At 37.3% G+C, this 57,671-nt stretch carries 65 protein-coding genes, 1 tRNA gene and 2 pseudogenes (1 of these 68 running past the window's edge); 48 read left to right on the top strand and 20 right to left on the bottom strand.

Annotation, left to right across the window (positions count from 1 at the left end):
* Positions 1 to 29: 29 nt before the first annotated feature.
* Positions 30 to 608, bottom strand: a pseudogene (tehB, locus tag BZK16_RS10045) (SAM-dependent methyltransferase TehB); the annotation flags it as partial.
* Between the two features lie 225 nt (positions 609 to 833).
* On the opposite strand from tehB, the gene BZK16_RS10050 reads away from it, so the two are divergent.
* The 5 genes from BZK16_RS10050 to efeB all read left to right on the top strand — a co-directional run bounded on the left by BZK16_RS10050 (position 834) and on the right by efeB (position 4,824).
* Entirely contained in the window at positions 834 to 1,388 is a 555-nt protein-coding gene (locus BZK16_RS10050) for an iron transporter (protein WP_096777518.1), read from the top strand.
* A gap of 84 nt (positions 1,389 to 1,472) precedes the next feature.
* Entirely contained in the window at positions 1,473 to 1,811 is a 339-nt protein-coding gene (locus BZK16_RS10055) for a cupredoxin domain-containing protein (RefSeq protein WP_077928858.1), read from the top strand.
* Positions 1,812 to 1,827: 16 nt separating this feature from the next.
* Positions 1,828 to 2,673 (top strand): FTR1 family iron permease, encoded by an 846-nt coding sequence (locus BZK16_RS10060; protein ID WP_077928761.1) that lies wholly within the window; start codon positions 1,828 to 1,830, stop codon positions 2,671 to 2,673.
* Complete coding sequence (locus tag BZK16_RS10065; protein ID WP_233145272.1) at positions 2,651 to 3,568, top strand: EfeM/EfeO family lipoprotein; 918 nt, start codon at positions 2,651 to 2,653, stop codon at positions 3,566 to 3,568. The genes BZK16_RS10060 and BZK16_RS10065 overlap by 23 nt, the downstream gene beginning before the upstream one ends.
* A 2-nt stretch (positions 3,569 to 3,570) precedes the next feature.
* Positions 3,571 to 4,824 carry an iron uptake transporter deferrochelatase/peroxidase subunit gene (gene efeB / locus BZK16_RS10070; protein ID WP_077928762.1) on the top strand — a complete coding sequence of 418 codons (1,254 nt, stop codon included), beginning with the start codon at positions 3,571 to 3,573 and terminating at the stop codon, positions 4,822 to 4,824.
* A 79-nt stretch (positions 4,825 to 4,903) separates the two neighbouring features.
* Here efeB and BZK16_RS10075 read toward each other — a convergent pair whose 3' ends face one another.
* Positions 4,904 to 5,920: a cytochrome-c peroxidase gene (locus tag BZK16_RS10075; RefSeq protein WP_077928763.1), complete on the bottom strand. Its 1,017-nt coding sequence runs from the start codon at positions 5,918 to 5,920 to the stop codon at positions 4,904 to 4,906.
* Between the two features lie 192 nt (positions 5,921 to 6,112).
* Here BZK16_RS10075 and serS point away from each other — a divergent pair, with 192 nt between their 5' ends.
* The 13 genes and pseudogenes from serS (at position 6,113) to BZK16_RS10145 (ending at position 16,875) form a co-directional block, all read left to right on the top strand.
* Complete coding sequence (gene serS / locus BZK16_RS10080) at positions 6,113 to 7,384, top strand: serine--tRNA ligase (protein ID WP_077928764.1); 1,272 nt, start codon at positions 6,113 to 6,115, stop codon at positions 7,382 to 7,384.
* A 33-nt stretch (positions 7,385 to 7,417) separates the two neighbouring features.
* Positions 7,418 to 7,669, top strand: coding sequence for a YfhL family 4Fe-4S dicluster ferredoxin (locus tag BZK16_RS10085; protein ID WP_077925451.1), 252 nt, complete (start codon positions 7,418 to 7,420; stop codon positions 7,667 to 7,669).
* A gap of 6 nt (positions 7,670 to 7,675) precedes the next feature.
* Positions 7,676 to 8,665, top strand: a complete 990-nt coding sequence (locus BZK16_RS10090) for a L,D-transpeptidase family protein (protein WP_077928765.1) — start codon at positions 7,676 to 7,678, stop codon at positions 8,663 to 8,665.
* A gap of 16 nt (positions 8,666 to 8,681) precedes the next feature.
* Positions 8,682 to 9,881 carry a tyrosine--tRNA ligase gene (gene tyrS, locus BZK16_RS10095; RefSeq protein WP_077928766.1) on the top strand — a complete coding sequence of 400 codons (1,200 nt, stop codon included), beginning with the start codon at positions 8,682 to 8,684 and terminating at the stop codon, positions 9,879 to 9,881.
* Between the two features lie 14 nt (positions 9,882 to 9,895).
* The gene (gene fdxA / locus BZK16_RS10100) at positions 9,896 to 10,219 is read left to right on the top strand and encodes a ferredoxin FdxA (protein ID WP_077928767.1); all 324 of its coding nucleotides are present in this window, start codon (positions 9,896 to 9,898) and stop codon (positions 10,217 to 10,219) included.
* A gap of 6 nt (positions 10,220 to 10,225) precedes the next feature.
* Complete coding sequence (gene rsgA, locus BZK16_RS10105) at positions 10,226 to 11,191, top strand: ribosome small subunit-dependent GTPase A (RefSeq protein ID WP_233145273.1); 966 nt, start codon at positions 10,226 to 10,228, stop codon at positions 11,189 to 11,191.
* Between the two features lie 165 nt (positions 11,192 to 11,356).
* Positions 11,357 to 12,499, top strand: coding sequence for an ABC transporter ATP-binding protein (locus BZK16_RS10110; RefSeq protein ID WP_077928769.1), 1,143 nt, complete (start codon positions 11,357 to 11,359; stop codon positions 12,497 to 12,499).
* A gap of 30 nt (positions 12,500 to 12,529) precedes the next feature.
* The gene (locus BZK16_RS10115; protein ID WP_077928770.1) at positions 12,530 to 13,549 is read left to right on the top strand and encodes an ABC transporter permease; all 1,020 of its coding nucleotides are present in this window, start codon (positions 12,530 to 12,532) and stop codon (positions 13,547 to 13,549) included.
* Positions 13,550 to 13,558: 9 nt separating this feature from the next.
* A pseudogene (locus tag BZK16_RS10120) lies at positions 13,559 to 14,275 on the top strand (ABC transporter permease); the annotation flags it as partial.
* Between the two features lie 23 nt (positions 14,276 to 14,298).
* Positions 14,299 to 14,622 carry an ABC transporter permease gene (locus BZK16_RS10125; protein WP_269845026.1) on the top strand — a complete coding sequence of 108 codons (324 nt, stop codon included), beginning with the start codon at positions 14,299 to 14,301 and terminating at the stop codon, positions 14,620 to 14,622.
* Positions 14,623 to 14,917: 295 nt separating this feature from the next.
* Positions 14,918 to 15,946, top strand: a complete 1,029-nt coding sequence (locus tag BZK16_RS10135; protein ID WP_077928773.1) for a hypothetical protein — start codon at positions 14,918 to 14,920, stop codon at positions 15,944 to 15,946.
* Between the two features lie 92 nt (positions 15,947 to 16,038).
* The gene (locus BZK16_RS10140) at positions 16,039 to 16,329 is read left to right on the top strand and encodes a ComEA family DNA-binding protein (RefSeq protein WP_077928774.1); all 291 of its coding nucleotides are present in this window, start codon (positions 16,039 to 16,041) and stop codon (positions 16,327 to 16,329) included.
* A 15-nt stretch (positions 16,330 to 16,344) separates the two neighbouring features.
* A complete protein-coding gene (locus BZK16_RS10145; RefSeq protein ID WP_077928860.1) occupies positions 16,345 to 16,875 on the top strand; it encodes a GspH/FimT family pseudopilin in 531 nt (176 codons plus the stop codon).
* On the opposite strand, the gene BZK16_RS10150 is transcribed toward BZK16_RS10145, so the two are convergent.
* A complete protein-coding gene (locus BZK16_RS10150) occupies positions 16,872 to 17,945 on the bottom strand; it encodes an AI-2E family transporter (protein WP_077928775.1) in 1,074 nt (357 codons plus the stop codon). The two genes, BZK16_RS10145 and BZK16_RS10150, sit on opposite strands and share 4 nt — an antisense overlap.
* A gap of 114 nt (positions 17,946 to 18,059) precedes the next feature.
* Here BZK16_RS10150 and BZK16_RS10155 point away from each other — a divergent pair, with 114 nt between their 5' ends.
* The 13 genes from BZK16_RS10155 (at position 18,060) to BZK16_RS10215 (ending at position 26,738) form a co-directional block, all read left to right on the top strand.
* A complete protein-coding gene (locus tag BZK16_RS10155; protein ID WP_077928776.1) occupies positions 18,060 to 18,389 on the top strand; it encodes a hypothetical protein in 330 nt (109 codons plus the stop codon).
* A gap of 13 nt (positions 18,390 to 18,402) precedes the next feature.
* The gene (locus BZK16_RS10160; RefSeq protein WP_077928777.1) at positions 18,403 to 18,681 is read left to right on the top strand and encodes a rhodanese-like domain-containing protein; all 279 of its coding nucleotides are present in this window, start codon (positions 18,403 to 18,405) and stop codon (positions 18,679 to 18,681) included.
* A 25-nt stretch (positions 18,682 to 18,706) separates the two neighbouring features.
* Positions 18,707 to 19,150: a hypothetical protein gene (locus BZK16_RS10165; protein WP_077928778.1), complete on the top strand. Its 444-nt coding sequence runs from the start codon at positions 18,707 to 18,709 to the stop codon at positions 19,148 to 19,150.
* A 1-nt stretch (position 19,151) separates the two neighbouring features.
* Positions 19,152 to 19,784, top strand: a complete 633-nt coding sequence (locus BZK16_RS10170; RefSeq protein WP_077928779.1) for an RnfABCDGE type electron transport complex subunit B — start codon at positions 19,152 to 19,154, stop codon at positions 19,782 to 19,784.
* A gap of 26 nt (positions 19,785 to 19,810) precedes the next feature.
* Positions 19,811 to 20,443 (top strand): endonuclease III, encoded by a 633-nt coding sequence (nth, locus tag BZK16_RS10175; protein WP_077928861.1) that lies wholly within the window; start codon positions 19,811 to 19,813, stop codon positions 20,441 to 20,443.
* Complete coding sequence (gene lipB, locus BZK16_RS10180; protein ID WP_077928780.1) at positions 20,440 to 21,096, top strand: lipoyl(octanoyl) transferase LipB; 657 nt, start codon at positions 20,440 to 20,442, stop codon at positions 21,094 to 21,096. Before nth ends, lipB begins: the two co-directional genes overlap by 4 nt.
* Positions 21,050 to 22,039 (top strand): lipoyl synthase, encoded by a 990-nt coding sequence (gene lipA / locus BZK16_RS10185; protein WP_408645572.1) that lies wholly within the window; start codon positions 21,050 to 21,052, stop codon positions 22,037 to 22,039. Before lipB ends, lipA begins: the two co-directional genes overlap by 47 nt.
* Positions 22,040 to 22,054: 15 nt before the next feature.
* Complete coding sequence (locus tag BZK16_RS10190) at positions 22,055 to 23,083, top strand: cation diffusion facilitator family transporter (protein ID WP_077928782.1); 1,029 nt, start codon at positions 22,055 to 22,057, stop codon at positions 23,081 to 23,083.
* On the top strand, positions 23,046 to 23,840 hold the full coding sequence (locus BZK16_RS10195) for a TatD family hydrolase (RefSeq protein ID WP_077928783.1): 795 nt from the start codon (positions 23,046 to 23,048) through the stop codon (positions 23,838 to 23,840). Before BZK16_RS10190 ends, BZK16_RS10195 begins: the two co-directional genes overlap by 38 nt.
* A complete protein-coding gene (locus BZK16_RS10200) occupies positions 23,841 to 24,899 on the top strand; it encodes an NAD(P)H-dependent flavin oxidoreductase (protein WP_077928784.1) in 1,059 nt (352 codons plus the stop codon).
* Complete coding sequence (locus tag BZK16_RS10205) at positions 24,890 to 25,651, top strand: alpha/beta hydrolase (protein ID WP_077928785.1); 762 nt, start codon at positions 24,890 to 24,892, stop codon at positions 25,649 to 25,651. The genes BZK16_RS10200 and BZK16_RS10205 overlap by 10 nt, the downstream gene beginning before the upstream one ends.
* A gap of 108 nt (positions 25,652 to 25,759) precedes the next feature.
* Entirely contained in the window at positions 25,760 to 26,098 is a 339-nt protein-coding gene (locus BZK16_RS10210; protein WP_077928786.1) for a Bax inhibitor-1 family protein, read from the top strand.
* Positions 26,099 to 26,120: 22 nt separating this feature from the next.
* Positions 26,121 to 26,738 carry a Bax inhibitor-1 family protein gene (locus BZK16_RS10215; RefSeq protein ID WP_233145274.1) on the top strand — a complete coding sequence of 206 codons (618 nt, stop codon included), beginning with the start codon at positions 26,121 to 26,123 and terminating at the stop codon, positions 26,736 to 26,738.
* 67 nt (positions 26,739 to 26,805) lie between these two features.
* Here BZK16_RS10215 and BZK16_RS10220 read toward each other — a convergent pair whose 3' ends face one another.
* Positions 26,806 to 28,422 (bottom strand): nitrilase-related carbon-nitrogen hydrolase, encoded by a 1,617-nt coding sequence (locus BZK16_RS10220; protein ID WP_077928788.1) that lies wholly within the window; start codon positions 28,420 to 28,422, stop codon positions 26,806 to 26,808.
* A 141-nt stretch (positions 28,423 to 28,563) separates the two neighbouring features.
* Between BZK16_RS10220 and recN the strand changes: the two genes are divergently transcribed.
* Positions 28,564 to 30,228 (top strand): DNA repair protein RecN, encoded by a 1,665-nt coding sequence (recN, locus tag BZK16_RS10225; protein WP_077928789.1) that lies wholly within the window; start codon positions 28,564 to 28,566, stop codon positions 30,226 to 30,228.
* Entirely contained in the window at positions 30,225 to 30,914 is a 690-nt protein-coding gene (locus BZK16_RS10230; RefSeq protein WP_077928790.1) for a murein L,D-transpeptidase catalytic domain-containing protein, read from the top strand. Before recN ends, BZK16_RS10230 begins: the two co-directional genes overlap by 4 nt.
* A gap of 3 nt (positions 30,915 to 30,917) precedes the next feature.
* Here BZK16_RS10230 and BZK16_RS10235 read toward each other — a convergent pair whose 3' ends face one another.
* Positions 30,918 to 31,103, bottom strand: coding sequence for a hypothetical protein (locus BZK16_RS10235; RefSeq protein WP_077928791.1), 186 nt, complete (start codon positions 31,101 to 31,103; stop codon positions 30,918 to 30,920).
* A gap of 86 nt (positions 31,104 to 31,189) precedes the next feature.
* Positions 31,190 to 32,719: a glutamine-hydrolyzing GMP synthase gene (guaA, locus tag BZK16_RS10240; RefSeq protein WP_077928792.1), complete on the bottom strand. Its 1,530-nt coding sequence runs from the start codon at positions 32,717 to 32,719 to the stop codon at positions 31,190 to 31,192.
* A 201-nt stretch (positions 32,720 to 32,920) separates the two neighbouring features.
* On the opposite strand from guaA, the gene metC reads away from it, so the two are divergent.
* The 4 genes from metC (at position 32,921) to BZK16_RS10255 (ending at position 35,118) form a co-directional block, all read left to right on the top strand.
* The gene (gene metC / locus BZK16_RS10245; protein ID WP_077928793.1) at positions 32,921 to 34,096 is read left to right on the top strand and encodes a cystathionine beta-lyase; all 1,176 of its coding nucleotides are present in this window, start codon (positions 32,921 to 32,923) and stop codon (positions 34,094 to 34,096) included.
* 113 nt (positions 34,097 to 34,209) lie between these two features.
* Complete coding sequence (locus BZK16_RS10250) at positions 34,210 to 34,527, top strand: DMT family transporter (protein WP_077928794.1); 318 nt, start codon at positions 34,210 to 34,212, stop codon at positions 34,525 to 34,527.
* A 135-nt stretch (positions 34,528 to 34,662) separates the two neighbouring features.
* Positions 34,663 to 34,833, top strand: a complete 171-nt coding sequence (locus tag BZK16_RS14290; protein ID WP_158076845.1) for a hypothetical protein — start codon at positions 34,663 to 34,665, stop codon at positions 34,831 to 34,833.
* An 81-nt stretch (positions 34,834 to 34,914) separates the two neighbouring features.
* Positions 34,915 to 35,118: a hypothetical protein gene (locus BZK16_RS10255; protein WP_077928795.1), complete on the top strand. Its 204-nt coding sequence runs from the start codon at positions 34,915 to 34,917 to the stop codon at positions 35,116 to 35,118.
* Positions 35,119 to 35,185: 67 nt separating this feature from the next.
* On the opposite strand, the gene BZK16_RS10260 is transcribed toward BZK16_RS10255, so the two are convergent.
* The gene (locus BZK16_RS10260; RefSeq protein ID WP_077928796.1) at positions 35,186 to 36,400 is read right to left on the bottom strand and encodes an amino acid permease; all 1,215 of its coding nucleotides are present in this window, start codon (positions 36,398 to 36,400) and stop codon (positions 35,186 to 35,188) included.
* Between the two features lie 133 nt (positions 36,401 to 36,533).
* A complete protein-coding gene (grxB, locus tag BZK16_RS10265; RefSeq protein WP_077928797.1) occupies positions 36,534 to 37,184 on the bottom strand; it encodes a glutaredoxin 2 in 651 nt (216 codons plus the stop codon).
* A gap of 239 nt (positions 37,185 to 37,423) precedes the next feature.
* Here grxB and BZK16_RS10270 point away from each other — a divergent pair, with 239 nt between their 5' ends.
* A complete protein-coding gene (locus BZK16_RS10270) occupies positions 37,424 to 38,677 on the top strand; it encodes a D-amino acid dehydrogenase (RefSeq protein ID WP_077928798.1) in 1,254 nt (417 codons plus the stop codon).
* 47 nt (positions 38,678 to 38,724) lie between these two features.
* Here BZK16_RS10270 and BZK16_RS10275 read toward each other — a convergent pair whose 3' ends face one another.
* The 3 genes from BZK16_RS10275 to BZK16_RS10285 all read right to left on the bottom strand — a co-directional run bounded on the left by BZK16_RS10275 (position 38,725) and on the right by BZK16_RS10285 (position 41,097).
* Entirely contained in the window at positions 38,725 to 39,252 is a 528-nt protein-coding gene (locus tag BZK16_RS10275) for a GNAT family N-acetyltransferase (protein WP_077928799.1), read from the bottom strand.
* Positions 39,253 to 39,307: 55 nt separating this feature from the next.
* Positions 39,308 to 39,664 (bottom strand): 5-carboxymethyl-2-hydroxymuconate Delta-isomerase, encoded by a 357-nt coding sequence (locus BZK16_RS10280; protein ID WP_077928800.1) that lies wholly within the window; start codon positions 39,662 to 39,664, stop codon positions 39,308 to 39,310.
* 68 nt (positions 39,665 to 39,732) lie between these two features.
* Positions 39,733 to 41,097, bottom strand: coding sequence for a sodium-dependent transporter (locus BZK16_RS10285; protein WP_077928801.1), 1,365 nt, complete (start codon positions 41,095 to 41,097; stop codon positions 39,733 to 39,735).
* A gap of 347 nt (positions 41,098 to 41,444) precedes the next feature.
* Between BZK16_RS10285 and BZK16_RS10290 the strand changes: the two genes are divergently transcribed.
* Positions 41,445 to 42,332 (top strand): DMT family transporter, encoded by an 888-nt coding sequence (locus BZK16_RS10290; RefSeq protein WP_408645573.1) that lies wholly within the window; start codon positions 41,445 to 41,447, stop codon positions 42,330 to 42,332.
* A gap of 44 nt (positions 42,333 to 42,376) precedes the next feature.
* Here the strand turns inward: BZK16_RS10290 and BZK16_RS10295 are convergent.
* The 7 genes from BZK16_RS10295 to BZK16_RS10325 form a co-directional block, all read right to left on the bottom strand.
* Positions 42,377 to 42,453: transfer RNA gene (locus BZK16_RS10295), tRNA-Met, on the bottom strand.
* A 93-nt stretch (positions 42,454 to 42,546) separates the two neighbouring features.
* Positions 42,547 to 43,407, bottom strand: a complete 861-nt coding sequence (locus BZK16_RS10300; RefSeq protein ID WP_077928802.1) for a DUF2971 domain-containing protein — start codon at positions 43,405 to 43,407, stop codon at positions 42,547 to 42,549.
* Positions 43,408 to 43,482: 75 nt separating this feature from the next.
* A complete protein-coding gene (trpA, locus tag BZK16_RS10305) occupies positions 43,483 to 44,286 on the bottom strand; it encodes a tryptophan synthase subunit alpha (RefSeq protein ID WP_077928803.1) in 804 nt (267 codons plus the stop codon).
* Between the two features lie 2 nt (positions 44,287 to 44,288).
* Positions 44,289 to 45,491 (bottom strand): tryptophan synthase subunit beta, encoded by a 1,203-nt coding sequence (gene trpB, locus BZK16_RS10310; RefSeq protein ID WP_077928804.1) that lies wholly within the window; start codon positions 45,489 to 45,491, stop codon positions 44,289 to 44,291.
* 62 nt (positions 45,492 to 45,553) lie between these two features.
* Positions 45,554 to 46,927 carry a bifunctional indole-3-glycerol-phosphate synthase TrpC/phosphoribosylanthranilate isomerase TrpF gene (trpCF, locus tag BZK16_RS10315; RefSeq protein WP_077928805.1) on the bottom strand — a complete coding sequence of 458 codons (1,374 nt, stop codon included), beginning with the start codon at positions 46,925 to 46,927 and terminating at the stop codon, positions 45,554 to 45,556.
* A gap of 4 nt (positions 46,928 to 46,931) precedes the next feature.
* Positions 46,932 to 47,930, bottom strand: a complete 999-nt coding sequence (gene trpD, locus BZK16_RS10320) for an anthranilate phosphoribosyltransferase (RefSeq protein ID WP_198932455.1) — start codon at positions 47,928 to 47,930, stop codon at positions 46,932 to 46,934.
* 262 nt (positions 47,931 to 48,192) lie between these two features.
* Positions 48,193 to 49,407 carry a pyridoxal phosphate-dependent aminotransferase gene (locus BZK16_RS10325; protein ID WP_077928807.1) on the bottom strand — a complete coding sequence of 405 codons (1,215 nt, stop codon included), beginning with the start codon at positions 49,405 to 49,407 and terminating at the stop codon, positions 48,193 to 48,195.
* A gap of 182 nt (positions 49,408 to 49,589) precedes the next feature.
* Here BZK16_RS10325 and BZK16_RS10330 point away from each other — a divergent pair, with 182 nt between their 5' ends.
* Entirely contained in the window at positions 49,590 to 50,159 is a 570-nt protein-coding gene (locus BZK16_RS10330; protein ID WP_077928808.1) for a pilin, read from the top strand.
* 62 nt (positions 50,160 to 50,221) lie between these two features.
* On the opposite strand, the gene BZK16_RS10335 is transcribed toward BZK16_RS10330, so the two are convergent.
* Positions 50,222 to 50,824: a glutathione binding-like protein gene (locus BZK16_RS10335; protein WP_158076846.1), complete on the bottom strand. Its 603-nt coding sequence runs from the start codon at positions 50,822 to 50,824 to the stop codon at positions 50,222 to 50,224.
* 30 nt (positions 50,825 to 50,854) lie between these two features.
* A complete protein-coding gene (gene nhaC / locus BZK16_RS10340; protein WP_077928810.1) occupies positions 50,855 to 52,306 on the bottom strand; it encodes a Na+/H+ antiporter NhaC in 1,452 nt (483 codons plus the stop codon).
* Positions 52,307 to 52,539: 233 nt separating this feature from the next.
* Here nhaC and BZK16_RS10345 point away from each other — a divergent pair, with 233 nt between their 5' ends.
* The 8 genes from BZK16_RS10345 to pepN form a co-directional block, all read left to right on the top strand.
* Complete coding sequence (locus BZK16_RS10345; RefSeq protein ID WP_077928811.1) at positions 52,540 to 53,499, top strand: DUF2157 domain-containing protein; 960 nt, start codon at positions 52,540 to 52,542, stop codon at positions 53,497 to 53,499.
* Positions 53,492 to 53,641: a hypothetical protein gene (locus BZK16_RS14295; RefSeq protein WP_158076847.1), complete on the top strand. Its 150-nt coding sequence runs from the start codon at positions 53,492 to 53,494 to the stop codon at positions 53,639 to 53,641. The genes BZK16_RS10345 and BZK16_RS14295 overlap by 8 nt, the downstream gene beginning before the upstream one ends.
* 39 nt (positions 53,642 to 53,680) lie before the next feature.
* Complete coding sequence (locus tag BZK16_RS10350) at positions 53,681 to 54,448, top strand: DUF4401 domain-containing protein (protein ID WP_077928812.1); 768 nt, start codon at positions 53,681 to 53,683, stop codon at positions 54,446 to 54,448.
* Positions 54,438 to 54,920, top strand: coding sequence for a GDYXXLXY domain-containing protein (locus tag BZK16_RS10355; protein WP_077928813.1), 483 nt, complete (start codon positions 54,438 to 54,440; stop codon positions 54,918 to 54,920). The genes BZK16_RS10350 and BZK16_RS10355 overlap by 11 nt, the downstream gene beginning before the upstream one ends.
* 71 nt (positions 54,921 to 54,991) lie before the next feature.
* A complete protein-coding gene (locus BZK16_RS10360; RefSeq protein ID WP_077928814.1) occupies positions 54,992 to 55,537 on the top strand; it encodes an HdeD family acid-resistance protein in 546 nt (181 codons plus the stop codon).
* 123 nt (positions 55,538 to 55,660) lie between these two features.
* The gene (mraZ, locus tag BZK16_RS10365) at positions 55,661 to 56,158 is read left to right on the top strand and encodes a division/cell wall cluster transcriptional repressor MraZ (RefSeq protein ID WP_077928815.1); all 498 of its coding nucleotides are present in this window, start codon (positions 55,661 to 55,663) and stop codon (positions 56,156 to 56,158) included.
* Between the two features lie 6 nt (positions 56,159 to 56,164).
* A complete protein-coding gene (murI, locus tag BZK16_RS10370) occupies positions 56,165 to 56,947 on the top strand; it encodes a glutamate racemase (RefSeq protein WP_077928816.1) in 783 nt (260 codons plus the stop codon).
* 18 nt (positions 56,948 to 56,965) lie between these two features.
* Positions 56,966 to 57,671: the 5' end (the start) of an aminopeptidase N gene (gene pepN, locus BZK16_RS10375; RefSeq protein ID WP_077928817.1), read on the top strand. The gene runs 1,826 nt beyond the window's last position; only the first 706 of its 2,532 coding nucleotides appear in the window; its start codon is at positions 56,966 to 56,968; its stop codon lies beyond the right edge, outside the window.

A 57,671-nucleotide genomic window follows, 5' to 3' on the forward strand; every position in this document is an offset into this window, starting at 1 on the left:
CCCTAATATAATTTCACTATATAAGATAATTATTTAAGGCGCTTTGCCAACATTGTTGCAAACTGTAATTTCACGCGATTGCCATTAGCATCTAAACGATGTAATTCACCCACATCTTCGTTATAAGTCACAATTTCCCAATCTTTATAATATTCCTGCAATTCGCCTTCTTTAAAAGTGAATGAGAAACCTTGATCACACGGATATTGCGCTGTATCCATCGCAGATACGATTAAATTATAGCCATTCACATTAGTACGATCTTGCATATTACGGATAATATTAGGCACGTGATCAGGATTCAAAAACATAAATACAACTGTTGAAAAAATGAAATCATACTGTCCTTCAATCATTGCTAAATTAATGTCATAAACAGAAGGATCAATATTCGTTAAATCTTCTTTCGCGATCACATCTTTTAAGAAGCTAATGCTATTAGGATTCACATCCACAGACGTTAAATCAAATCCAAGAGAATTCAAATACAAGCTATTTCGCCCTTGCCCACAACCTAAGTCAAAAGCTTTGCATGGCGGCACAACATCAGTTGCAGCAATCACATCTGTGTGCGGCATTGTTAAATTATAATTTTTATGATAATAGTCAACAGCACGAATTTTACTCATGTTTTATCCCACATAAAAAGATTCACTAAATCACCATTATAACAGTTATCTTGCCCATTGAATTGAGGTGCATTTTCCCACTGCCAATAATTCTTGACAAAAAATTTCACTTTTATTTTTAACGAGCGTATAATTCGTCAAAATCATTTGCAAATGAGAACTTTTATCATTCAATACCTTTCACAATCAAGGAATATTAAAAATATGTATAAAAAAATCGGTCTTGCAAGTTTGCTTCTCGTTACGTCATACAGTTTTGCTCAAGAATATCCTGTTGGTCAGCCAATCATTGAAAATGGCATGGAGATCCAAGGTGTTTATCTCCAGCCCATCACAATGGATACAGAAGAAGGTTCACATAAAATGCATCATTTACCAGCAGCTGAAGCAGATGTGCATTTAGAAGCAGACATCCACGCTGTAGAAGATAACCCAAATGGCTTTGCAGAAGGTGACTGGATTCCTTATTTAGTTGTCGATTACACAATCCAACGCATTGACAAAGAAGGTAGCCCTGCACAAAGTGGCACATTCATGCCAATGGTTGCCAACGATGGTCCGCATTATGGCGAAAACTTGAAATTAGATGGCGTAGGTAAATACAAAGTGAACTTTAAGATTTCACCACCGTCTTACAATAAAACAGCTAACTTCGGCCGTCACATCGATAAAGAAACAGGCGTTGCGCCTTGGTTTGAACCATTCAATGTTGAATGGGAATTTGACTACGCAGGTACAGGCCGTAAAGGTAGTTACTAATTAGATCACAGCAAAGCGTATGAACACCAATTCATGCGCTTTTTGTTATTTCCTTCACACCACACAAGATCAAATAAAAACACTATGAAAAAGCTCAGCACATTATTAACATTTGGGTTATTCATTCTTTTCTCACATGCCGTAGCAAAAGATAATAAATATACGGTTCAATTAGAAATGAAAGATGGCGATTTAATCCCGCTTGTTCTCGAAGTCCCTGCCAAAACTAAAATTAGAATCGAAGTTAAAAATATTGGCACACAACCTGCTGAATTTGAAAGCACACAATTACGCAAAGAAAAAGTTTTAGCACCCGGTGCTAAATCTGTTGTTGTGATTGCACCATTAAAACCTGGCAGTTATGAATTTTTTGATGATTTTCATCTAGATCATCCTCGCGGCACAATTTTAGTTAAAGAATAAAAAGAAAAGGCAACTCATGGGAAATGTATTATTTGTGGTATGGCGTGAAAGTTTTGAAGCCCTACTTGTGATCGGTATCATTTACAGTTGGATTAAACGTCATCCTGATGTTAAAAACGGTATGAAATTTTTATGGGGCGGCGTTGCTTTAGGCGTTGCCATCTCCATCGTTTTAGCGCTCGCAATTTACGGCGTATTCAGTTCACTAGAAGATATTTGGCAAACAAGCTTTATGATCTTCATGGAAATTTTAGCGTGTATTTTGATCGTGCAAATGGTTTATTGGATGAATAAACATGGCAAAGAGATGAGCCAAGCCCTTATTCAAGGCATTGATCGCAACACAAAAAAACATTCTTGGTGGGGCGCACTGTTCATCATCGCCATTGCTATTGCTCGTGAAGGCAGTGAAATCGTTGTATTTCTGTCTGCCATCATTATGAATTTAACACCTGAAAATTCAGGTGCTTTTGCCACAGAAGTTATGTTAGGCTTAGCCATCGCAGCCTGTACATTAGCGGCTTTCATCTTGACCTCGAAAGTTGTGTCATGGAAATGTTTTTTTACGATTACAGGCATCATGCTCTTATTCTTGGCCGTAACTTTACTGCTCCGTGCGACCGATGAAGTTGCCAATTTATTATTAGAATATGACATAGATTTACCTGAATTCTTTGAAATGTCTTTATGGGATACAAGCAGCTTCCTTGATGATGGGCAAGGGATTGGTAACTTTTTATCATCATTTTTTGCATATCGCTCTCAGCCCACAGGTTTATCCATCACTGTTTTTGTGATTTATTGGATCATTGTTGGCTTTATATTTTGGAGAGGTTCTCGTGGACAAAAAACAACTCATTAGTTTAAGCATTATTCTGTTGTCTGCCACAACATTCAGTAGCGCCAAAGTTGGCAGACAAGCCATGCTGCAATCAGGTGATGAACCACCAATTGTTGCATTGAGCGACATTCCTAACCCTGAAAAATTTCAGCCTGCCATTGATGCGTATATGAAAATTGCTACAGAGCGCATACAGAATGTTGAAGCATTGCTTATGCAATTATCAGGAGCATTAGAGCAGAATGATTTAACATTGGCACAGCACAAATATATTGAAGCCCATTATCAATATGAAACCATCCGCCCTGTTGTTTTAATCTTCGGCAATATCGATCGCATGATCAATTCTCGTGCTGAAGCATTTTTAGCACGCGAAAAAGATCCTAACTTCAAAGGCTTTCATGCAGTTGAATATGAACTTTTTGCACAAAAGAATATTGAAAATGCTTTATTAGAAAATCAAAAGCTACTCAAAAATATAAAAGATTTAGCAAAACGTATCGCCATTGAAACGATCTTTTTACCAAAGCTTGTGCAATCTATGCCTGATTTTGCAGAAAATATTTTAGAAAATAAGTTATCAGGCCAAGATAATACCTACAGCGGTGCGGATTTAGGTGAAATCGTTGCCAATTTGGAAGGCATTGATTTAATCACAGCACAATTGCAGGATTTTATTCCACAAACATTGCTACAAAAAACACTACCATTGGATGTTAAAATTCGTTCACGCTTACAAAAATATATGACAGATACAGGCTTTATGCCCTATTCCGCCTTAACAAATGAAGATAAACATGCCCTGTATGGTGACGTTTCTGAATTAGCAGAACAATTAGCAAAACTTCGCAGCTTATTAAAAGTAGAGGTTTACCACCAGTTTGATGGCATCCATCTCAAGAATGAGGAGAAATAATCATGTCCAATCATTCAACTTTTCGTCGTAATTTCTTAAAAGGCATTACATTAGGCAGTGCTGCTTTGGTTGCAAATTCTGCGCTAGGTCAAAGTAATCCTAAAAATAATGATCCAGAATTTAAATACCCAAAACATTTCTATGATGCAGTGCCAGCATTAGGCAACCATCAAGCAGGCATCATTACTCCTGAGCCTAAAGAAGCAACATTCATCACATTTAAGCTTTTAGTTAAAAGTAAAGAAGAGCTGAAAGCTCTATTCCAATCCATCTCTTCGCGCATTCAATATCTCACAGCATCGCAATCCATCGCAGTTGATGAAGATACACAACTACCACCCAAAGAATCAGGCTTATTGGGCGGCGATTTATTGCCAGATCAATTAACCATTACATTATCAGTAGGTGCTTCTCTATTTGATGATCGCTTTGGTTTATCTGAGCAAAAGCCGAAACATTTGATGGAAATGACAAGCTTTCCCAACGATCTATTAGATCCCAATTGGTGTGGCGGAGATATCTCTTTGCAACTATGTGCTAATAGTAAAGAAATCATCATTTACGCATTGCGTGACATTATGAAGCATCATTATCAGCAAATGTCACCCATTTGGAAGATTGATGGATTTTTACCTGCACGTGATATTGAATCAGGCTCAACGGCAATTAATCTCTTCGGCTTTAAAGATGGCACAGGCAATGCACCCAATACAGATGCTAAATTAATGAATGAAATGGTTTGGGTGACAGAACAAAATAAAGAGCCTGAATGGTGCTTAGGTGGATCTTATCAAGCATTACGTTTGATTCGCTTTAACCTAGAATTCTGGGATAGAACGCCATTAGAAGATCAAGAAAATGATTTTGGTCGCATGAAACGATCAGGTGCACCAATTGGCATGACTCATGAAATGAATGATCCTCAATTTGACAAAGACCCACATGGCGATCGTGTATTATTTGATTCTCATATGCGTCGTGCTGAGCCACGTGTACCGCATCGTTACAGCGCGCCATTGCGCCGTCGTAGCTATAGTTATTCTTTAGGATTAACCAATAGTGGTTTATTGGATATGGGTTTAATCTTTGTCTCTTATCAAAATGATCTTAAAAAAGGCTTCATCAATACTCAGCGCCGTTTAAATGGTGAGCCATTAGAGCGTTACATTAAACCTTTTGGTGGCGGTTATTTCTTTGCACTACCTGGTATGAAAACTACAGACAATTATTTGGGACAAGCGTTATTCAATGCTTAAAATTTAGCATTAAAAAAAGCCCAGTTCATAAAAACTGGGCTTAAAACCTCCTGCACCTTTTATCTATTGCCATCTATTATTATTTTTTCTCAAATGGCACTGGTTTCGGCGTTTGATTGACCGATGGTGGTAAAATTGGCATCATCAATTGAGGTTGATCACCTGTCAATGTTTTCAAAAATGCCACAATATTTGCAACTTCTTCATCGTTATAATCACGTTTCAATTGTAAACGCCCCATGGTTAGTACTGCTTCTTCTAATGATTCTGCTGCGCCATCATGAAAGTACGGATAAGTTAATTCGACATTACGCAATGTTGGTACTTTAAACATGAAACGATCTGCATCTTTACCAGTTACTTCAATGCGACCTTGTGCTGGGTTTTCTGTCACATATTCTTCCATCAAGCCCATTTTTTGGAATGAGCTACCGCCCATTGCAGTGCCATAGTGACATGCGATACAGCCAGATGTTGTGAATAAATTGTAACCTGCTAATTCTTGTTCATTTAATGCACTGTCATCACCTTTTAACCATTTATCAAATGGTGCATTTGGCGTCACTAATGTTTCTTCAAATACAGCGATTGCATCTGTGATTTCATCAATAGAGATTTTATCAGTGCCATAAACTGCTTTAAACTCTTCAACATAACCAGGAATTGATTCCACAACGCCCACAGCTAAGTCATGTGTAAAACCCATTTCTTTAGGGTTAGCAATTGGGCCACCTGCTTGTTCTTTTAAATCTTTTGCACGGCCATCCCAGAATTGCACAAAGTTATACTTTGAGTTCAATACTGTTGGTGAATTAATTGGGCCTTCTTGCCAATTATGACCAATCGATGTTTTCAAGTTATCACTGCCACCCATAGATAAGTTATGACATGAGTTACATGAAATGAAACCCGATTTTGATAAACGTGGATCAAACCACAATTTTTTACCTAATTCTATTTTTGCTGGGTTTTCAATCTTAACATCATCAATTGGTTGAATGATTGCATCGCGCTTAGCTTGTGCAAATGCTGATCCACCTAAAACCATTGAAATTGATAAAGCAATTGCCATCCAAACTTTATTTCTACTTTGCATTTTATAGTCCACTCCCTACTATTAAAAGTTCCCCAAATTATCAATTTAAGTAATCAATCATTGAATAATTTGATCACAAGTCTAATACAGATATGACTATTAAAATAGATCGACCATTTTGTGGCTTTGTTATTCCTTGTGTTATTCGTTATAATGGGGGGTATTTTCTAATAATATTTCAAGGGGTCATCAATGCTAGACATTCAGTTACTTCGTCATAATCTCGACGATGTTGTAACCCGTCTTAAAACACGCGGTTATGAGTTTGATAAAGCACAATTTATTGAACTAGATGAACGTCGTAAAGGATTGCAGATTGAAGTGCAGGAACTTCAAAATTTGCGTAACGTTAACGCTAAGCGCATTGGTCAAGCTAAGGCTAAAGGCGAGAATATTGATGAGATTTTGAAAGAAGTTTCCAATAATACAGAAAAATTAGAGTCTTTAGAGAAAGAGTTAAATGTAATCTTAAATGATTTGAATCAAATTCTCATGACGATTCCAAACTTACCAGATGCATCTGTACCAGCTGGTAAAGATGAAAACGATAACGTAGAAGTTCGCCGTTGGGGTACACCACGTGAATTTACGTTTGAAGTGAAAGATCACGTTGCATTAGGCGCAATGAACAAAGGTATCGATTCAGAAGCAGGCGTTAAATTAACAGGTTCTCGTTTTACAGTATTGCGTGATGGCATTGCACGTTTACATCGTGCATTGGCTCAATTCATGTTAGATCTTCATGTTGAAGAACATGGCTATACAGAATTAAACGTGCCAATGATTGTGAACTCAGACAGCTTACGTGGCACAGGCCAATTACCTAAATTTGAAGAAGATTTATTCAAATTAACAGGCGAAGATCAATACTATTTGATCCCAACTGCTGAAGTTCCTGTCACAAACTTAGTGCGTGATGAAATTATTCCAGAAAATGAACTACCATTATCTTATGTAGCACATAGCGGATGTTTTAGATCAGAAGCAGGTAGTTATGGTCGTGATACTCGTGGTTTAATTCGTATGCACCAATTTGAAAAAGTGGAAATGGTTCACTTAACCCACCCTTCTAAATCTACCGAGCAACTAGAATTGATGACGCGTCATGCTGAAACAGTTTTAGAAAAACTAGGTCTACCTTACCGCACAATCGTATTGTGCACAGGCGACATGGGCTTTGGTGCAACAAAAACTTACGACATCGAAGTATGGTTACCAGGTCAAGAGAAGTATAGAGAAATCTCTTCTTGTTCTAACTGCATGGATTTCCAAGCTCGCCGTATGCAAGCTCGTTTCCGTAATAGCGAAACAAACAAACCTGAACTATTACATACACTAAATGGTTCAGGCTTAGCTGTTGGTAGAACTTTAGTTGCAGTAATGGAAAACTATCAAGAAGAAGATGGTAGAATACGCGTACCAGAAGTCTTGATTCCATATATGAGAGGCAGAACTCACATTTAGAGTTCAATTTAATATAGTTAAGAGGTTTTAGTTATGTCATTAGAGATAACAGATGAATGCATTAATTGCGACGTTTGTGAACCAGAATGTCCAAATGAAGCAATTTCAATGGGTCCTGAAATTTATGTTATCGATCCAAACTTATGTACAGAGTGCGTTGGTCATTTTGACACACCACAGTGTATGGAAGTATGTCCTGTTGAATGCATCAACAAGGATCCCGCGAAGCCAGAAACTCAAGATGAGTTAATGGCTAAATACGAGAAACTTCAAGCTGGAAAGTAAGAGTTTATGAAAAAAACTTCTCTTTTGTGTCTTATGGTAACAGTTGGTCTCTTCAATAGCAGTGCGATTGCGAGACAATATCCTATGCCTGAAAAAGGTTCTGATGTTGTCGGCTATACAGAGGTTGTTTATCCTGAATCTGGTGAATCTTTCGTTGAGCTCAGCGTAAAGTATGAAGCAGGTTATGATGAACTCAAATGGGCGAATCCAAATTCCAATTATTGGACGCCTTCACCACAAATGCCCATCGTTTTACCTTTTGAATATATTCTCCCTGGCAAAAAACGCTCTGGCATTGTTTCCAATATTCCAGAAATGCGGACATATTATTTTCCTCCTAACGAGAATGTAGTTTATGTCTACCCTGTCGGTGTTGGCCGCATGGATTGGAAAACACCATTAGGTACATGGAAAGTTACAATTAAACAAGAAGCACCACCTTGGTATCCACCTGAAAGCATTCGCCGTGAACACCAAGAAATGGGCAAAGGCACTTTACCAAGAGTTGTACCTGCTGGCCCTGACAATCCTTTAGGCAATCATGTTTTACGCTTAAATATTCCAAGCTATTTATTGCATGGTACTAATGATGTTACTGGTATTGGCATGCGTGTCACTCACGGCTGCATGCGCTTCTTCCCACAAAACATTGAAGAATTGCATCGCATAGTACCAAGTGGTACGTCAGTATCATTTATCAATGAACCAGTAAAAGTTGGCTGGAAAGGCAATGAGCTTTTAATCGAAGTTCACCCACCTTTAGAAGAAGATAACTTAGATACAGATGGCTTGAAAAAAATTGCATACGGTATATTAGCACCGTATCAAAATGACCCAAGCATTCAAATGGTTGACCGCCGTTTAATTGATCTTACGATTGAAAAAATGTCAGGTTTACCAACACATGTCGGTCAAAAAATTGACCCTAATAATCACAATCCAAAACCAGAAGAAGCTGGCAGTGCAATTAATATTGACTGGGATAAATTTAAATAAATAGCAGGAGTATTTGATGGCATCTATCGAAGAAAGTTTAGCGTTATTAGAACGTGGAACTGACGAAATCATTTCAATTGAAGGTTTAACTGAGAAGTTAAAAGAGAACCGTCCGCTTCGAATCAAAGTGGGTTTCGACCCTACTGCCCCTGATCTTCACTTAGGTCATACTGTTGTGATCAACAAAATGAAACACTTCCAGATGTTAGGTCATGAAGTGAATTTCTTGATTGGTGACTTCACAGGTATGATCGGTGATCCTTCAGGCAAAGATACAACACGTAAGCCTTTAACTCGTGAACAAGTTGTGGAAAATGCAAAAACTTATCAAGAGCAGATCTTTAAAATCTTAGATCCAGAATTGACTAAAGTTGTATTCAACTCATCTTGGTTAGGCGAATTAGGCACAGTAGGCATGATTCAATTAGCATCACACTATACTGTTGCGAGAATGCTTGAGCGTGATGACTTTGAAAAACGTTACAAAAACCATCAACCGATTGCTTTGCATGAATTTATCTATCCATTGCTTCAGGGTTATGATTCAGTGAGCTTGAATACTGATGTTGAATTAGGTGGTACAGATCAGAAGTTCAACTTATTAGTTGGTCGTGATCTTCAAAAAGCTTATGGTAAAGCGTCACAAAGCGTAATCACTATGCCTTTATTAGAAGGTTTAGATGGCGTGAATAAGATGTCTAAATCTTTAGGCAACTACATTGGCGTGGATGATACACCAGTTGAGCAATTTGGTAAGTTGATGTCTGTATCAGATACTTTGATGTGGCGCTACTTTGACTTATTAAGCTTTGAATCAGCTGCAACAATTGATGGTTATAAAAAATCAGTTGCTGACGGCATGAATCCTCGCGATATCAAGTTCCTATTGTGTAAAGAAATCATCTCTCGCTTTCATTCAGAAGCAGATTATGAGATGGCACATCGTGACTTCATCGAGCGTTTCCAGAAAGGTAACTTACCTGAAAATATCGAAGAAATTACAGTGGTTGCAGCAGAAGGTGAAATTCAAATTGGCGCATTGTTGAAAGAAGCTGGTTTAGTAACTTCAGTTTCTGAAGGTAATCGTTCAATTGATGGCGGCGCAGTTCGCATTGATCAAGAGAAAGTTTTTGATCGCGGACTCAAAATCGCAAAAGGCACAACAGCAGTTTTCCAAGTGGGTAAACGCCGTTTTGCTAAAGTTACAGTTAATTAATTTTAGAGGTTTTTATGACTTTCGTTGTTACCGAAAATTGCATTAAATGCAAATACACAGACTGTGTAGAAGTTTGTCCTGTGGATTGCTTCCATGAAGGCCCAAACTTTTTGGTGATTGATCCTGAAGAGTGCATTGACTGTACATTGTGCGAGCCAGAATGCCCTGCAAATGCAATTAAATCAGAAGATGATTTAACAGCAGATGAAATGCAATTCTTGGATTTAAATGCAGAATTATCGCAGCAGTGGCCTGTGATCACTCAAATGCAGGACAATGCTGAAGCTGCAAAAGAGTGGGATGGCAAACCTAATAAACTAGAATTATTAGAGCGATAATCACGGATGGCGCGTCGATTAACCAAAAAACAGCACGAACGTATTTCTAACAAAAAAGTCGAGCAAATCGACGCGTTAAAAAGTCTAGATCCTGACTCTCTCTTTAAAGGGAGAGTCATTGCTCAGCATGGTCCACATTTAATGGTGGAAAATGCAGAGCATCAGATCTACAAAGCCAATATCCGCCAGAATCTAGAAAAAATTGTGTGTGGCGATTATGTCTATTTCACTTTTGAAAATGACATTCCAGTTGTATTGCAGCTTATTGCCCGTGCCAATGAATTAGCACGCGTTTCTTATGGTCAACATAAAAAGCTGATTGCCGCCAATTTGGATCAGATTTTTATCGTCATTGCACCAAAACCTGAGCCAAGCCCTTCTCTCATTGATCGTTATTTAATCGCCATTCGTGAATTCAATATTCCAATGGGCATTATTGTCAATAAAGCAGATATGATCGATGAAGCAAGTGATTTTTCTTTCATAGAAGAGTATCAAAAAGCTTTTGATATCAAAATCATATTAACGGCACAAAATAATGCTGAATCATTGAAATTACTCCATGATGAATTAGTAGGCAAAACTTCAATTTTTGTTGGGCAATCTGGCGTTGGCAAATCATCACTCACCAACAAAATGATTCCTGAATTATCTCTACAAACACAGAGAATTAGTGCAACAACAGGTTTAGGCAACCACACAACATCCGCAACGACTTTATATTATTTAAATGATAATGCAGGCGCTTTAATTGATTCTCCAGGTGTTCGTAGCTTTAACGTGGATCACTTAAGCATTGAATCCATTCATAATGGCTTCCCTGACGTTACGGAATACACAAAGCAATGCAAATTCAGCAACTGTAATCACTTACAAGACCCAGGTTGTGCTGTAGAAGATGCCATAGAAAACAATTTATTATCAGCAAGGCGTGCTGAAAGTTATTTACAGATCTTAAAAACATCAGGCTAATAGTGCTTGATGTTTCTGACAATCGCTATACAATACACTGCCTTGATATTTTTATATAAATATTAACAATTCAACGAGCGGCAGCACTCAAGATTCTTCTGAACAAAAAGATTGCAACCAATCGCCTTGATCTTTCACTTAACGGTATTGAATTAAGGAGCTGTGATGTCACCTATTCTTTCAAAAAAATCCTACGAGCCTTGGCGCGACCCTAATTCCGTGCCATACATTGAAATCATCGATTTAGTCAAAGTTTTTGACGAATATATCGCGGTTAATAATATCTCTTTAGATATTTACCAAGGAGAGTTCTTCTCTTTATTAGGCCCTTCTGGCTGTGGGAAAACCACACTTTTACGTATGTTGGCAGGTTTTGAAACACCAACATCAGGTAAAATCCTATTGGAAGGCGAAGATATTTCTCTGATTCCGCCTTACGAACGCCCAATTAACATGATGTTCCAAAGCTATGCTCTATTTCCACATATGACGGTGGAAGATAATATAGCCTTTGGATTAAAACAAGAAAAAGTGCCAAAGCCTGAGATCAGAAAACGTGTTGATCAGATGCTAGAATTGGTACAGATGGGCAAATTTGCTAAGCGAAAACCTCATCAATTATCAGGCGGTCAACGCCAACGTGTTGCGCTTGCACGCAGTATTGTTAAAAAACCAAAACTATTATTATTGGATGAACCTTTAGGTGCATTAGATAAACGCTTGCGTGAACAAACACAGTTTGAACTCATGACGATTCAAGAAGAATTAGGCATTACATTCGTCATCGTAACACACGACCAAGAAGAAGCCATGACAGTTTCAAGCCGCATTGCAGTGATGGATAGTGGTGAGATCGCTCAAGTTGCGACACCTACAGAAATCTATGAATATCCAAACTCTTTATATGTAGCGGAATTCGTCGGTGATGTGAATATTTTTGAAGGCGTGATTGCGGATATTTCGCCAATTCATACAACTGTCAATAGCTTTGATGTGGATGCACCACTTATCTGTAATCAGGGCGTGGGTGCTGTTGTGGGCTCACAAGCTTGGATTGCTGTTCGCCCTGAAAAATTAGACATCTCCTTAACGCCACCAGAAAATACAGAAAGCAACTGCATGATGGGCGAAGTTTGGGACATTGGGTATCTCGGTGATATGTCCATTTACCACGTTAAAATGGATAATGGGAAAATGGTCACCGCTGCACAAATTAACCATAAACGCGCAGTTGAACTTCCGATTAATTACGAAGACCGCGTTTACGTCAGCTTTGATGCTGATTCTGCTGTTGTTTTGATCTCTTAATCGAGATCACAATAACTTAAGGAGGTTATTATGAAACACCGCCAACAACAGTTGGGGATAATGAGTGGTCGCGCGGCAGAATTGATGTCGCGTTTAAACTTCATCCATCGCAATTTAATGCACTTTTGGCTCTATCGTAAATTCTTAGGTATTTTCAATAGCGCAAAAGTAATCATTGGCATACCTTATTTGTGGCTCTTTTGCTTCTTTATCGTGCCATTTTTAATTATTTTGCGCATCAGCTTTACAGAAGCTGAGATAGCTTCTCCACCCTATTCTTCTGTTTTGACTTGGATAGAAGGTGGTGTTTTGGAAATTAAACTCAATTTTCAAAACTACATTACGCTTTGGCAGGATGATATTTATATCTCAGCTTATTTAAGCAGTATTAAAATCGCTGCCATTTCAACATTTTTTACATTTGTTGTGGGCTTTCCAATTGCTTTAGCACTGTCTCGCCTACCTAAAAGATGGCGCTTATTTGGCTTAATGATGGTGATTTTACCATTTTGGACATCATTCTTAATCCGTATTTATGCTTGGATGACAATTTTATCACCTTCAGGGGTTTTGAATAATTTCATCAATTTCATTGGCCAAGGCATCGGCTTAATTGATCCCGCTTCCCCTGTGCAACTGCAATTATTGGGCACAGAATTTGCGGTTTATATTGGCATTATCTACTGTTATCTACCTTTTATGATTCTGCCAATCTATGCAACGTTAGATAAAATGGATTATACATTGGTGGAAGCTGCGATGGATTTAGGTTGCCCACCAATTAAAACTTTCTGGATCATCACAGCAAGAATCTCTTTACCTGGAATTTTAGCAGGCTGTTTCTTAGTCTTCATTCCAGCTATAGGAGAATTCGTCATCCCTGATTTATTGGGTGGCTCTGATGTATTGATGATTGGGAAAGTACTTTATGATACATATTTGCAAGGCATGGATTTACCATTAGTTTCAGCCATCTCTGTTTCATTGTTATTGATTGTGATCATTCCAATCTATCTTTTCCAACGCATTCAACAGAAGCAATTTGAATAAGGAGCTGACATGAAACAGACATTAACACGTTTTAACAAAATCTCGTTAGTGATCGGCTTTGCTTTTCTCTACATTCCAATTTTGATTCTCATTGTTTATAGCTTCAATGAATCGAAGTTAGTGACCGTTTGGGGCGGATTTTCATTAAAATGGTATCCTGAGCTTTTTAAAACAAAAGGCTTATGGGATGCGGCTAAAATCACACTATGGTTAGCTGTATTAACTTCAACATTTGCCGTGGTATTAGGCACAATGACAGCATTTGCCTTAGTTAAATTTAAAAGATTCCGTGGTCGAGTACTATTTTCAGGCATTACATATGCCCCCATGGTTATGCCTGAAATCATCATGGGTACATCGTTGGCTTTAACATTTTTAGCATTGAATTTCAGTAAAGGATTTTTAACCATTTTACTCGCACATATCACGTTTACCATGTGCTATGTCACGGTCGTCATTCAATCTCGCCTGATTGGTTTTGATCGCCACATTGAAGAAGCCGCTATGGATTTAGGTGCTGATCGATTCAAAACATTTATTTACATAACATTACCGATGATTATGCCTGCGATTGTTTCTGGCTGGTTATTATCATTCACATTGTCATTGGATGATTTAATTATCGCAACATTTACCACAGGCCCTGGTGCAACCACATTGCCAATATGGATCTATTCTAAGGCACGCTTAGGCATTAGCCCTAACATTAATGCACTATCCACCATCANCTGATTGGTTTTGATCGCCACATTGAAGAAGCCGCTATGGATTTAGGTGCTGATCGATTCAAAACATTTATTTACATAACATTACCGATGATTATGCCTGCGATTGTTTCTGGCTGGTTATTATCATTCACATTGTCATTGGATGATTTAATTATCGCAACATTTACCACAGGCCCTGGTGCAACCACATTGCCAATATGGATCTATTCTAAGGCACGCTTAGGCATTAGCCCTAACATTAATGCACTATCCACCATCATCATTGGTGTTGTTGCAACGGTTGTATTCTTGATTACTTTATACTCACATCATAAAGAGCAAGCGGACAAACTCAATGAGGAATAAGATATAAAATAACTATGATTTAACAAGGTGCTAACTTATACTGTATGCTATCTATTACGCATTCTAATTGGGTATTGAACATGAAAAAATTTCTACTAACTGTTTTGATCGGATTATTCGCAAACCAAACTTTTATTTGGGCTGATACTCTCGAAGAACAGCAAGAAGAATTCAGAAAAGTTCTGACATTGAGATTCAAATATGAAAATCTCAAGTCCATTCGCGATAACTATGNTAACAAGGTGCTAACTTATACTGTATGCTATCTATTACGCATTCTAATTGGGTATTGAACATGAAAAAATTTCTACTAACTGTTTTGATCGGATTATTCGCAAACCAAACTTTTATTTGGGCTGATACTCTCGAAGAACAGCAAGAAGAATTCAGAAAAGTTCTGACATTGAGATTCAAATATGAAAATCTCAAGTCCATTCGCGATAACTATGAAAAAGAATTAAACGTTTTAGAAGCGCAGTATGAGCGCAATAAGCAAATTGAAGATTTCCAAAAGAAGCAACGTCCAGATGATATTCACATGTCAGTTTATACGACGCCTTTCACATTTATGTCTAGTGAAATATGGGAACAAAATATTCTGGATTATGCAAAAGAATTAACAGTGACTAAGATTCCACGAAAAGGATCTACAGATATTATTTTCCATTTCCCAACCATTTCTAATAAAATGAAAACACAGTTAGATACTTATAATATTCAAGTACCTACATTAAAAGTTGTGTCCGTTTTATTATCCTCTGGTAAATTAATCCCTGTCGATAAAGCCATTTCATCTAAATTAGATGAACAATCAATTACCATTGAAACAGACAATGCATCCATTCTAAAGATCAACTTAGCGATGGATTATCAATTGCCAACAGAAACAAACTCCAAAACTATCCTCACGGCACAAGCACCAGATGCAAATGGCATGGCGCTTCTGCCAGCGTTTGATAATGTTGTGACATTACAACTCACTCAAGAAAAAGCTGATTCCATCATTCAAATTGATGCAACAGACATTAAAGGCAATACACTAGCTTCAAAAAGCTCTGAGAAAATTACAAATACCAATGACTTATCCACACAAGCCATTCGCATTGACTTAATCAGAGGTTTCATTAAAGCTTTAGATGATAAAGAGATTAAAAATCAAAAAGATGCTGCAGATTATTTAGCAGACAACTCAGAATCCTACCTTGCTTCGTCCAATAATACTGTGCGCCAGCTAACAAAATCCTTTGCAGGTAAAGTTGAACAAGCAATTATTTATACTGTCGGCGCACCAATCAACAAGATCTATGAATTTTCGATCTACTAAATAATAATTTAATTTATTTATGTAAATTTACATTGACATTTGTAAGTGATAAGAATATAACTCCTATCAACTATTTGAGGAGTTATATTTCTATGAAAATAATTAAAATTGCAACATTCTTGTTAGCAACACTAGGATTTATCTCAACTGCATCAGCATTGAACATCAATACTGCGGATGCACCAACTTTAAGCGCTGAATTGAAAGGTATTGGCATGACAAAAGCTGAAGCTATTGTGAGCTTCCGCACAGAACATGGTCCATTTTCTGAACCCAATGATTTAATTGCTGTACCTGGCATTGGTCCTAAAATTATTGAAATGATCCAAGATCAAATCACTTTTGAAGATACTAATACAGCTGTTTCTGAACCAGCTCAATAATATTTGATAACGATCATGAAGAGAGGAATGACACTCATCGAACTCATGATCGTTTTATCCATTATTGGTATCAGCATCATGCTCTCCATCCCATTCTTTGCTGAGCTTATGCAAAACTATCATTATAAAACGGCGGCATTGACATTAAATAATGACATAAGATTTGCCAAATCAACTGCAAATCAAAAGAAAATACGTGTTTCAATGTGTATTTCATCCGACCAAATTCACTGCATAACAGAAGCTTCCACTCAATGGCACAAAGGCTGGATCATATTTCTCGATCCTCAGAATAATTTCACACCTGAACCTAAAAACATCATTCGCCAGAGAGAAGCGTGGCATTCATCCGTTAAAATCAATAGTAGCTATAATATTCAAAATGGCGTGCAATTTAACATTGGTAAGAAAACTGGCAAAAGCCTAGGCTCAGGATTACCCAATGGCTATTTTATAATTTGCGGCCAAAATAAAAACGCCCAAAAACTCATTCTCAATGTTTATGGGCGTTTACGAAAAGAACAATTATCTAATTGTGAAGATTAAGACTTTTTACCAATATAAAATTGGCTTGAAGTATAACTTGCATAAGCTTCCCTCAATCCTACCATCAATACAGCACATACTGGCAGAGCTAACAAAATACCGAAGAAACCAAATAATGTGCCCCCTGCCATTAAAGCGAAAATAACAGCCACAGGATGCATACCTAATTTATCACCTACCAATTTGGGTGTTAAAACAAAGCTTTCTAAAGTTTGGCCAATCCCAAATACAATCCCAACAAGAATTAATAATTTATAATCATGTGTTTGGAACCAAGCCATTGCTAAGCCCGCAATAATCCCTGTAGATGCACCTAAATATGGAATAAAGCTGATTAACCCTGCAATCATCCCAATTAATAAGCCAAACTCTAAGCCCACTAAAGTTAAACCTAAGCTGTAAACTACAGCCAATGCAAACATCACAGATAATTGCCCACGCATAAAGCTACCTAACATATCATTGGCATCTGTTAAGAAGGCTACAACCTTGCCACGTACACTCAACGGAATGAGATTGATAATCTTACCGTTAATCAACTCCCAATCGCGCATGAAATAAAACGTTAACATTGGGATCAAGAATAAACTTGTGATAAAGCCGATGATTGCCAAAGTGGATGATGTCAATGAGCCAATGATTTTCTTCAATGTTTCACTGATCACGCCGCCATAGTTAGTTAATGCTTCTTGAACCGTTGCAAAATTCAATTTAACAAATTCTGGTGATAAATCTTTGCCTAGAGGTTTAAAGATCGTTTCTTGTAACCAATTAATGATCAAAGGTAATTTATTTAACAATAAGATGACTTGATTGATCAGCATTGGAATGAAGATCAGGAGTAATAATAAGAAAATAATGACTAAAATACTGAATACCAATGTCACAGCCCACATGCGCGACATTTTTGGAAAACGATTCTGCACTTTAGCAACAATAGGATTACCAATATATGCCAAGCCAAAAGCAATCAAAAAAGGTGTCAAAACTGATCGTAAAAGAAAAACCAGCCAACAGAAAAAAATCACACCCAACCATGTAATAATTTGTCGGTTTGTTAATAAGCTCATAGCGTTCCCGTTATGCAAATTGAGTAATAGATAGATTTTACATCAAAAGATGTCAATGATTCTTTTTTAAAGTACAATAACTCACTTATATTTTTCGATAGGAACTTTTTGATAGTGCGTAAATTGTCAAAAAACTTAATGATTTTACTGTACAGCATTCTCGCATTTTCATTCTCTGCCAATGCGCAAGATGAAAATACTGATGACATTGCCAATACAGGAGATCAATCTATAATTGGGCGCTGGGTTCAAGATGGTCCTGCCATCAAAGAATATCCTGTATGTTACCAACTATGGAAATGCGAAAGTGGCAAGCCTGTAATGGGCGAATCAATCTCTTTACCCAAAGGAGAATGGGGATTGTGTGATAACTACACAGATAAATCCTCCAATAGCTTTTGCGCCAAATGTGATGCACCACCCCCCATAGAAGTTTGTGAATAACTAAGTGTAAATTATGTTTTATTTAATCGATGTAAGAACCACAGAAGAATTTAATATGGGGCATTTAGATAATGCAATCCATATTGATTATCGTGAAATCCTTCAGGAAATTGACAATATCACCACTGATAAAGAGACTGATATTTATTTATATTGCCGTTCTGGCGTTCGCTCTGCTATTGCTGCTCAATTGCTGCACAGCAGAGGCTACTATAAAGCAGAAAACATTGGTGGCTATAAAGCGCTTAAAGCTCATATCGAAGCACAATGCCAAGAACCCAATTCTCTTTAATATGCATAATATTTCGAGGTTATCTATGAAAAAAATTCTACTCGCGTTACCTTTAGCAGTTGTTTTATCAGCATGTGTAACAACTCAAACCAATAATAGTGATTCAGCAGAACCAACAGCAGGAGCATCAACAACACAATTCAGCGATCAATGGGTTTCACAATTGACCACTCATAAAGCTGCAGTAAGAAGCTGCATCATTTCGAACAAAGATATTCAGTCAATCTTGTATATGGATACACAACCTAATGCGACTGTATTAACAGTGAGCACAAAAAATGGCGCAGTATTAGATTGTGCAGTGAATGCAAAAACAAACAATGTCATCAAAATCACACCACGTTCAGAAAACTTGCCTAAAAACATCAGTAAATTCTATCCAATTGGCAAACGCTTACCAGATGTTTGTAAAGGTAAGCAAACCATCAAAGATGAAGAAGGCCGCTTGATGGGAACTGTTTGTTACTAGTATGACTTTAGTAGAAAAAATTGATCAATTACTCCCTCAAACTCAATGTGAACAATGTGGATTTGAGGGATGTTTACCTTATGCAGAATCTTTAAGCAAAGGCGAATCACAAATTAATCGTTGTCCACCTGGCGGATTACCTGTGATGAAATCATTGGCAGCATTATTGAATCAACCCGAGTTAGCCATTGATCCTGAATGTGGCACTACTCAGCCTGTTCATACTGTTTATATTGATGAAACCTTATGCATTGGCTGCACTAAGTGCATTCAAGCTTGTCCTGTGGATGCAATTGTTGGCACAAAAAAGAAAATGCACACAGTCATTCAGTCTGAATGCACAGGCTGTGATTTATGCATTCCACCCTGCCCATTAGATTGCATTTACATTAAACCTAGTGAAGAAGAGTTTTTCCCTGAAACAGGTTTATCTGATATGCAAAAGGTTCGTGCAGATAAATCACGCGCACGCCATCAAGCACAGCAAAAACGTGGCGAGAACCGCACAACGATCACAAAAACATTACCACCGCAGGAAAAAGTACTGGCTAATCGTTCTAGTGATTCCGATATGCTATCATTAATCGCAATGGCAAAAGCAAAGACACAAGCAAAGCATCAAGAGAGAGAATAAATATGGCAAAGTTGTATCAACGTAAAATGAACAAAGCGGAAATCCTTTCCTTTTTCACAATATTACGTGATGACAACCCCCATCCAACCACTGAGCTAATCTATTCTACGCCCTTTGAATTATTGGTTGCTGTCCTACTTTCTGCACAAGCGACTGATAAAGGCGTCAATAAAGCCACAGTTCCTATGTTTAAAGTTGCCAATACACCTGAAGCTATTGCTGCATTAGGTGTAGATGGCATTAAAAACTATATTAAAACGATTGGCTTATTCAATACTAAAGCAGAAAATCTCTATAAAACTTGCCAAATTCTTATTGAGAAATTCAATAGCGTCATTCCTGAAAACCGTGCTGATCTAGAATCATTACCTGGCGTTGGTCGAAAAACTGCTAATGTCATCTTAAATACAGCATTCAAACAACCTACAATGGCAGTGGATACGCATATTTTTCGTGTAGGCAATCGCACAGGCTTAGCACCTGGTAAAGATGTTTTAGAAGTAGAGCAAGAACTCCTTAAACGTATTCCAAAAGATTTCATGCTCGATGCTCATCACTGGTTAATTTTATTGGGCCGTTATATTTGTGTCGCAAGATCTCCAAAATGTGCAGCATGCTTAGTTTACAATGAGTGCCAATTTAAGGATAAAACGGCATGATCATTAAAGATTTAGGCTTAACCCATTACAATGATATCTATCAAGCGATGCAAAGCTTTACAGATCATCGTACAACTGAATCTGAAGATGAATTTTGGGTCACAGAGCATTATCCTGTTTTCACTCAAGGCTTAGCAGGCAAACAAGAACATATTTTACAACTCAGTGACATTCCTATTGTGCCCACAGATCGTGGTGGACAAATCACTTATCATGGCCCAAAACAATTAGTCTTTTATCCATTGTTGTATATTAAAAAACATCGTTTATCACCAAGGCCATTGGTTTCTCTTTTAGAAAAAACAGCCATACAAGTTTTGGCAGACTTAAACATTGAAAGTTATGCAAAATCAGATGCGCCAGGTATTTACGTGCAACATAACGATGAAGAAGAAAAAAAAATATCATCTCTCGGTTTACGAATCAGAAAAGGCTGTTGCTATCACGGCTTATCATTGAATATAGACATGGATTTAACACCATTTTCCTATATCAATCCTTGCGGTTATCAAGGATTGAAAATGATCAATGTTAGCGATTTAAACAAAAATTTTGACATTAACATGATAAAATCCAAGTTTATTGAGTATTTTGTTGTCAGTTTCAATGAACTTGTTGAACAATCACCAAGGAGAACACATGCAAGCGAATAAACCTGTACAAGGTGAGAAATTAAGGGGCGCAGATAAAGTTGCTCGTATTCCAGTTAAAATTGAGCCAACAACGCCTGAAACACGTTTGAAAAAACCAACGTGGATTCGCGCAACCTATTCTGGTGGCAAGCGTATAATGGAATTGAAAGAAATTCTCCGTGGTGCAAAATTAGCAACAGTATGTGAAGAAGCTGCCTGCCCTAACTTAGGTGAATGCTTTGGCAAAGGTACAGCAACATTTATGATCATGGGTGCAATTTGTACTCGCCGCTGTCCTTTCTGTGATGTTGGTCATGGCCGCCCTAATCCTTTGGATGTGGATGAACCTAAAAACTTAGCAGAAACAGTTGCAGAAATGAGCTTGCGTTACGTTGTGATCACATCTGTAGACCGTGATGACTTACGTGATGGCGGCGCACAGCATTTTTCTGATTGTATTACTGAATCCCGTGCAATGAATCCTAATCTTAAAATTGAGATTTTAACACCAGATTTCCGTGGCAGAATGGATGTTGCAATTCCAATCCTAGCTAAAAATCCACCAGATGTTTTCAATCATAATATGGAAACAGCGCCTCGCTTATATAAAGCCGCTCGCCCTGGTGCGGATTATCAATACTCGTTAGATTTATTGAAAAACTTCAAAGCAGAATGCCCGAATGTACCTACAAAATCGGGCTTAATGGTTGGTTTAGGCGAAACCGATGAAGAAATTCTAGAAGTGATGCGTGATTTACGTGCGCACAATGTGGACATGCTGACAATTGGTCAATATTTACAACCAAGCCCACACCACTTACCTGTGCTTCGTTATGTTACGCCAGAAACTTTTGCAATGTATAAAGAAGAAGGCTTAAAAATGGGCTTTAAAGAAGTGGCTTCTGGCCCAATGGTTCGCTCTTCTTACCATGCAGATGTTCAAGCATCTTCGCTCATTTCGTAAATTCTCAAACAAATAATGACTAATAACGCAAAAGAGATCATCAAACTACAGAAAATCGTGTTCATTGTGAGCACGATTTTATTTGCCATCAAAGTATTTGCATGGTGGATTACTGGTTCTGTGGCAATTTTGACGGATGCTTTAGAGAGCATCATCAATGTTGTTGCAGGTGGTTTCACGTTATATAGCTTATATGTTTCATTTCTGCCAAAAGATCAAAACCATCCTTATGGGCATGGCAAAATAGAATTTATAGCTGCAGGTATTGAAGGCACTTTGATCGCTTTAGCAGGCATCTATATTTTCTATGAAGCCATAATGCAACTCATTGACAACAAGCATACTGTTCAGCAATTAGGCAGTGGTATTTTCTTAGTGGGCTTAGCAGGTTTGATCAACTATATTTTAGGCTTTATCACTGTTAAAAAAGGCAAAGAACAAAAATCTTTGCCATTGATCGCGGGTGGTAAGCATTTAATGTCAGACAGCTACTCTTCCATCGCCCTAATTTTAGGCTTGGGTTTAGTTATGCTCACAGACTGGTTATGGTTAGATAGCGTCATTGCAATTTGCTTTAGCTTATTTATTTCTTACACAGGCTTCCATATCATTCGTGAAGCTGTTGCAGGCATCATGGATGAAGCTGATGAAGAGCTACTGAAAGAATATCTAGATGTATTGAATAAACATCGCACTGAAAACTGGATTGATATCCATAATATCCGCTTCATCAAATATGGCAGTAATTTACATTTAGATTGCCACTTAACTGTGCCATGGTTCTTCAATACTCGTGAAGCCCATAAAGAATATGAAAAATTACGCGAAGTCACCAATGAATACTTCGAGCATCAAGTGGAACTTTTTGTTCACATTGACGATTGTGTGCCAGAATCCTGTGAAGTTTGTGAGCGTTTTGAATGCCCATTAAGACAACGAAAATTTATCAAAAGAGTCACATGGGATACTGAAAATACTACTCAAATCCCAAGACATCGGATTGAAAATGTCCATCAACAACAGCAACAAAATCCATCTATTTGATTCTCATATTCATTTAGACGATCATAATTTCAGAGAGAACCTACCTGAATTATTGGCTGATGCTCGTACTCAAAATGTATGTCGCTGGATCATTCCTGCAACCACTGTTCAAACTTTTAAAGATATTCATACAATTACTGAACAACATGATGGCTGCTACGCTGCATATGGTCTACACCCTTATTTCATCCATATGCATACAGATGAAGATCTTGCTATACTCAAAACTACACTGATGCAATATGACCCAATCGCCATTGGTGAATGTGGCTTAGATGCAATGATTGCTGAACCAAATATGGAAAAACAGCTCTATTTTTTTCAAGCACAAATTAAGTTAGCCTTGGAATTTGATTTACCGTTAATCATTCATGCTCGAAAAACTGTTGATCTAGTTCTGAAAGAAATTCGTAAGCATCCAACTTTACGCGGTGTGTTGCATAGTTTTTCAGGCAGTTTGCAACAAGCAGAAATAGCATTACAACACAATTTTTTATTAGGCTTTGGTGGTACGATTACATTTGAACGCGCACAAAAACTACGCTCGATTTTAAAACATTTATCATTGGATAATTTCATCATCGAAACAGATGCACCATTTCAAAGAGGCGCGTATCGTGATAATGGATTAAACTATCCAGAAGATTTATTCACAATTGCAAAAAGCATTGCGAGTATTCGTCAAGAACCGCTAGAATTAATAGCACAAGCAACCTTTGCGAATACCCAAAAATTATTTAAGTTAAAGGATCTTTAAATGATTATTCCTAAACATCTCGCCGAACTACTCGGTATCGAATATCCGATCATTCAAGCTGCAATGGCGGGTGGATATGTTTCTGCTGAATTGACAGCAGCAGTATCTAATTCTGGTGGTTTAGGCTCAATCGCTGCAGGCTACTTCAAACCTGAACAACTGAAAGAACAGATCCAAGCTGTTAAAAGCTTCACGAGCCAGCCATTTCTCGTGAATATGTTTGTGCCACAGCGCACTTATGTCAGCCGTGAACAGATGGATGAATTTGTCATTAAAGCTTCAGACATTAACCCTGAAATTAAAATTAATGAAGCTGCCAATCTATACAATGAAAACTTATGGGAAATCAGTAGCCTTGAATCCATGGTGGATGTTGTCATTGCTGAAGAAGTTCCAATTGTAAGTTTTACTTTTGGCGTACCAAGTGACGAAATCATTCAGCGTTTACGCGAGCATAATATTTTGATCATTGGTAATGCAACACATTTATTAGAAGCTTTTGTATGGCAAGAAAAAGGTGCGGATGCATTAATTCTACAAGGTAGCGAAGCTGGTGGACATCGTGCAACATTTATTGGTGATCCAATGCAAGTAGCACAATCTGCTTTCACCTTGTTACAACAAGGCGTTAGAGAATTAAACATGCCGATCATCTCAGCTGGCGGTTATTTTGATTCTAAATCAATGGGTGCTGCATTTTGCTTAGGCGCTTCAGCGGTCTTAGTGGGCACTGCATTTTTAACCACTTATGAAGCGAATACTACAGAAGATCATCGTAAAGCATTATTGAATAGCAACGAATTAGATAGCAAGTTCACTCAAGATTTAAGTGGTGCTTGGGCACGTGCGATTCGCTCAGAAGGTTTAAAAATATTAGAACAAAGCGATTTACCACGTTTGCCATTCCCTGCTCATGGCTTCTTTGTTAAATCCTTAGTCGGCCAACAAGAACCAGATAAATACCGTGCATTATATGCAGGTGTGAATGCTCAGTTTTGTGAGGAAATCTCTGCATCAACATTGATGAGCCGTTGGATCACTGAATTACAATGTCTATAAAATATTTAGATGTGACATCCCATGGTCATACGCGGAAAATCGCCTATGACCATCATTGCCCTGATCAAGCGACTTATTCTATCTTATGGCTAAGTGGCTATTGTTCAGTCATGAATAGTACAAAAGCCAATGCCATTGCAGAATGGGCAAATGATCATACAGTTGAAATGATTCGCTTTGATTATTCAGGTTTAGGTGAAAGTAGTGGTGAATTTGCGACTGCCAATCTTTCACAATGGCTAGAAGAAGCATTGATGATTTATCAGCATATTCAACATCGCCCTACCATCATCATTGGTTCATCTATGGGTGCTTGGTTAGCTTTAAGACTAACTGAAGCCTTGAAAACTACTCAGCAAATTTTACCAAAAGCATTGCTATTATTAGCGCCTGCCATTGATTTTACTCATGAATTGTTACTGAAAAAATTACCCCAAGCTTTATTGGATCAATTAGAACAGCAAGGTGTCACTGCTATTCCATCACAGTATGATGAAGAGCCTTTGAAGTTTTACCAACAATTTATTGAAGATGCGAATCAGCATAGATTATTGAATCGCCCAAGTGATATTACAGTGCCTATGACAATGATTCATGGTGAGCAAGATACTGATATTCCATTAATATTAACCATCAAAGCCGCAGCTCATTTCAAAAACACACAATTAATCACCGTCAATGACGGCGAGCATCGTTTATCACGCGAACAAGATATTCAATTGATCCTAAAAACCTTAGAAGATTTACAATAATAAACAAAATTCTTAGATTTACAGTAATTTACCACGATATTCTATTGTTTAAATCTAAAATTGGTTATAATCTTCTCTGTTAATTTTTATAATTCCAATGGAGGTTCTATGAACTCATATTATGGCCAAGATGATAACTTGGTTCACACACAGGAAAGCGCATTAGCAGCGAATAAGATCATTCGCCAAGCTTATGCATTGGTTGGTTTATCTCTCATCCCAACAGCCATTGGCGTTTGGGTTGGTTTCTTAATGGATAACCTTTTACTTCGCGTTGCAATGAGTAGCCCAATTGCATACTTCATCGGCGTAATGGTTGTATTTTATGGCTTGATCTTCATGATCGAGAAAAACCGTCGTAACAGTATTGGCCTTGTATTGATGTTTGTATTTACATTCGGCATGGGCTTAATGCTACAACCATTATTAGCAATGGNCAGCGAATAAGATCATTCGCCAAGCTTATGCATTGGTTGGTTTATCTCTCATCCCAACAGCCATTGGCGTTTGGGTTGGTTTCTTAATGGATAACCTTTTACTTCGCGTTGCAATGAGTAGCCCAATTGCATACTTCATCGGCGTAATGGTTGTATTTTATGGCTTGATCTTCATGATCGAGAAAAACCGTCGTAACAGTATTGGCCTTGTATTGATGTTTGTATTTACATTCGGCATGGGCTTAATGCTACAACCATTATTAGCAATGGTTGGCAACATGAGCAACGGCATGAACTTAATCAGCACAGCTGTATTTGGTACGGCTGCTATCTTTGTAGGCTTAGCATTAGTTGGTAACAACACAAGCAAAGATTACTCTTTCTTAGGTCGCTATATTGGCATCCTATTCTTTGTATTGATGGCAACGATCATCTTGAACTACTTTTTCTTGAAAATGCCAATGATCTCATTAGTTGTATCATTTGCTGTGATTGGTTTTTCATCAATGATCATTGTTTACCGCATCAATATGGCTGCTCGTGGCGGTGAAGATAGCTACATTTCATTAGCATTAGATATCTATATCTCTTTATACAATATCTTCACAAGCTTATTGAGAATCTTAGCAATCTTTGGTGGTGATGATTAATCGTCATTCATCCTGATACAATCATCAAAAAGCCAGCTGAATTGCTGGCTTTTTTATTTGATCAAGATTATAAACTTGTGATATCAATTTGATCCCAATCCACAATGGATGGAAATAACCAATCATTTTGGAACGATCGATTAGATAACTTAGGACTAAAGCCTGATTTGATTCTGTACCATTCCTCTTGATGCAAACGACGAATGACAGAGATAATGAGATCATTATCATACTCTTCATTCAATATCTGCTTCACTGAGCGATTCTTCTCAATGTACAGCGTTAAAATTTCATCAATGTCAGAAACTTTAGTGGCTCTACCGCCATAAATAAAATTCTTCTTAATCGTTTTCGTGGCAGAAGCTTCCAATAATTCATTCGGAAAAATATCAGTTTGATTGGATATGTTAATGTAATTCGCCAATTGCACTAAACTCGTGTGATAAATATCCATCAATGGCATAAATTCAGTCAATGCAAAACTAGAAATATTATCCTTAATGCCTAAAGCCACTTGCGTTTTATCAATACAACCCAATGGCCATGCACCTAATAACTCAGCCACAGATATAAAAATGGATGATTTAAAACGATCTTGAGTATCTTTCTTCCATTTTTCATCCACCAAATGTTCTGCTTGACTAATGAAACCATGAATCAGCTCATTCTCCAATTGCCAGCTGAATAATTTAATACCTAAATCATCCATATATGATTGAATGCCTGCTTTAAGTTTGGGAGAATCAAAGCGTGATTGAATGTACAAACCTGAAACTCGGTTTTTCCCCAAAGCTTTCATGGCAATGAATAAAGCCACTTGAGAATTCAAACTGCCATCCATCAAAACCAATGCTTTATTTTGTGGTGTTTTACGGATGAATTCTTGAATCACAAACTTAACCGCCCAATATAACTCTTTAACATAATGGGTCGATTTACAATAAACAGGATGCTCTTTATCTTTCAGCTGATTCATAGATGTGACTGCTGAATCTTCTTCAAAGTGCCTCAATAGCAATAATGTTTGCCCTTCTTCATTGGTAATAGACGAACAACCTTCCAGTAACAAACTGTTAGAAATTCCCACATTATTCACATAAATGATTGGTGCTTGCTTTTCTCGTGCTAAAGAGTGAATGAATTGCTCACGTTCAATACTTAACTCACGTGACCAAGGAAAAGCCGCACAGCAGCATAGGAGATCACAATCAGGCACAGCAGTATCAGAAAATAATTCCTCCGAAACCACAATCCCAATTTTAAGACCTTTAAATTCAAATACAGTGGATTGCGTGCCTGCTTTAAAGTAGCGATGCTCTGCGTATAATTCAACATTAGGAATCACTGTTTTTCGATGATTACCAATAATTCTACCATCCTTCATGATGGCAATACTGCTATAAAGCACTTCATCCACTTGTTCAGGATAACCCACTAAAACGATGGATCTTGCGCCTGCATGGCTTGCAATTTCTACGATCGCTTTTTGGCAAGATGCGAGAAACTGGTCTTTTAAAAAGAAATCATCTGCCCCATAACCAGATACACACAACTCTGGAAATACGATTAATTCAGCGCCATTTTTTTGCGCCTTATGAATAGTTTCTATAATTCTTTTTGTATTTAACTGAACATCACCACCAGTGCTACTAACCTGCTCCAATGCAATCTGTAGGTTATACATGTGTTCAAGCTCCTTATTTTAGGCTATGTGATTTTTATCTTAGCATCGTTAAGTCCTAGATTCTGTATTAATTATTATCCAATTTATATGATTATTGGTTACAATAAGCGCGTTTGACTGATCAACCAAAGGTATTTTTACATGCTTGTTGAATTAACCATAGAAAACTTAGCGATTATTGAAAATTTATCACTAGAATTTGATCGAGGTCTATCTGTCATCAGTGGTGAAACTGGTGCAGGTAAATCCATTACAGTGGATGCTTTGAGCTATATTCTTGGCGGCAAAGTTGATCATGGTTTAATCAGTCATGATAAAAGCCAATGTAATTTAGTGGCACATTTTGATGTTTCTGATATTCCGAAAGCCAAAACTTGGTTGCAAGAACAACTCATCGAATCAGAAGATGGCGAATGCATCATTCGTCGCGTGATCAATAAAGAAGGTCGTTCAAAAAACTATATCAATGGTCAATCCATGCCATTGTATGCATTAAAAAGCTTAGGTGAATTACTCATTGATATTCATGGGCAACACGCACATCAATCACTTGTGAAAGATGGTCATCAACGAGAGCTACTCGATCAATATACAGAAACAGATCCTGAATTAACAGAACTACAAGGATTAGCGAGAGAAATCCGTAAACGCACGGAGCAGTTGAATCAACTCAAAAACCAAGATGATTCCATGCGCGAACGTGTTGATTTCTTAAATTTCCAACTGCAAGAATTCAAGAATGTCGCCCCGAAACAAGGCGAATGGGAAAGCATTGTGGATCAACACAATGAAGCAAGCCATGCAGAAGAATACCAAGAAGGCATCCAAAAGTGCCTCAATTACTTGAATGATGATCGCGGTGTTTTAACTCAATTGAATCGCATTGGGCAACAGCTTTCTGCCCTTGCAAAGCTCGATGAAAAATTCAAAAGCTATGCAGATATGATCAATGAAGCAGATATTCTCTGTTCTGAAGTTGCCAATGATTTAAATCGTATGGATAGTGCTGAAGTGGATGAAAAAACATTGATGCGACTAGAATCTAGAATGCGTGAACTCAATGATTTAGCAAGAAAACATCGCGTTGAACCTGAAGAGCTATTAACTAAACAACAAGACATTGAAACTGAAATTGCTTCACAATTTTTATCCGATGAAGCCATTGAAGATTTAGAAAATGAGCTCAAAGAATATCAAGATCAATGGCAGAAAGTTGCAGATAAAATTACGAAAAAACGGGAAGCTTCTATCATCCTATTGAATGAACAAATCACTAAAGCAATGCAAGGTTTATCCATGACTGGAGGTGCTTTTGATATTCGCCTGAATCCTGAAAAAGGCTTTGGTCCTAATGGGCAAGAGAATGTTGAATTTCATGTTCGCTCAAATCCTGGCATGCCATTTTATCCACTCGGTAAAGTTGCTTCTGGCGGTGAATTGGCACGTATTAGCTTAGCCATTTCCGTCATTCTCAGCATGAAGTCTTCCCTACCAACTTTAATTTTCGATGAAGTAGATACTGGTGTTGGTGGTGCTGTTGCAGAGATGATAGGTAAGCATTTACAAGAATTGAGCGATGGACGACAAGTGTTCTGTGTGACACATTTACCACAAGTGGCAAGCTTTGGGCATCATCACTTTGCCGTTGCTAAAGCTAAATCAGAAAATCATACAGAAACACAAATCAAAAAATTATCACCTGAAGAACGCGTGCAGGAAATTGCGAGAATGCTAGGTGGCGTTAAACTCACTGAAGCAACCTTCAATCATGCACGTGAAATGCTTACAGCAAGTCATTCATCATGAAAAAATTCTTAAAATGGTTCATCTATATTGTTTTATTGATCTTAATTATAGGTGGCATTGGCACAGCAATTTACTATAAAGATCGCTTGTGGCTTATTACAAAATACTTTGAACGTGGCACAGAATCACCTTCAGATTCCAAGCCACAACAAAGCATGATTTCTCTAGAAAATAGAGCTAAAGAAGCTTATGAATATGCCAAAGCTCATGATATGGACTTGGATCACGCTGTATTGATCGATTTCTCTCGCCATTCAGGCAAGAATCGCTTTTTTGTGTGGAATTTTAAAAAGAATAAGCCCGAAATTGAAAGCCTAGTTGCTCATGGTTATGGCAATACTGGCTTTGAAAGCACTAATCAAGACATTGTTTTTAGCAATCAACCAAATAGCTATGCTTCTTCTTTAGGTAAATATAAGCTTGGTGCTCGCTCTTATAGTAAATGGGGCATCAATATTCATTATAAAATGCATGGCTTAGAAGACACTAATAGTAATGCTTTTAATCGCTATATAGTCCTACATTCTTATAAATCTATTCCTGATGAAGAAACTTATCCAAGCTACTTGCCGATGGGCTTTAGCCAAGGCTGCCCTGTTGTGGATGATGAAACTATGCGAAAAATGGATAAGCTTCTACAGGCTAAGAAAAAACCTGTATTGCTTTGGATTTATTATTTGGAATAAAACTTAAAGCAACTGCACAACAATAATTGCAATGGGTGGAATTGCCATAATGATTGCTGGGAAAATCATACCTTTTTTGTATGAGCTACCGCGCTCAACTGAATATTTCCCACCTTGCTTCACAGCAGTAACAGCTAAAAAACCATACACAATCGCAGCAATTGCGCCAATGACATAATACAACCACATAACAACTCTCCTTAATAAAAAAACCATTGGCAAGCATCCACAAACCAATGGTTTTACTGTTACTTATGAGCCATCAGCTCATGAATTTATTCCCACTCAACTGTTGCTGGTGGCTTGCTCGTAATATCATAAACAATACGGTTAACATGTTTTACTTCATTCACCAAACGCACTGAGATCTTCTGCAAAATATCCCATGGAATGCGAGCAAAATCAGCTGTCATACCGTCTACAGAAGTGATCGCACGAATTGCTAATGTGTAATCGTAAGTACGAGTATCACCCATTACGCCAACACTTTTCAACCCTGTTAATACTGTGAAATACTGCCAAATATCACGATCCAAACCTGCTTTCGCAATCTCTTCACGTAGAATCAAATCACTATCACGTACGATTTCTAATTTCTCTTCTGTGATGTCACCCAAAATACGGATTGCTAAACCTGGACCTGGGAATGGTTGGCGCCATACTAAATGTGCAGGCATACCTAATTCTTCACCCAATAAACGTACTTCATCTTTAAATAAAGTATTCACAGGCTCGATTAATTTGAATTTCATATCTTCAGGCAAACCACCCACATTGTGGTGAGATTTGATTGTTTGTGCTGTTGCAGTACCAGATTCAATGATATCTGTATACAAAGTGCCTTGTGCTAAGAAATCGATATCTTTTAATTTTTCTGATTCTTCATCAAATAGATAAATGAATTCATTACCAATGATTTTACGCTTTTGCTCAGGATCAGAAACACCTGCCAATTTCGTCAAGAAACGTTCTTTTGCATCTACTTTAATGATGTTTAAGCCAAATTTACCGCTTAAATTATTCATCACTTCTTCTGCTTCATTTTTACGAAGCATACCGTGATCCACGAATACACATGTTAATTGCGAGCCAATTGCTTTTTGCAACAATACGCCCACAACGCTTGAATCCACACCGCCAGATAATGCTAGCAATACTTTTTTATCACCCACTTGCTCGCGGATTGCTTTCACTTGTTGGTCAATGAAGTTTTCCATTTTCCAATCACCAGCGCATTGGCATACATTCAATGTGAAGTTCTTCAATAAGTCGAAACCTCTTTCAGAATGTTGTACTTCTGGATGGAACTGAACGCCAAACCATTTTTTATCTTTATTTTCCATCGCAGCAATTGGGCAATCGCTACTTGTTGCGATCACTTCAAAACCTGCTGGAATTTCTGTTACTAAATCGCCGTGGCTCATCCAAACAGTGTGTTCTTCAGGCAAGCCTTGTAATAACAATACATCTTTAACTGTATGTTTCAATACTGCTTTACCATATTCACTATGATCAGCTTTAGAAACTTTACCACCTAAAGAGTGAGACATTAACTGCATACCATAGCAAATACCTAATACAGGAATACCTAAATTGAAAATTTCCATATCAATTTTGAAAGCATTGTCTGCATAAACACTATTTGGGCCACCAGATAAAATTATGCCTTTAGGTGCTAATTTTTGAATTTCTGCTGCAGTCGTTGTATGAGGAATCAATTCGGAAAAAACACCAATTTCACGAATGCGACGCGCGATCAACTGATTGTATTGGCTACCAAAATCTAAAACGACTATATTTTCCATCGTATTTCCTTATATATCTCTTCTATGTAACTGCAAAGCGGACATTATATTACAAAATGCGTATATCTTATAGATATTTTGACTAAAATCCTGCGTAATCACTAATAACATTTAATTCATATATGTTTTATTTCATCTATACATATCGAGATATAATTTTGCTATAGTGAAGATCGCTCACATCATCTTTTGGAGATTTCTATGAATCACAATAAAAACAATGGCTTTTCAACAGAAACACAACTCTCACAATTGGGTCGCGATCCTTCTAAACAGATGGGTTTTGTGAATGGTCCTGTTTATCGTGGTTCCACAGTAGTTTATCCAACATTGGATGATTTAGATCATCGCCGCTCTACTTTTACTTACGGCACAGCTGGCACACCAACCATTCGTGATTTAGAAACAGCCTGGACAACATTAACAGGTGGTGCTGGCACAGTATTATCACCATCAGGTTTAGGCTCAGTCGCATTAGCTTTATTAACCACATTAAAAGCAGGCGATCATTTATTGATGCCTGATTCAGTCTATTCACCAAGTCGTACATTCTGCGATCAATTCTTAAAGAGAATGAATGTGGAAACCACATACTATGATCCTATGATTGGTGAAAACATCCGCTCATTAATTAAAAACAATACAACAGTATTATTCTTAGAATCTCCTGGTTCTCAAACCTTCGAAGTGCAAGACATTCCTGCATTAACCAAAATTGCGAAAGAACATAACATTGCAACGATCATTGATAACACTTGGGCAACGCCATTATTCTTCGATGCACATAAACATGGCTGTGATCTCTCTATTGAAGCAGGCACAAAATATTTAGGCGGGCATTCTGACTTATTGCTTGGCATGATTTCAGCGAATGAAAAATGGTGGAAACCATTGCGGGCTACTTATGATCTGTTTGCCATGTTACCAGGCGCTGAAGATTGCTTCTTGGCACTTCGTGGCTTACGCACATTACACATTCGTTTAAAAGAAGCTGAACAACGCGCATTGGGTATTGCTAAATGGCTTCAAACCCAGCCAGAAGTTGCCAAAGTATTGCACCCTGCTCTGCCTGATTGCTCTGGCCATGAAATTTGGAAACGTGATTTCACAGGTAGCTCAGGCTTATTCTCCATTATTCTCAAACCAGAAATTGAACGCTCTAAATTAGCCAATATGTTAGATCACATGCAACTATTCTCTATGGGCTTTTCATGGGGTGGATTTGAAAGTTTAATCACACCATTTGATTGTCGAAGCTATCGTACAGCAACTGTTTGGAATCCAAATGGCTTAGCACTTCGCCTACAAATTGGCTTAGAAGGTGTAGAAGATCTGAAAGCTGATTTACGTGCAGGCTTTGATCGCTTACATCAATAAAATTTGACCTAACCTAATCTTTTATTTATATTATTCGGCAGATGGGACGACCCATCTGCTATCTTAAAGCTTTTCAACTGGGACGACCTAGATTCAACATAAGGAAAATTGTTATGTTTGCATGGGTTGCTCTTTTAGTTGCAGGTTTATTTGAAGTTGTTTGGGCTTACACAATGAAGCTCTCTAATGGTTTCACTTCTCTCTATTATTCTTCCATCACTATCGTTGCTATGATCGTCAGTTTTGGCTTATTGGCATTTGCGATGAAATCATTACCGCTCGGCACTGCTTATATGATTTGGACTGGCATTGGTGCAATCGGCGCATTTGTGGTGGGCATCATTACATTAGGTGAGCCAATGACTTTCTTAAGAATTTTGGCTGCAACACTTATTTTCAGCGGATTAATCTTAATGAAAATGGCATCTTAATTTTTATTAAGACCTATCAACTTCAAGCCTCATGCGAATATTCTAGAGAATTCCATGAGGCTTTTCTTTTTCTGAAGTAATTTGAATTAAATATTATCATCCATAAACATACAACAAAGATAATCTTGGAGCCTTATGAAGAAACTATATTTACTCACATTCAGTTTAATCCTATTTGTGCTTGCAGGCTGTTCACCAGATAACAAAAAGTCAACGATAGAATTGAGTGCCATTCAAAATCTTGCCAATTCATTTGGGCATAACATCAGCATGAAAAACTATGTGGATGCTTATCATTTAATGTAACCGCAATACAAAGGCTATCACACGGAAAAAGATTTTACTTACGACATTGATCAATGGGTTCAAACTTCAGGCATCATTTCTATGACATACGATGCCACAAATTCATCCGTGGAAAAAATGACCGATGAAGCCAATCAAGTTGGTTGGGCTTATCTGATTTTTGATGCAACTTTTAAAGATGCCGACGATGAACCTTATGAGGATCATGAAGCTTTATCCCTCAACTTCACAGTCGACAATGGCAATCTTGTGATTAATACTTTTGAATTAGGTCGCGCTGATTAAACTTAATCAAAATACAATAAAAAAGCCTCAGGAATCTGAGGCTTTTTTGTATCTATAGCATTTAAGATTATCCCACAACTGATGGTAAAACCTTAACAAATGTCGTTAGGATATAAGCGATCACAATTACAATGGCAAAGATCACTGCCAAAATTAATGACAAATTACCACCACGCGTATGTTCACCTTTTGGATAAACTTTGCGTGATTTATAAGCCAATGCAACAGGCAAAAACACGCCAATGAATGCGAAAATAATCCCTGCAAATGCGAATGCACTTAAGAAGATTTGCGGATAAGTGAAGCCCACAATAATTGGCGGTACAAATGTGATTAAACCGATCGTAATGCGATCATGACGCAAATTAAAGTGCATCAATAAATCTTTCACCGCACTTGATAAACCTAACGCAACGCCAATATAAGATGTAATCAATGCTAACAATGAGAACACACGAACCATTTCACTGATCATCGTACTGCCTGTTGTCACTTTAAATGCTTCAATCAAGCCATTTAAACTAGGATCTTTATTCAATACATCAATCAACACTGTTTGATTCAAAACACCATGCGTTGCAAACTGCCACACAACATAGATGATGAAAATGCCTGTTGCCCCCAAGATACAAGACAATTTAACTTTACGGTTATCACCTTCTAAATATTCGTTGATGGTTGGCGTACAGATATGAAAACCAAATGTCATGAAAAATACTGGCATCGCAGAAAATAGTAAGAGGTTATTTGTTGGTGTTGCTTGTAAGTTTGCGAATGAAACCTTATTCAACAATACAGCCAAAATTACCACAAAAATCAGAACTTTTAAACCAAAAGAGATTCGGTTGGCAACATCCGCAACAGAAATTCCCACTGTGATCACAGCGCCTAAACCAATGGCAAAAATCAAGGACATGATTTTTTGCACCATTTCTGGGTTTTCAAAAGTTGGCAAAATGCCCAATAAAAGATTGCCACTACCTGTCACATACGCCGTTAATACTGCATACATAAAAAATAGCAATATGAAATTCACAAATAATCGCCCTGCGGAACCAAAATATTGTTCTGCTAGGCTCGCAATTCCTGCATCATTTTTATTGTATTGATGCACTTCTGCATATAAAACGGCTGTAAACGTTAACAAAATCCACAACAATGTGAGCAATACAAACGTCAATCCAAAACCCATTTGTGCTGATGTTAATGGCATCGCCAACATCCCTGCACCAACCGCTGTACCTGCAATAATCAAGGTACTGCCTAAAACCTTATTCTTCATAAATGTAACCTTACCCAATCAATCAAAAAAACCGATTCATCCACTGGATTAAATCGGCCATTGATTTCAACATTTTGATTAAAAACAATAACGGGCAATAGCATAACTCAAATTGAACCCTATTGATTGATTTTTAACAAGCTTGATCATAAAAAAGTGGAACATTGCCCTGTTTTGCCAAGATTTCTGTATATTCCGTCACTGCTTTCGGGAATTCTAAGCCTTTCACGCAGGTTAAAGCTCTTAATAATGGGAACAGAATAATATCATCGAGTGAATATTTTTGATCTTGAACACGCGCTAAATCCACAAATTCTGCAAGTTTCTCTAACTCTGTTTCCATTGCAGCTTTATAATCGGCAGATTTTGCCAAAAGCTCTGCAAAAGATTGCCCAATGCGCTCTTCATGGCGAGTGATGTACAGATTGCGTGCACTTGCTGTTTCAAACTCTGGAAAGTTCATTTCTGCAAAACGAGGCATCACATATTCATTCACTCTGCCAAAGTTATCATCAATCCAAGTGGCAACTTTAGGATTCTGTGTTTCTGTAAAGATTGCATCACCAAAATTAGTATCAAGATATTTTACAATATCCAAACTCTCTGGCATGAATTTTCCTGCTTCATATTCTAAAATTGGCACCATCTGCTTGCCGATCATTTTTGTTGGTGTTTCTATGTCATCTTCCAAAATATAAGAGATTTCAACAGGTAATGATTTTAAACCAACTGCTAGCAAAGCTCGCACACAAAATGGACAATGGTCAAAAACAAATAAACGCATGATTTTGCTCCTAATTTTTATTCAAGGAAACAACCAAGATAACAAACTCATGTGCAGACTACAATCTTACATTTAGCCCAATCACAGTAACTTAAGTGCCTACGTTTTTATCAAATTTCACTTTATAGCAATTAAGATGCAAGAAATACTCCAAAACAACTACATTCTACCGCTCGATCTCCTGTATAGTAGTGCACGCTTTCATTGCTAAATCAGTTTAAAAATTTTTAGGAGGATTCATGAACATCATCATTTTAGGTGCTGGTGTCGTTGGGACAACGCAAGCTTATTATCTTGCCAAAAAAGGCTACAAAGTGACTGTATTCGAACGTCATGAAGGCCCTGCATTAGATACAAGCTACGGCAACGCTGGACAAATTTCCCCAGGTTATGCATCACCATGGGCAGCACCGGGCATTCCATTGAAAGCAATCAAATGGATGTTGGAAGAACATGCACCATTGGCAATTAGACCAACTGCTGATTTAAATCAGTATAAGTTTATGTGGAACATGTTTTTAAACTGTACAAGTAGCAAATACACAGTGAATAAATCACGTTTGGTTCGTTTGTCTGAATATAGCCGTGACTGTTTAGTTCAATTGAGAAAAGATACTGGCATCTATTATGAAAATAGATCATTAGGTACAACTCAAGTATTGAGAACAGCTAAGCAAATGGAAGGCATTAAAGCTGACATTGAAATCTTAGAAAAATTCAATGTACCTTATGAAGTATTGGATCAAGATGGCATTTTAAAAGTTGAGCCAGGTTTGAAAGAATCTGTTCATAAATTGGCGGGTGGCTTACGTTTACCTGGCGATGAAACTGGTGATTGCTTCTTGTTTACAAATCGCTTGGCTGAAATTGCAATGAACATGGGCGTTGAGTTCAAATACGGTCAAAACATCGAAGATATCTTAGTTGAACACAATAAAGTGACTGGTATTAAAGCTAATGGCGTTGTTCACACTGCTGACATTTTTGTGGATTGCTTGGGTACTTATACACCATTCTTATTGAAGAAAATCGGTATCAAAGCACCGATCTATCCATTGAAAGGTTACTCATTAACTGCACCAATCATTGATGAATCATCCGCGCCTACATCAACAATTTTGGATGAAACATACAAAATTGCGATCACGCGTTTTGATAATCGTATTCGTATCGGCGGTATGGCTGAGATTTCAGGTTATAACTTAACATTGAATCCTAAGCGCCGTAAGACATTAGAATTCGTAACGAATGATCTTTATCCTGGTGGCGGTGATTTACCTAAAGCTGAATTCTGGACTGGCTTACGCCCTAAAACGCCAGACAGCACACCAATCATCGGTGGCACAGATTATACAAACTTCTTCATCAATGCTGGTCACGGCACATTAGGCTGGACACAATCCTGTGGTTCAGGTGCTTACTTGTCTGACATCATCGCAGGTAATAAGCCAGAAATTGATACAGAAGGTTTAGATATTTCTCGTTATAAATAAGCTGAGTAATATTTAAAATACTAAAAAGCTCCCTTTCGGGAGCTTTTTCAGTTTTTAGGTAATTCTAATTTCATTAATAGATCAATTTGTTCATCATTGCCAACTTTAAAAATATGTTGATCGAACTTGATAAAGCCCTGCTTTTGATAAAAGCTCAACGCTTTCATATTATTTTCCCAAACGCCTAACCATATATATTGCATTGCTCGTTCAATGGCTATTTGTAGCGCCATATTATAAAGCGCTAACCCAATCTTTTTTCCTTGAAAAGCTTCTAACACATAGATCCTTTCAATTTCCATTGCTTGATTATCTTGAAGCTCAGTTTGAGATCTACCAAAATTAAGTTTTAAATAACCAACAACATTGCCACCCAATACAGCAAAATAAATCTCAGAATTTTGATCATTCAATTCAGCAGTGAGCTTCTCCATAGAAAAGCCTTCTTCCAAATATTGAGTCATATCTTCAGCTGAACATGTATCCACAAAAGTTGAATAAAACGTTTGCCTACCAATTTCTTGTAGCTGGCTAATATCATTCAACTGCACTTTATTAATGATTAACTCTTCCATGTTATTTTTCTCTTATGCTTAGAATACATAACATCATATACAGCTTAATGAATAATTACACAGTAATCTTATGGTATTGCTTCGCGTTTAATTCTGTCACTTCCACCATGATCTGAACATTCTTACCACCATTGTTGGTAAGCTCAGCTTTTACAGCGGCTAAAATTCGTTCTGCCATATCTTTTTGTACAGCATCATTTCGCCTAGGCATGATTTTTAAGCAGATAGAAATGAAAGCATCTTCTGATTTATCTAAACCCGATAAAACATAATCTGGCACATAGCAACGGCTTTTAATATCCGCTGCAACGAACTCTTTTGTATCCAATAAAGCTTGATTCACGCTTAATAGAAGTTGATCACAATCTTTAACTAAATCTTTTTCTGAACATTCAATAATTACATGTGGCATTTTATTTCCCTCAAAAAATAAAGGCCCCAATTATCGTCATAATCGGAGCCTATTAGATCGTTACATTATTATACGAAGTTCATCACTGCGATCACTGCGATCAACAATGGAATAAAGAACTTGATGTAATAAAATAAAGGAACGGCTAATTTGTTGTTCACTGTGCCATCGTTTGTGATCTCTTCTAACATTGCTGCTCTTTTCAATACAAAACCGATGAAGATACATGACAAGAAGCTTGTTAAGATGAAGAATACGTTAGCACTGATGAAGTCGAATGCATCAAAGATCGACATACCAAAGATACGAACATTGCTCCAAGGACCATCAGACAATACGCTTGGTAAGTTACCCAATAAGAAGATCACAGCCAATGTAATGAATGTTGCGAACTTACGACTTACAGGCGTTTTCTCAACCAATGTTGTGATGATTACTTCATAGATTGTGATAGATGTTGTTAAAGCTGCAAGCATCAATAATACAAAGAATGCGATACCAAACGCTGTACCAAATGGCATGCTAGAGAATACAACTGGCAATGCTTGGAATACTAATGTTGGACCTGCTGAAGGCTCCATTCCCACTGAGAACAATGCTGGGAAAATTACGAAACCTAACATTAAAGGAATGATTGTATTAATCACGCCTGTGATTAAGCTGATTCTCACCATGTTTTCTTTCTTATTTAAGTAAGAAGATAATGTGATCATTACACCGAAACCTAAGCTCAATGCAAAGAATACTTGACCTAAAGCTTGTAAGAAAATATTCGCATTGATTTTGCTAAAGTCTGGAATCAAATAGAATTTCACACCTTCCATTGCGTTATTCAACTGTAATGCGTAAATCACCATCACAATTAAGATCACCAAGAATAAAGGCATGATGCGAGAGATTAGCTTCTCAATACCTTGGATAATTCCTTTAGTCAAAATGTAGTAGTTGATCGCCACAAACAAGAAAGTATAGAAAGAAATCTTCCAAGAGTTAGTGATTGAACCTTTAAAGAACTCTTCAATTGTCTCATTTGCTAATGGCTTAGATAGATCAATTGAACCCATCAAAATATCAGCAATGTAGCCAAATACCCAGCCACCTAAAACCATATAGTAAGCCAAGATACCAAATGCACCAATGATTGCTAAAACGCCAATGCCTTTCCACCATTTAGAAATAGGATTAGGTAATTTGCCGCGACCAAAAGCATCAATCGTATTTGTATGTAAACGACGACCGATCACATGTTCTGCCATCAACATTGGCACACCCAAAATGATCATCGCTAGAATGAAGACTAAAAGATAGGCACCACCACCATTTGAACCAACTTGATAAGGGAAACGCCAAGTTGCACCAAAACCAATGGTTGCACCTGCAACAGTCGAGATGTATAGCAGCTGATTACTCCAGCTTTCTCTGTTCGACGACATGAATCCTCCAAAAAATTTGCTTTAATATTTTCACAAGGCAGTAAGAGTACTACAAAATAAAAATAAAAATAGCTTTTTTTTGATTTGCCTCAGAATAATCACAAGAAGAATTCTTATTAAGAAAATAACATATTGATATAAATATAATTAATCAATGATTTGTTTTTACATATCCACTACAATTTACAAAAAAGTTTTTTTTCCTATACTTTTTATAATTCAAAAATAGACATGAGATATTATTTTAAACACTGTTTTAGCCGTTTTATTACTCTAGCCTTTTTATAAAAAATCATTAATATGAATCTTTCATGCTCATTTATATCTCAAAGAAAACCTCACTTATGATCGCCACAGAAAACACACTCAATAATCGCCCCTCTGTCATTAAAATGTCCATCGCCATGATTCTGTTTGGCTCTGTGGGATTCTTCTCAGAGCGAAGCGGCGTACCGGCTTTGGAACTTGTGTTCATTCGTTGCGTATGTGCATCTATCTTCCTTGGCTTTTTTTGGTGGGCTTCAGGTCGATTGCGCAGTGAAAATTGGAATAAAAAAGAAGTCTTTCGAATTTTAATCTGTGGTATTTTCTTAATCCTCAACTGGATTTACTTCTTCAAAGCCATTGAAGAATCTGGCGTAACTGTTGCCATTTCCATTTATCACTTAGCACCTGTGATTGTCATGATTTTGGGCGCGTTCATATATAAAGAGAAACTCACGCTCATTCCTATGGTTGCGATTTTGGCATGCTTTATCGGAACCTTAGCCATTGCAGAGATCAATCGTACATCTTCTGTGGGTGAGTTCTTCTCACAAGGTTTGATCTTTGGTTTACTCTCTGCCCTATTTTATGCGCTCTTAACATTGACAGGCAAAGGCTTTAAATACGCAAGCTCTTATGCAATTACAACCATTCAAGTGGCTTTTGGTGCATTGTTATTAATCCCTTTCGTGAACTTCTCTGCCTTTGATAATTTAACAGGCATGAACTGGTTTTATATTTTGATCACAGGTTTTGTGCATACAGGCATTGTGTTCTATCTATTCTTTGATTCTATTCGCCATTTATCCACACAATTGATTGCGATTCTAGTTTTCTTAGATCCATTAGTTGCTATTTTGATGGATATCTTCATTACAGGCTTTGCGCCATCTATTGAGCAATGGATCGGTATTATTTTGATTTTTGGTGGTATGGCTTTAACGTTGATGCCAAAAAAGAAACAAATCTAACAGAATCAAAAAAGCCCTCATGAAACCATGAGGGCTTTAATATTTGGTTGCGGGAGCCGGATTTGAACCAACGACCTTCGGGTTATGAGCCCGACGAGCTACCAGACTGCTCCATCCCGCGTCTGTATTGAGTGATGCATTATACACAGTTTCAAATAAATTACTGCGTAAATAGTACTCATACTGGCAAGAGTCTGGTTTTAACGAATACTTATTAATCCATATTCCTAGCATAACACCAAAAACACATGCCTTTATTCATATAACTATCTTCTATAGGCTCACCACATTCGCTACAATTAGGCACTCTTATCACTAAATCTTTGCTAATATCACAATAAGTATAGATTTCTGAATCAATAAAATATGACTCAACATTACTTCGGCTAATTCTAAATTCATACATTGGCTGATTAAATACAACTTGTAATTTTTCTTTCACAATATCATTAGTTTTAGAACCGAAAATAATATAATCAATACATGATTTTGGAAGCCTTAAAAGCATATTATTATCCTTACAGAATAAAATTTTATGATTATCTTTAATAATCAGCCTACGTTCTTCTTCATACTTCCAACAATCTTGTTTAAAAAAGTAAAAAGCTTTTAAAAGATATTCATTTACAGCTCTATACCAATAACCTTTACCTCTTTCATTATGATGCTCAAAGTCCTTCTGAAATTCAGAGTCAATGCCATCTCTATAGTCAACATTATCAATCTTAAAATCACTTATTTTCTCTAATCCTCGATCTTTTAAATACTCAACCAACATCTTTTCATTGATAGCAATGACAAAACCACGTTGTTCATTACCATAATGAGCCCACATTGGTGTTATATCTGGACGATTCGAAAAGAATGTTGCTAAATATCCTTTACATTTATAAATTTCTTTCTGATATAAACCTATTAAATAATCTACATTATTAAAGTTAGCCTTAGCTAGATCAACAGCTAAAGATTGCTCATACGGATCATTATAATCTTCTAATTTAGTAAATTTTAAAGTGAAATATTCACTATCATCAAAATACTGAATAGCATCATCACTAAAATATTTATATAACATGATAATTTGATACCTATAAAAACAAAGAGCATTCAGTATAAAACAGAATGCTCTTTATATTTAATATTCAATAATCTACTTTGTGCCTGATTTCAGCACCGTTACAGTATCTTTTAGAACTGCTTTCAACTCATCCATATTGTGGTGATGTTTTGCAATCAACGACACAATGTATGAACCTGAAATTGCGCCATCAACGCCCATTGTGATCGCATCTCTCACTTGTTCTTTCGTGCTGATGCCAAAGCCTTGCACGATTGGCACATTTGTGACTGAGCGAATCAATTTTACTAAGTTAGGCAAACCTGCATCCGTTGCTTTATTTAAGCCTGTTGTACCGCTACGTGACATTAAATAAATATAACCTTCTGCGGCTTCTGCTGTTTTATGAACAGTTTCTTCACTCGCATTCGGTGGAATGATGAAAATTGACTCAATGCCATTAGCACGCGCAGCTTCTTTGAATGGTTTAAATTCACTCAATGGCACATCAACAACCAATACAGAATCCACGCCGATTTCTGCCATTTTTTTATAGAACACATCTAACGTTGGGCGATAAACCAAGTTTGCATACATCAATAAGCCAATCGGAATCTCAGGATATTTAGCGCGCACTTTTGCAATAATCTCAAAAGATTTCGCAACATTAGTGCCTGCATCAAATGCACGAATACCTGCATCTTGAATGATTGGACCATCTGCCATTGGATCAGAAAAAGGCACACCCAATTCCAATCCATCTGCACCATTTTCCACCAAAGTTTCAATGATTTCTAAAGAATCTTCAGGATTAGGATCACCAATCATCACAAATGGGATAAACGCACCTTCATTTTTAGCTTTCAATTCGCTGAATTTTTTAGCGTAACGACTCATGATTATTCTCCCTTTCCTTGTGCTTCTTGCTCTGCAAAAATTTTCGCCACTGTAAAAATGTCTTTATCGCCACGGCCTGATAAATTCACCAAAATTAACTGCTCTTTTTCAGGATTTTCACGGATGATCTTCAATGCATGCGCTAAAGCATGTGAAGATTCCAATGCAGGAATAATTCCTTCATTACGACATAAATCTTTAAATGCTGCCAATGCTTCATCATCTGTAATAGAAACATATTGTGCACGGCCAATTGCTTGTAAATGCGCATGTTGCGGGCCGACAGATGGGAAATCTAAACCTGCGGATACAGAGTGGGATTCTTCAATCTGCCCTTCTTGATCCTGCATCATTGGCGATTTCATACCAAAGAAAATTCCTGTTGTACCATGTCCTAATGGTGCACCGTGTTTACCTGTTTCAATGCCATAACCACCCGGCTCAACACCAATCAATTCAACGCCTTCTTCAGGAATGAAATCAGCAAACATACCAATCGCATTAGAACCACCGCCAATACATGCTAAAACTTTATCAGGCAAACGGCCTTCTCTTGATAGGATTTGCGCTTTTGCCTCTTCACCAATCATCTTTTGGAATTCACGCACGATTGTTGGGAATGGATGCGGGCCAGCTGCTGTACCTAATAAATAGTGTGTTGTTTGATAGTTTTCAGCCCAATCACGGAGTGCCTCTGTACATGCTGCTTTCAATGTTGCTGTACCTGAATGCACTGGAATTACTGTTGCCCCCATCATTTTCATACGGAACACATTTGGCTCTTGGCGCTCTACATCTTTTGCACCCATATAAATACGACATTTCAAACCTAATAATGCACATGCGATTGCCGTAGCGACACCATGTTGACCAGCGCCTGTTTCTGCAATGATCTCAGTTTTTCCCATGCGCTTTGCCAATAATGCTTGGCCTAATACTTGGTTAGTTTTGTGCGCACCGCCATGCAATAGATCTTCACGCTTTAGATATAACTTTGATTTTGTACCTTTGGTTAGGTTTTGACACAAAGTTAACGCTGTTGGTCGACCTGCAAAGTTTTTCAACAAATCCATAAACTCTGCTTGGAACTCTGGATCTTCTTTTGCTTCTACGAATGCTTTTTCTAATTGATCTAACGCTGGAATCAATAACTCCGGAACATATTGACCACCAAACTCCCCAAAATATGCATCTAAAATTGCCATGATTTTCCTTCCTTATTTAAACTATCTTTAAATTTCTGTTTGCTTATTAATGTCTTTTAATCTTAAACCGTTCTGTATTCACGAATGGTTTTGAAAACGTTTTGTATCTTCTGTGTGCATTTTTCACCTTTAGTGGCTTCTAAAGCAGAATTCATATCTACGCCCATCACTTTTTGATTCAATGCATCACTAATATTCTCTTCACCTACGCCACCTGCCAATAAATAACGGCGCTGTGGCAATGTTTGAATGATTGACCAATCGAAACTTTTGCCTGTGCCACCTTGCCCATAATCAAGCACGATGCAATCAATCAATTCATTCGCTAAATAATCTTGCTGTGCTTCCATTTTGCTCGCATCAATGGCTTTAAAAATCTCCACTGATTGCGGTAACTCTGCACGTAGCTCAGTAATATATGCAGAATTTTCATCACCATGCAACTGAATTGCTTTTAAAGTCAAATCCTTTGTGGTTGCGCTCACAAATTCAATCGCCGCATTTTGAAAAACACCCACAAAATTCAATGGCACATTCATCAATGCTTTCGCATCTTCTGGTGAGATATAGCGCGGTGATTTTTCTACAAAGATCAAGCCACCATAATAAGCACCTGATTCATACGCTGCTGTTGCTGCTTCTAGTGATTTCAAGCCACAGACTTTATGTGTACCAAAAATCAATTCACGCAATGCTAAATCTAAATTATCTGAACCTACTAAATGACTGCCCACCAAGAATCCATCCGCATACGGTGATAAATCCACCACATCATTATGAGATGAAATGCCTGATTCACTAATCACGATGCGATCTTCAGGAATCTTCACTGCCAATTTTTTAGTGGTTTCTAAATTCACAGTTAAAGTATGCAAATCACGGTTATTAATGCCGATTACTTTTGCATCCAATGCAATTGCTCGATCCAATTCAGCTTCATTACTGGTTTCTGTTAACACACCCATATTCAATGAATGTGCAACTTCACGAAGTGCGAGATATTTATCGTCAGATAATACTGATAACATCAATAATACTGCGCTTGCACCATGTAAACGCGCATAGTAAATTTGGTATTCATCAATAATGAAATCTTTGCACAGTAATGGTTTATCCGTTAATTCATGCGCAATTCTTAAATTTTTAAATTCACCACCAAAATATTTATTGTCGGTTAACACTGAAATTGCAGAAGCAAATGGTGAATAAGCTGTCACGATTTTTGTTAAATTAAAGTTTGGGTTAATCGTGCCTTTTGAAGGTGATTTTGGCTTACATTCCAAAATATAAGCTGGCTTTGCTGATGCTAATGATGAGTAGAAATCACGATCATTCAACGTAATATCCATTTGGAAATTACAGAAAGGTTTCTCCTGCTTCAATAAACTCACTTCAATGTATTTGTCTGCGACGATTTTTTCTAAGATAGTTGCCATGATATTAACCTCTGCTCACCATTTGTTGTAATACTTCATAAGGTTTTGCAGTACGAATCATGCTTAAAACCTCTTCCACATTTTGCTTCACATTGCGCTTACCAAATAAACGCATCAACAATGCAACGTTTGCCGCAACCACATTTTCATGGGCTGCCTTGCCTTTGCCTTGTAAGATATTTTCCAATAAGATTTTATTCTCTGCTGGTGTGCCACCGCGGATGTCATCAATCGTCATGATTGGCAAACCAAAATCTTTCGCTGTTAAGTAGTATTCTTCAATGTCACCATTCGCTAGTTCTGCAATGTGCGCATCTGCATGCAATGACACTTCATCCAATCCTGCTGTATGAATTACTGCTGCATTTAAGTAACCCAAGTTTTTCAATACTTCTGCCATTGGGCGAACCAATGAATCTTGGTAAACGCCAACAATCGCAATGCGAGGGCGCGCTGGGTTAATTAATGGACCTAATACATTGAAGATTGTGCGAGTTTTGAGTTCTGCACGAATGGGCGCTACGTTTTTAAAACCTTTGTGATATTGCTGAGCAAACAAGAAGCAAACGCCCAAATTATCTAATAATTCACGTGATTTTTCTGGTGTTGAATAGATATCAACGCCCAATTCAGTCAATACATCTGATGAACCGCTCAAGCTTGAAACGCTACGATTACCATGTTTAGCAATTGGGTAACCACATGCTGCTGCCACAAAAGAACTTGCTGTAGAGATATTAATGCTGCTTGCACCATCTCCGCCTGTGCCAACAATGTCTGCAAACATATAATCTGGTGTCGGGAAAGTTTCTGCATGTTTCAATGATGCTAATGCTGCACCTGTTAATTCTGCGATGGATTCGCCACGCACTTTCATGCTCGTTAACATCGATGCTAAATGGATTGGAGAAACTTGTCCTTCGATGATATTACAAAAGATTTCAAAGCTTTCATCTTGTGATAAGTATTCGCCATTGTAAACTTTTAGTAATGATTGGTTCATATCTGCCTCTGCTGTATTCAATGCTAATTTTAAATTTTGGGTGCTACAGCGGGCGAAAAAAAACCCGCTTATATGCGGGTTTCTTTTTTCATGTATTGACTTTTATTTTTGCCATGACACGACTAAATCTCCCGCCTTGTGAGAGATTTGCCACCAAAAATTACGTGAAACTGATGTAATGTGTGTCATGAATAAATTCCTTAAAATTGATGCTTTTTAATCTATCGGAATAAAAAGCACCCGTCAACATTAATTTGAAAAATTATTTTCTAATTTCACCCAAGTAATCGCCAATTCTAACCACAGCATCAGTTAAAACGTCGCTATACGGCAAAAATGTGATTCTAAAATGATCAGGTGTTGGATAGTTAAATCCTGAACCCTGAACAATTAATACGCGTTTTGATTCCAATAAATCAAGTGCAAAAGCTTCGTCAGATAACAACGGATACATTTCAGGATCCATTTTCGGGAACATATACAAAGCACCTTTTGGCTTCATACAAGTCACACCTGGAATGTTCGTTAACAAATCATAAGCCAAATCACGTTGCTTCGTTAAGCGACCATTGGGCGCAATTAATTCATTGATGCTTTGATAACCACCCAACGCTGTTTGAATCGCCAATTGCCCCGGTGCATTCGAACATAAACGCATAGAAGATAGAACATTTAATCCTGCAATATAATCTTTTGCATGCTTTTTAGGGCCAGAAACAATCATCCAACCAGCACGATAACCACAAGCGCGATAAGCTTTAGATAATCCATTGAATGTTAAGCATAAAACATCATCAGCCAAAGCAGCTGTCGATGTATGTGTATGACCATCGTATAAAATCTTATCGTAGATTTCATCGGAGAACACAACCAAACCATGTTCACGCGCAATTTCTAAAATTTCTAATAGAATCTGATTACCATACAAAGCGCCCGTTGGGTTATTTGGGTTAATGATCACAATCCCTTTCGTGCGCGGTGTGATTTTAGCACGAATGTCAGCAACATTTGGCTGCCAATCATTATCTTCATCACACATATAATGCACAGGGCGACCGCCAGCAAGCGATGTTGCGGCTGTCCATAATGGGTAATCTGGCGTTGGAATTAGTACTTCATCTCCATTGTTTAACAACGCATTCAAGCTCATAGTGATGAGTTCGGAAGCGCCGTTACCAATGTAAACATCATTCACATCAACATTCTTGATATTCTTCTGTTGGGCGTAATGGACAATGGCTTTGCGTGCGGCGAAGATCCCTTTAGAGTCCGTATACCCAGAAGCTTCTGGCATGTTCATGATCATATCTTGCACGATTTCATCTGGTGGCATAAAGCCAAAAGGTGCAAGATTTCCGATGTTTAATTTGATGATTTTTAAGCCATCTTCTTCCATTTGGTTCGCTTTATCGAGCACTGGGCCTCGAATTTCATAACGAACATGATTTAATTTATCTGATTTTCCAATTGTTTTCATAGCGCACGCAAGCCTTCATTTTTAGTACTAAAGCCAATAAAACCTTAATATAGCGTCTATGTAGAATAGATACAATATACTTATTAATAAATGATTTGTAATGATTATACTTTAAATGATAAAATAATTGAAAATACAAGGCTTAAACGATAATTTAAATCATCAAAAAGGCACGAAAAGCAATGAAAAGAAAATTTCATACAAAACAATCAGGATTTACATTAATTGAACTTATGATTGTTGTTGCTATTATAGGTATACTAATAGCTATTGCCTTTCCTGAATATAGAGACTATACAAGACGAACATATATCGTAGAAGGCCTTACTCTTGCAGGTGAATTAAAACAGAGGGTCGCTACATACCATGCCGAACATGGCAAATTCCCAAAAGCATTTGATCAAAGTACAGGTGAGTTGTCTGATATAATGATTATACCGTCTTCCCCAATTCCTGGAATGAAAAGCAAACATATCCCCATGGTCCCATTAAATGGTCAGTCTGTTATAGCAGCAGGAATTATGGATGGAACAATTTATTTATATTTTAATGAAAAAGCATCTCTAGTAGGAAAATCTGAATTAGAGCTACCTTTACGTCCTTATGCTATGCCTGGAGGGCAAATATTATGGAAATGTGGCTTACAAGCTTGGTTACCTGAACCTAATGCCATTGAATCAGGATCAATACCATTGTCCCAACAAGGTAATAATAAAGTTGACCCAAATATTATCCCTGCAATTTGCAGATAATAGGTTATAAATAAGCCATGTATTGCTACATGGCTTATTATTAGACTTAAACGCTAATGGAATTATGCAAGAACTTGCTGAACCACTGGCAATTGCATCATGCGCTCTTTGAATGCCAACACATTTGGGCAAGTACTCAAGTCATAACCCGTTTTCACTGCCCACAATGTTGTCATTAACAAATAGAAATCTGTGCTCGTCACAGTTTCACCCGTTAAATATGGTTGGTTTGCTAATTTCTTCTCAATGAGTTCATAGCGTTTATTCAACTGTTTAAGAGTAAAACTATCCCAGTTTTCACCTGTTTCCATGCCAAATAATTTAAAAAATAAAGGCATATAGTTTTTATGGATCTCAGTACCAATATAGTTGAACCACTCCAACTGATCAATCATACCCTTGCCAAACAATGGAAACACTGCATTATCACCTTTTAACGAAGCCAAATATGCACAAATTGCCACAACTTCCGTAATGACTTCGCCATTTTCGAGTTGTAATGCAGGCACATAACCTTTTGCTGTAATTTTTTTATAATCACTGCCATCTTCTAATTCAGCTTTAACGATATTGACCTGAACTAATTCAAGCTCAATGTCTAAAGATTTTGCCGTCATATAAACAGCGGAAGAACATGTGCCTTTTGCGTAATACAATTTCAACATTTGAGACCTCATATCTTTGGAAGGAAAATTCTAAATACGTTTAGGTATTCTGAATCGTCTAACTTTAGCAGGTTTCTCACCATCATCATAATGCTCAATTGTCCAACCTGTGCATGCATAGACAATCGCAATCACTGGGCTTAATAAACATAAAAATGCGTAAGGCAAATAGCTGAATGATGCTACACCTAAAGTTGCTGTCATAAAGGCACCACAAGTATTCCAAGGAATCAATGGTGATGTCATTGTGCCTGCATCTTCTAATGTGCGAGATAAAACTTTCGCTTTAATTCCACGCTTACGATATTCATCCGCGTACATTCTGCCCGGAATGATGATGGACATATATTGATCACAACCCACTGCATTGCCTGTAATCCCTGTAAATACAGTCGCAATAATCAAACTCTTTGTAGATTGTACTTTACGTGCAATGTGTCCTACGATTACTTCAAAGATTTTCGTGAATTCTAAAATTCCGCCAAAGCACATCGCAATAATTACCAACGAAACCGTTGATAATACTGTGCTGATTCCGCCATTATTCAATAACTCATTCAACGTTTTATTATCTGTTGTGATGCTATAACCATCATACAATGAGTTCAAAACCATGGATGGATCAGCGCCTTGAATAAAAATCGCACATAATACGCCCAATGTAGAACCAATCATTAACCCAGGAAAAGCTGGAATTTTGAAAATCATCATCACAATGATGAAAGATGGGACTAATAATAACCAAGGTGAAATTAAGAAAATTTCTTTCAAATCACGCTGTAAATCAGCGGTTACAGTGATACTTTCTGGCATTGCACTTGCTTGTGTATAGCCTAAAATTGCAAATAAAATTAATGAAATAATCAACGCTGGAATCGTTGTATAGAGCATATATTGGATATGTTCAAATAGATCAACGCCCACAATGCCTGGTGCTAAATTTGTTGTTTCTGATAAAGGTGAAATTTTATCACCAAAATAAACACCAGAAATCACAGCACCTGCAACCATTTCTGGTGGCATACCTAAACCATAACCAATTCCCATAATGGCAATACCAATTGTACCTGCCGCTGTCCAAGCATTGCCTGCTGCTATCGAAATGATGCAACAAATGGCGCATGCTGCTACTAAAAAGTAAGCAGGCTCTAAAATATTTAAACCATAGTAAATCAAAGTCGGCACAATGCCACCTGCAATCCATGAGGCAATGATAGTACCAATCACCATCAATATCACAACAGCTTGCATTGCTAAACGCACAGCATCCAACATACCACGCTCAATTCTGCGCCAAGAATATCCTAAACGCATCGCAACTAATGCGGCAACACAAACACTGACCAATAATGGAATATGTGGACTTGTCCCAAAAAAGAATATGCCAGTTACCAAAGAGATAACCATGAAAATGATTGGGATTAAAGATTCAAAAACGGATGGCAAGCGACCCTCTTCGCCTGCTGGGGGAATAATTTCCATATGTACAAATTTCCAGAGAAAAATTGTGGAAAAAAAGTAATCAGAAACTGATCGGCGATTGGGGTGAACTCTTGCATGATTGCAAATTCCGGCGAATCATAGCCCCATTTGTTATAAAACTATAATTAATTTTTTTTATCAACAAATCCAGCTAATTTTATTAAATTGATCATTGTTTTATTAAGTGTTAAATTAGCAACCATTGAATGACAATAAACTCATAGGTTTTAACCATGATTGATATTAAAAAAGCCTCAAAACCTAGAATGATGCTAAGGTTTTTGCATCAAACTAAAGTTCTTTCTGATGATAAATTTGAGCAAGCTATGGCAAGCAATTTAGTACAAACTCGCCCTTTTCATCACGCTGATATTTATATTCAACTATTAGGATGGATTTTAATCGCTGCGGGAATTATCTGCCTAACAGCATTTAATTGGTTTCAGCTCACAGATTTTAATAAATTAGCAATTGCTGAAGTTGCCTTAATATCCTCATTTATTGCAATATTACCCGTAAAAAAAGAACATCATCGATCCATTGCTGGCGGTATATTTGCCATAGTAATTGGTTCATTTTGGGCTGTGTTTGGACAAATCTATCAAATCAATAGCAGCCTATATCACTTCACATTAGTTTGGGGCATTTGTTTATTACCTTTTGCCATTATATTGCGCCAACAATTCGTTAGCATTGTTACTGCGTTACTTTTTTATAGTACGTTGATGATCTATCTACCTTTGCATCATAAAATCTTCTATTTTAGCTCTCTCACATCTGTTGCAATCTCAGCGCTATTCACTTTTGTACTTATCCTTGCGAAGCGCTTTAAAGTACCAAGTATTGCTAGCCCTATTTGTTATATCTTCTTTAGTATTACATTGATCACATTACTGGGTTCCAGCATTGAATTCTTATTCAGATCCAATACAACAGCAGCGTGGTTAATTACATTGGTTTCATCCATTGTTGGAATCTTCATACTCATTCATTTAAATGAAAAAGCCATGATGGTTGCGCTCTATATCTACACAATATTTATGGTATTACTGCGCTTATTCTCATTGAGCCATTTGGATGCTATTTCTCTCACATTGACGATGTCTTTATGCGCCATCATTGCCATTTATCCCACTTATAAAGGTGCAATTGGACTCATTAACTATGCTAACAAGGTGAATCATCATGAATAGCCTTAATTTAAGAAATTTATTATTAACGGGTTCTGCCATTGTTTTAATGCTATTCATCATGGCATTTCCCACTTATCTATTTGTAGAAGTGTTTCAAAATAAAAGCGCTACCGTTTTTCTCTTGGTTGTTTTTGCCATTTGATCATCCATCTATGGTTATTGTGTCCGCCAAGATAACTTTATGACAACAATTTTAAAGTTATCGTTATTCACTTCAACTTATTTATTAATGCTAGCAACGCTAGTTAATTATGAATCTGTTTTTTCAATTTCAGAGAAATTTTTATTGCTGATCAGTGCTATTTATTTTGCAATCATGCCTCTATTTTTCCGAAATCCTTTCATTAGAATTCTGACATTAACAGTGGCGCTCACGCTATTTAATGCAGCCATTGCCTTCTATTTTTATGAAATTAACCTCCAATACATATTCATCATCAGTTTAGTGATCCTAGTTATCTTAGGATTATCCAACTATGCGATACGCTTTTACACACTGTTAATCGCTTTATCCTTGCACTTATTATCTTGGCCATTATGGGAATCTTTTAATATTCGTTACATAGATCTTTCATTAACCACGCCAATCATTGTCTATATTTTATTGGGCTTAAGCTTTGTGCCACATTTAATTTATCATTGGAAAAATCAGAGCCAACAGCAAAATATTCTCTATATTCTTGGCATTGTGGGTTTATTCATCCTCGCTTACTTTTTACCGAGTTCAACCATCGCAGGTATTTTAGTCATCGCTATTGGCTTTTATCTACAATCACGCACATTGCATATTGTGGGCTTAGTGTTATTTGGTTATTCGCTATTTATGTATTACTACAATTTAGACAGCTCATTGAGCACCAAAGGTCTTATTTTAATTTCTACAGGAATTGTAATATTGCTTACACGCTTTGTATTCCATTATTTTAGGAAAACTCGCTATGAAAATTAAACGAAACTATTTATTACTCATAGCATTTGCTGTTGTTTTCATATTCATGAATGTGCAAATTGTCCAAAAAGAGTCTATTAAAAATGATGGTGAAGTGATTTACTTTAAGTTAGCACCTGTTGATCCCCGTGCTTTTATGCTCGGTGATTATATGGCTTTAAATTTTGAGCATAACTTGCGTAATTACTCAGATGAGAACATGCAAACTTTTATCGTGACATTGAATGATCAAAAAATTATCGTTGATGCAGAACCTTATAAAGGCACAACTGTCAAAGAGAATCAGCGATTATTCAAAATTCAGGATAAATTGAGACCAGACCGCTTTTATTTTCAAGAAGGTCATGCTCAATCCTACGAAAAAGCAAAATATGGGCTATTTCGCTATGTTTCACCTTCACAATTTTTATTAGATGATATGGCAGATGAAGGGTTAATCATCATCAACCCACAGAGCAAATCGAGTGAATGACTGATATAATGCCCTTGAGAGTAATTAAACAGGTGTTATAACTAATTTAAATCATCATAAAGGGAGTCAAAATGACAAACACTAGAGAAAATAACAATTGGTGGCTAACCGTTATTATCGGGATTTTATTCATCATTATCGGTATTTGGAGTTTATTAACCCCAGCATCAACGTTATTAACGATTGCTTATTTCGTGGGTTTTATGTTTTTAATGACAGGAATCTTTGAAGTATTCTCTGTTTCCGCAGGCAATAGCAATTGGGGATGGTCATTGTTGTCAGGTGCAATTGATATCATCATCGGCGTTTTATTTATCTCAATGCCAGCAGGTGAAGCGATTTTAGTCATCTGTTTCTTATTTGGCTTCTGGGTATTGTTTAGATCATTTTTAGGCTTAGGTATTATTTTAAGTTTAAAAAATTCAGATGTTCCAGCCATTGCTAATAGCTCAAAAGGCATAATGTTATTACCAATCATTGGCATTATTTTGGGCTTCGTATTTTTAATGTCACCAATTGTTGCAGGTGGATTCATCGTAGGCATTTTCAGCGTTGCGATTATCTCATTTGGCATCTTTGAATTGTACTGGGGCTTCTTCTTGAAAAAGAACAGCTAATATTTGTTAGTCCATTGAATTCATAATTAAAACCTCAATCCCAAGATTGAGGTTTTCTTTCTTTGAGCTTTTAAAAATTGTGCTACAATCTTCGGAACATGTTAAATATTTGATCAAATAATTATGACTAGCTATTTAGGTGAATTCGAGCTCAAAATGGATGCTAAAAAGCGTCTTGCGCTCCCTGCTAGCCTAAAAAAACAGCTGGAAGAAACTGATCGTTTTGTTCTCAATCGTGCCTTCGATAAATGTTTAAATCTTTATCCCTACCATATTTGGCAAGAAGTCGATGCAGAACTCACTAAACTGAACTCATTCGTTAAAAAAGAACGTGATTTTGTACGTTTTGTACGTGGTGGAGCTACTGAAATTCAGCTAGATGCACAAGGCCGTTTTGTCATTCCTGCAAGATTGATGGCTTATGCCAATATTACTTCTGAAATCATCTTGTCGGGCAATGGTTCTTTAATAGAAGTGTGGGATCGTGATACTTATGACTCAATGTTATCCATCGATCCTGAAGACTTCTCTAACTTAGCTGAAGAAGTCATGGTAAAATACGAGGAAGAAGAGCTCTTTGAGTTCGATGAAAGTATTGTTGTTCCCATCATGCGTCGTTAATATGAAATGAAAATAGGCTTCATAGATTCAGGTATCGGTGGGCTTTCAGTGATGAAAGCCTTTATTTCTTATCCCATTTTGGCGGATTATTTCTACATTGCAGATACCGCTCATTTACCTTATGGGTTGAAAACACATGATTACATTCATGATCGAGTGGAGAAATTAACACACTATCTCATCAACACTCATCACATTGATTGTTTAGTTATTGCTTGCAATACTGCAACTGCCATTAGCGCAGAAAAGCTCAGAAAACAGATGCCAAATTTCCCAATTATTGGGATTGAGCCAGCCATTAAGCCAGCTGCTTTGGCTTCTAAAAGCAAAGAAATCGCAATATTAGCCACAACATCCATGATCAATAATCCACGCTTAACGCGATTGATCCATGAATTTGCTTCAGATGTTTCTGTCATCAAAATCGCCGCAGATCGCTGGGTAACATTAGTTGAACAAGGTATTTTTAGCGGCCCAAAAGCAGATGCAGCCATCCATGAAACATTACAGCCTTTGAGTGATCATTCCATTGATCAATTAATTTTAGGTTGCACACATTTTCCATTCTTAGAAACAGAATTACGTTCTATACTCAATTCAGAGATTGTATTGGTGAATCCTGCTGCCGCAGTTGCAAAACATACATTGCACAGCTTAGATCAGCACCATATTGAAGCCAATACATCATCTACTTATCATTATCTTACGACGGGCGATTTGAAACATTTCCAACATCAAATCAGTCCATTACAGATGCCAGAAGGCGCTGTATGTACACTCGCCGTTTAGTTGACTAAAGGAATCTACATGCCAGCATTGAAAGAAATTTTTCGTAAAGATTACCAAGCACCTGATTTTTGGGTTACTGATGTTTCCCTCAAATTCGTATTAAGTCCCAATGCTACTTTAGTCACAACAGAATTAAAGCTTTCGAAAAACACAGAAACAACTTCTCGTACATTAGTATTAAATGGTACAGAACATTCACAGCTTTTATCATTAAGAATCAATGATACTGCCGTTGCTTTAGATGATATCCAATATGTAGAGCATGATATTCATTTAAAAGACTTACAAGACGATGAATTAGCCGTAACACTATCTAATCAGTTGGATCCTGCAAACAATAGCGCATTGGAAGGCTTATATTTATCCAATAAAATTTTCTGTAGCGATTGTGAGCCTGAAGGCTTTAGAAACATCACATATTACCCAGATCGTCCTGATATCATGGCGAAATACACAGTGATAATCATCGCAGATAAAGCAACCTGCCCTATTTTATTATCCAATGGTAATTTGGTTGAAGCGAAAGATCTAGATAATGGCTTACATCAAGCTGTTTGGCATGATCCATTCCCAAAACCAAGCTATCTATTCGCATTAGTTGCAGGTGATTTGGGCTACATTGAAGATAAACACATTCGCCCAGATGGATCGCCAGTACAATTACGCATTTATGCAGCACACAATGAAGTAGATAAATGCCATTATGCTTTAGGTGCCTTGAAGC

It is taken from the genome of Wohlfahrtiimonas populi, from assembly GCF_002006795.1.
GTDB classification, from domain to species: Bacteria; Pseudomonadota; Gammaproteobacteria; order Cardiobacteriales; family Wohlfahrtiimonadaceae; genus Wohlfahrtiimonas; species Wohlfahrtiimonas populi.

Bases quoted from the DNA above. Each gene is read 5' to 3' on its own strand.
- BZK16_RS10270 (WP_077928798.1), top strand. From the start codon at position 37,424: ATGAACATCATCATTTTAGGTGCTGGTGTCGTTGGGACAACGCAAGCT.
- BZK16_RS10055 (WP_077928858.1), top strand. From the start codon at position 1,473: ATGAAAAAGCTCAGCACATTATTAACATTTGGGTTATTCATTCTTTTC.
- lipB (WP_077928780.1), top strand. From the start codon at position 20,440: ATGATCATTAAAGATTTAGGCTTAACCCATTACAATGATATCTATCAA.
- nhaC (WP_077928810.1), bottom strand. From the start codon at position 52,306: ATGGAAATTATTCCCCCAGCAGGCGAAGAGGGTCGCTTGCCATCCGTT.
- BZK16_RS10085 (WP_077925451.1), top strand. From the start codon at position 7,418: ATGTCATTAGAGATAACAGATGAATGCATTAATTGCGACGTTTGTGAA.
- BZK16_RS10335 (WP_158076846.1), bottom strand. From the start codon at position 50,824: ATGTTGAAATTGTATTACGCAAAAGGCACATGTTCTTCCGCTGTTTAT.
- BZK16_RS10190 (WP_077928782.1), top strand. From the start codon at position 22,055: ATGACTAATAACGCAAAAGAGATCATCAAACTACAGAAAATCGTGTTC.
- BZK16_RS10300 (WP_077928802.1), bottom strand. From the start codon at position 43,407: ATGTTATATAAATATTTTAGTGATGATGCTATTCAGTATTTTGATGAT.
- BZK16_RS10330 (WP_077928808.1), top strand. From the start codon at position 49,590: ATGAAAAGAAAATTTCATACAAAACAATCAGGATTTACATTAATTGAA.
- BZK16_RS10135 (WP_077928773.1), top strand. From the start codon at position 14,918: ATGAAAAAATTTCTACTAACTGTTTTGATCGGATTATTCGCAAACCAA.
- mraZ (WP_077928815.1), top strand. From the start codon at position 55,661: ATGACTAGCTATTTAGGTGAATTCGAGCTCAAAATGGATGCTAAAAAG.
- rsgA (WP_233145273.1), top strand. From the start codon at position 10,226: ATGGCGCGTCGATTAACCAAAAAACAGCACGAACGTATTTCTAACAAA.
- BZK16_RS10150 (WP_077928775.1), bottom strand. From the start codon at position 17,945: ATGAGCTTATTAACAAACCGACAAATTATTACATGGTTGGGTGTGATT.
- BZK16_RS10050 (WP_096777518.1), top strand. From the start codon at position 834: ATGTATAAAAAAATCGGTCTTGCAAGTTTGCTTCTCGTTACGTCATAC.
- BZK16_RS10250 (WP_077928794.1), top strand. From the start codon at position 34,210: ATGTTTGCATGGGTTGCTCTTTTAGTTGCAGGTTTATTTGAAGTTGTT.
- BZK16_RS10350 (WP_077928812.1), top strand. From the start codon at position 53,681: ATGACAACAATTTTAAAGTTATCGTTATTCACTTCAACTTATTTATTA.
- BZK16_RS14295 (WP_158076847.1), top strand. From the start codon at position 53,492: ATGAATAGCCTTAATTTAAGAAATTTATTATTAACGGGTTCTGCCATT.
- efeB (WP_077928762.1), top strand. From the start codon at position 3,571: ATGTCCAATCATTCAACTTTTCGTCGTAATTTCTTAAAAGGCATTACA.
- BZK16_RS10160 (WP_077928777.1), top strand. From the start codon at position 18,403: ATGTTTTATTTAATCGATGTAAGAACCACAGAAGAATTTAATATGGGG.
- BZK16_RS10165 (WP_077928778.1), top strand. From the start codon at position 18,707: ATGAAAAAAATTCTACTCGCGTTACCTTTAGCAGTTGTTTTATCAGCA.
- BZK16_RS10360 (WP_077928814.1), top strand. From the start codon at position 54,992: ATGACAAACACTAGAGAAAATAACAATTGGTGGCTAACCGTTATTATC.
- BZK16_RS10140 (WP_077928774.1), top strand. From the start codon at position 16,039: ATGAAAATAATTAAAATTGCAACATTCTTGTTAGCAACACTAGGATTT.
- BZK16_RS10205 (WP_077928785.1), top strand. From the start codon at position 24,890: ATGTCTATAAAATATTTAGATGTGACATCCCATGGTCATACGCGGAAA.
- BZK16_RS10235 (WP_077928791.1), bottom strand. From the start codon at position 31,103: ATGTGGTTGTATTATGTCATTGGCGCAATTGCTGCGATTGTGTATGGT.
- BZK16_RS10090 (WP_077928765.1), top strand. From the start codon at position 7,676: ATGAAAAAAACTTCTCTTTTGTGTCTTATGGTAACAGTTGGTCTCTTC.
- BZK16_RS10195 (WP_077928783.1), top strand. From the start codon at position 23,046: ATGTCCATCAACAACAGCAACAAAATCCATCTATTTGATTCTCATATT.
- lipA (WP_408645572.1), top strand. From the start codon at position 21,050: ATGAACTTGTTGAACAATCACCAAGGAGAACACATGCAAGCGAATAAA.
- BZK16_RS10110 (WP_077928769.1), top strand. From the start codon at position 11,357: ATGTCACCTATTCTTTCAAAAAAATCCTACGAGCCTTGGCGCGACCCT.
- guaA (WP_077928792.1), bottom strand. From the start codon at position 32,719: ATGGAAAATATAGTCGTTTTAGATTTTGGTAGCCAATACAATCAGTTG.
- trpB (WP_077928804.1), bottom strand. From the start codon at position 45,491: ATGGCAATTTTAGATGCATATTTTGGGGAGTTTGGTGGTCAATATGTT.
- trpD (WP_198932455.1), bottom strand. From the start codon at position 47,930: ATGAACCAATCATTACTAAAAGTTTACAATGGCGAATACTTATCACAA.
- BZK16_RS10355 (WP_077928813.1), top strand. From the start codon at position 54,438: ATGAAAATTAAACGAAACTATTTATTACTCATAGCATTTGCTGTTGTT.
- trpCF (WP_077928805.1), bottom strand. From the start codon at position 46,927: ATGGCAACTATCTTAGAAAAAATCGTCGCAGACAAATACATTGAAGTG.
- BZK16_RS10275 (WP_077928799.1), bottom strand. From the start codon at position 39,252: ATGGAAGAGTTAATCATTAATAAAGTGCAGTTGAATGATATTAGCCAG.
- fdxA (WP_077928767.1), top strand. From the start codon at position 9,896: ATGACTTTCGTTGTTACCGAAAATTGCATTAAATGCAAATACACAGAC.
- serS (WP_077928764.1), top strand. From the start codon at position 6,113: ATGCTAGACATTCAGTTACTTCGTCATAATCTCGACGATGTTGTAACC.
- BZK16_RS10060 (WP_077928761.1), top strand. From the start codon at position 1,828: ATGGGAAATGTATTATTTGTGGTATGGCGTGAAAGTTTTGAAGCCCTA.
- trpA (WP_077928803.1), bottom strand. From the start codon at position 44,286: ATGAGTCGTTACGCTAAAAAATTCAGCGAATTGAAAGCTAAAAATGAA.
- BZK16_RS10220 (WP_077928788.1), bottom strand. From the start codon at position 28,422: ATGTATAACCTACAGATTGCATTGGAGCAGGTTAGTAGCACTGGTGGT.
- BZK16_RS10345 (WP_077928811.1), top strand. From the start codon at position 52,540: ATGATTGATATTAAAAAAGCCTCAAAACCTAGAATGATGCTAAGGTTT.
- recN (WP_077928789.1), top strand. From the start codon at position 28,564: ATGCTTGTTGAATTAACCATAGAAAACTTAGCGATTATTGAAAATTTA.
- BZK16_RS10170 (WP_077928779.1), top strand. From the start codon at position 19,152: ATGACTTTAGTAGAAAAAATTGATCAATTACTCCCTCAAACTCAATGT.
- BZK16_RS10115 (WP_077928770.1), top strand. From the start codon at position 12,530: ATGAAACACCGCCAACAACAGTTGGGGATAATGAGTGGTCGCGCGGCA.
- BZK16_RS10280 (WP_077928800.1), bottom strand. From the start codon at position 39,664: ATGCCACATGTAATTATTGAATGTTCAGAAAAAGATTTAGTTAAAGAT.
- BZK16_RS14290 (WP_158076845.1), top strand. From the start codon at position 34,663: ATGAAGAAACTATATTTACTCACATTCAGTTTAATCCTATTTGTGCTT.
- tyrS (WP_077928766.1), top strand. From the start codon at position 8,682: ATGGCATCTATCGAAGAAAGTTTAGCGTTATTAGAACGTGGAACTGAC.
- BZK16_RS10075 (WP_077928763.1), bottom strand. From the start codon at position 5,920: ATGCAAAGTAGAAATAAAGTTTGGATGGCAATTGCTTTATCAATTTCA.
- BZK16_RS10260 (WP_077928796.1), bottom strand. From the start codon at position 36,400: ATGAAGAATAAGGTTTTAGGCAGTACCTTGATTATTGCAGGTACAGCG.
- nth (WP_077928861.1), top strand. From the start codon at position 19,811: ATGAACAAAGCGGAAATCCTTTCCTTTTTCACAATATTACGTGATGAC.
- murI (WP_077928816.1), top strand. From the start codon at position 56,165: ATGAAAATAGGCTTCATAGATTCAGGTATCGGTGGGCTTTCAGTGATG.
- BZK16_RS10230 (WP_077928790.1), top strand. From the start codon at position 30,225: ATGAAAAAATTCTTAAAATGGTTCATCTATATTGTTTTATTGATCTTA.
- BZK16_RS10255 (WP_077928795.1), top strand. From the start codon at position 34,915: ATGACATACGATGCCACAAATTCATCCGTGGAAAAAATGACCGATGAA.
- BZK16_RS10200 (WP_077928784.1), top strand. From the start codon at position 23,841: ATGATTATTCCTAAACATCTCGCCGAACTACTCGGTATCGAATATCCG.
- metC (WP_077928793.1), top strand. From the start codon at position 32,921: ATGAATCACAATAAAAACAATGGCTTTTCAACAGAAACACAACTCTCA.
- BZK16_RS10145 (WP_077928860.1), top strand. From the start codon at position 16,345: ATGAAGAGAGGAATGACACTCATCGAACTCATGATCGTTTTATCCATT.
- BZK16_RS10325 (WP_077928807.1), bottom strand. From the start codon at position 49,407: ATGAAAACAATTGGAAAATCAGATAAATTAAATCATGTTCGTTATGAA.
- BZK16_RS10285 (WP_077928801.1), bottom strand. From the start codon at position 41,097: ATGTCGTCGAACAGAGAAAGCTGGAGTAATCAGCTGCTATACATCTCG.
- grxB (WP_077928797.1), bottom strand. From the start codon at position 37,184: ATGCGTTTATTTGTTTTTGACCATTGTCCATTTTGTGTGCGAGCTTTG.